This window comes from Aeromonas dhakensis, from assembly GCF_000820305.1.
Lineage (GTDB): Bacteria > Pseudomonadota > Gammaproteobacteria > Enterobacterales > Aeromonadaceae > Aeromonas > Aeromonas dhakensis.
The window spans coordinates 1-47,029 of record NZ_CDBH01000013.1; the positions used below are offsets into that span (position 1 = coordinate 1).

Below are 47,029 nucleotides of genomic sequence, written 5' to 3' on the forward strand. Positions count from 1 at the left end.
CTCCGGGGGTGCTGCCACCACCCGAGCCGACCAGCCCCCCGCTGCCGCCCGGTACCCGCCAGATCCAGGTCTACAAGTCGGTGCAGAAAAACGGCGTGGTGCGCTACTCGGACGTGATGCCGGATCAGGGCCACTATGAGCTGCTGCTGTTCAACGACTGCTACGCCTGCGACCCCGACTCCAAGGTCAACTGGCACACCACGGGGCTGTTTCTCTATGACTACGCCAGCACCATCCAGGCGGCGGCCAAGGCCTATCAGGTGGAGCCGGCCCTCATCCGGGCGCTGATCCACGCCGAATCCGCCTTCAACCCCCTCGCCGTGTCCCGCAAGGGGGCCATGGGGCTGACCCAGCTGATGCCCGCCACGGCGCGGGAGCTGGGGGTGGGTAATGCCCTGCTGGCGGAGCAGAACATCTTCGGCGGGGTGAAGTACCTGGCGGGGCTGCTCAAGCAGTATGGTGGCAACGTGGCGCTGGCCACCGCGGCCTACAACGCCGGTGCCGGCGCGGTGCAAAAGCATGGGGGCATCCCCCCTTACGCAGAAACCCGAGCCTATGTGGAACGGGTGCAACTGCTACGCCAACGCTACAAAGACATGCTGAGCGCCAAGGGGTTGTAAGCCCCTCCTCTCTTGTCGACGACCAAACACCCCTGCGGGCCCTTGCGGCCCGTTTTTGTACCCGCCAGAAACGAAAAAACACGCCCGAGGGCGTGTCGATACCACACTTTGTTGCCCTGACGGATCAGGCTTTGGTCGCGATCGCGCGATAGGCCAATGCACCCAGAATGGCACCGACGATGGGTGCGACCCAGAACAGCCACAGCTGGCTCAGTGCCCAGTCCCCCACGAAGAAGGCCACGCCCGTGCTGCGCGCCGGGTTGACCGAGGTGTTAGTCACCGGAATGCTGATGAGGTGAATGAGGGTCAGGCACAGGCCGATGGCGATAGGGGCAAAACCGGCCGGGGCCCGGCTGTCAGTGGCGCCCATGATGACGAACAGGAAGAAACCGGTCATCACCACTTCACACACCAGCGCCGCCAGCATGCTGTAGCCGCCCGGGGAGTGCTCACCATAGCCGTTGGAGGCAAAGCCCGCCGCCAGATCGAAACCGGCCTGACCGCTGGCAATCACATAGAGCACCGCCGCTGCCGCAATCCCGCCCAGCACCTGAGCGACCATGTAGGGCAGCACGCCGGAGGCCGGAAAACGACCGCCGGCCCAGAGCCCGATGGTCACGGCCGGGTTCAGGTGACAGCCCGAGATATGGCCGATGGCGTAAGCCATGGTCAGCACGGTCAGACCGAAGGCCAGTGCCACGCCGAGCAGGCCGATGCCGACGTTCGGAAAGGCGGCGGCCAGCACGGCGCTGCCGCAGCCCCCCAGCACCAGCCAGAAGGTGCCCATGAATTCAGCTGCAAAAGGTTTCACTTCTCGACTCTCCCAATGATGGATGAAGCGGGAGCCCAGGGCTCACCGGGCCGCACCACGCGGCCGGCGCATATTATGGGAGTCAGGATCGGGCATGCGAAGGGAGGGGGGCACGGTCATAAAACGTGACATGCATCACAAGCCGTTGATTAACTGAGAGGATTGTCGTTAGCGACCGATCAGGCAGCCCTTCTCGGTGAAGAGGAGGTGCGACAGAAAGTGACCCTTTTGAGGCTTCTACCGACAGCCGCCGCTGCCAGAAGAGGCAACTCGCCGGTGTATGGCCGGTTGTCCGACAGTGCCGCTATCACAGCGGCATGCACGGCTCAGCGGTAGCGACCGCGCACCGATCCCGTGCTGCGTCCGGCCATCTTGATCAGGATCTGACGGGTATGGAAGTGGCAGAGCGCCACCCCGAGGGCATCCGCCGCATCCGCCTGGGGGGTGGCCGAAAGCTTGAGCAGGTGGGTCACCATATGCTGCACCTGCTCCTTGGCGGCGCCGCCGGTGCCCACCACCGCCTGCTTGATCTGGGTGGCCGAGTATTCGCTCACCGGCAGCAGGGCATTGACCGCCGCCACGATGGCGCTGCCGCGAGCCTGACCCAGCTTCAAAGCGGAATCGGCATTACGGGCCATAAAGACCCGCTCGATGGCGAACTCGTCCGGCTTGAACTGGGTGATGATCTCGCTCACCCCGTCATAGACCTGCTTGAGGCGCGACGGCAGCTCCCCCAGGTCGGTGCGGATGCAGCCCGAGCCCAGGTACTCCGCCTTGCCCGCCACGATGCGAATGACCCCGTAACCGGTGATGCGTGAACCCGGATCTATCCCCAAAATAATGCTCATAGACTCGCTGCTGCTCTGAAGGCCGTTTCTGCTCGCCAAGATAGCAAACAAGCGCCCGCTTGGCTTGCGTGGCAGCGCCCCCGCCAATCAACTGCGCAGGGATGCGCCATCTCATACAGTGGTCCGGCGATTTTTTCGCCCGCCGCCCCGCCGATGGCCCTGGCAAACCGGCGCGGCGATCACCTTCACTCCCCCACCAGGGTGACCAGTTGCTCCGCCAGCCGGTGGCCGTGCAGGTAACTCTCAATCAGCGCCCCGTCGGCCCGCCCCGTCTCAATCTGCTGATACCAGTGAGCCAGCATGGCGACAAAACCCCGTTGGGTCAGCACCGGCTGCCAGTCGTCGGGGGCCAGGGTCAGCACGCTCTTGTCTCGGGCCATCGTGCCCCGGGTGCAGTTCTCGATATGCAGGGAGAGGTTGTCGCCATAGGCGTCTATACGCTCCTCGGTAATGCCAGCGCTGCGATTCATGCTGCCGCTCACCGCCACCTGCCCGCTCTGCCAGGCCACGCTCACCCCGGCCAACAACTCGGGTTGGCGGGCACAGCGCCGCAGCACCGCATGCAGATCCCTATCAGGTGTGCCACCGTAGTAGCAGAGGCTGTCGAGCACATGGATAAAGTCGTCGAACAGAAATGTGCGCGGGGCCCCCGCTAGGGCATGGCGGTGCTTTTGCCAGTTGAGTTCGGTGAGCGGCTGGCCGCGGGCTTCACTCATGGCGGGCAGATAGCGGCGGTTGAAGCCCACAAACAGCGGGCTGTTCTTGGCGATGGCGATATTGGCGAGGCTCTCTACCCCGGCAAACGTGTCGCATAGCGGCTTGTCGACAAAGGTGGGGATGCAGGCGCGCAGGCATTGGGTAGCCAGCTCAAGGTGCACCGCGGTGGCGGCGTGGATCATCACCGCATCCGGGCGGCTTGCCAGCAGGTCAGCGACTTCGGTGAAGCACTCGGCAATCCGGTACTGACGGGCCAGCTTATCCAATACCGTCGAATTGCGGGTACAGAGCAACGGGGTGACTCGCTCGTCACTGGCCAGCAGCGGCAGATAGGCTTTCTGGGCGATATCACCAAGACCTACGAGGGCAATGCGCATGACAACTCCTTGTTTTATCAGGCACGCGTGGGCAGGGTCAGTGATGGCGAACGCCTTCGCCAACCGGCCAATGCAAACTGGCAGACAGAGTAGCACTCCCCTCCTCTCCCCTCCATCGGCGGCACCAAAAGCAACAGGGGCGACCCGCCGGTCGCCCCTGTTTCTGCATCTGTTGCTTGCATTACACGCCGAATCGGCCTGCGAGGATCAGCCCCGTGACAGCCCTTTGAGGGACTGGCAGTCGTAGTAGGTGACCCGCGGCTTGTCGTTGTAGTTAAGGTCGATCACCCCGAACAGCATTTTACGGGCGGGGATATAGACGTGGACATAGTTGGCCTGCTTCTCGTCGGCCACCTTGACGCTCTCCTGGTTGTTGTTCAGATAGGAGTTGAGCAGTCCTGCGCTGCTATAGCGCTCCAGCAGGTTCATCGGGAGCTCTTCGTTGTGCTTGAGGGTGCACAAGTTCTCCGGTTTGGGCGGAAACTGGCCCACCACCACTTTGCGCCCTTGCGGGCTGGTCTTGTCAACAGAGGTCATGCTGCCGGCACAGGCCGTCAGCGCCAGCGCGGGCAACAACAGAAACAGTTTTTTCATGGGGTCTGAACTCACAGATGGCGGGCCATCCCGGCCCGGTTTTGCCGCGGTGTTGACCGCGACGCTCGCCGCCGCCATCACCGCTGTCGCTTTTTTGATATCTCTCGCCGAGCAGGCTCGTGTCGCGAGTGGCGCGCATCTTCACACCCGGCCCTTCGTTATTCAATCACTATTCAATCAACAGGGCGGGAAGAGTGTAACCAGATATTTCAGGGCATCTGGCCGCTCTTTTGCCACCTCTCTCTGCCCTGCAAACCTGGCGGCGGCACTGGCTTCGGACGAGTGTCTCTGGCTCCCCCGTCCTTCAGGGACGTTCGGGGATAACGGCCTTATGGTCATCCCTATGTAACTGATTGATCACCTTATGTTTCACCAGCCAGAGCGAGAGCGGATCATAGGCTGGCAGGCCCATGGAGCCCGGCTGACCGCGTACTGGCAGCAACCGACCTGCTGTCGATACCGCCGCAGAACAGGTTTCATATCGGTCTCTTCTTGGCTACCATGCCCACCTTTCAAGGAGCAGATGAGGGCAAGGAACCGATGAACAACGAGACGCTGCAATCCCTTTTTCATTACAAGCGCTGGGCCGATGACGAACTGCTGGCGGCCCTCGCCACCCTGGATGCCGCGCAATATGGCGAGGCTCACCACATGGCCCTGCGCATCTTCAACCATATCCATGTGGTCGATGCCATCTTCAAGGCCAACCTGCTGGGGGAGCCCCACGGTTTTACCGCCACCAATACCCCCGAGACGCCGACCCTGGCGATGCTGCACGGCGCGGTCACGGCACTGGATAACTGGCTGGTAGAGTATGTAGCGACCCTGAGCCCGCAGGCGTGCAACACCCAGGTCCGGTTTCAGTTCACGGATGGCGACCAGGGGCAGATGAGCCGCGCCGAGATGCTGCTGCATCTGGTGACCCACGGCGGCTATCACAGGGGGGCCATCGGGCGCATTCTGGTGCAGTGCGGCATCACGCCGCCGCGCGATACCCTGACCACCTTTTTGCATCGCAGCGAACCCGGGCGGCGAGGTGATGCTGCCCTTGCACATGGCGAGGCTCGTCCATGATGCCCGCCTGTCTGCGGCTCACACCGCTGCTGCTGCTCGGGCTGCTAAGCGGCTGCGCCGCCGCCCTCGATCACTACTCGGGGCGCTTTCGCAATACCCTGGTGTCGGGGGAGACCCGAACGACCATTCGCGCCGAACTGGGCGAGCCCCAGCTCTGCCAGCAGGCCACCTTTCTGACCGAGGATAAGGTGCAGGGCTGCGATCGCTTTACCGTGCTCGGCAAGATCCACAAGCGCGCTGACGGCAATGGCCAGGCCACGGCGAGCGCCGTGACAATGGGGCTGGGGGAGCTGATCCTGGTGCCCATGACGGTGGCCAGCGTGGCGGCGGACTACACCGAGCGTCACACCATTACCGTCTATTACGATCGGGACGATCACTATCTCTTTCACACCCTGCTCAATGCCAAGGGGCAGGAGATCTGGCAGTAAAACAATCAGCACCGGCCAGTGGACCTTCTTTGGCCGGCGCTTTCTCCCAACGAGGGAGGCCTTATTGACAGCGCAGCGCCGGTTTGTCTTCCAGCAGCCAGGCTATCCAGCGCCGCCGCGAGTTCAGCACAAACCCTTCGTCTGCCGCGATCCCGCTGACGATATAACCGTCGGCCGCCGGGTCAGCGGCCTCGCGGGAGAAGATGAATTCGCTGCTGTTCACCCGCTCCCCCTTGCTGAGCGCCGCATCGAGCCGCGGCGTCATGACGACGATGGCCAGCCCTGCAGTGGAGTCGATGCCAAGGCCGCTACTCGCCACCTTGCCGACAGCCACCGGCACTCGGATGGCGCAGTGACGCCCCTCGGCATCCGTGGTGGTATAGGTTCCCTCCCCCACCCGCCCTTGCATCCACAGCAGCTCGCCACGGGTCAGGCTGTCGACCTGCAGCAGGCCCCGCGCCCCCTTGGGAAAATCGTGGGGATTGTCGACGGCAACCACCGCCAGCGAGCAGCACAACATAAACAGCCAGAGTGCGTGTCTCATGCCGATGCCTCCTTGCCATCATGGCTTGCCCCACTTTGCTGCGCCAGCAAATAGATAAGCAGCAAGGGCCCCACGGCCGGCACCAGAAAGACCCAGCCCCACCAACCGGAGCGGCCGGTGTCGTGCAAGCGACGCACGATAAGCGCAATCAGGGGCACGCTGCTCACCAGGCCATAGCTCAGATCCAGCCAGCCCAGATTGGCAAGCAGCACGTCCAGCCAGATGCAGATCAGGGTGACCAGCAGATGGCCCAACATGAACCACCCACATTCAGCCCGGGTGGCGCGACCCGAAAAATCCAGGGCGCGTTGCCACGCCAGCCAATAGAAAGAGAACATGGATACCTGCCTTTTATGGTGATTGAGAGCCCTTATCATGGGGAGCAAAGCGCCCCCCGGCGTCCTCAAACCGGTTTCAGGTCGTCCTCGAACCGCGCCCGCGCCATCATGGGCTTCATTCACCTGACCCAAGCCGTTATGCTGGCATGCCGCCGCCGGTCAACGGCCACTCTTTGCACACGGGATACATGATGCTGGCCATACCCATACCCTTTATCGTCTCCTTGCTGCTGGCACTGCTGGCCGCCGTCTTGCTGGCACGCCTTGGCCGGGCGGCCAGAACGACCGCCCTCTTTTTGCTGCTGTGCGCCATTACCACCGGCGTGGTGGGGCTGCGCTGGACATTCGATCTGGCGCTGCTCACTCTCGCGCAGCCGATCCTCGCCTCACTTATTCCGGTGGCCGCCTGGCATATCTTCAGCCAGGCCAGGGCGCCTAGCGCCCGCTTCTCCTGGCTGCACGGCGTCGGCCCCGCGCTGGTTGCCCTCGGCATGCTGACCCACAACTGGTGGCCACTGCCGCTGGATGGCCTGCTTACCGCCATCTATCTCTGCTACGGCATCGCGTTGGTGCGCTTCTCCGATAAGACGCAGCTACTGCTTTATGTCTCGTTCAATGAGTGGGAGGGGGTCAGGCGGGCAGAACATATCGCGGGCTGGATGCTGCTGTTTTCGGCGGCCATCGACGCCGCCGTCTCCCTCGACTTCGCCTTCAATCAAGGCCAGCTGGCGCCTTATATCCTGTCGCTGGGCCACCTGATGCTGGTGCCCATGCTGGCGGCGGCCGTGGTGATGGTAGGGGTCAATACCCCTGATGCAGAAGAGGAGGAGAGACCCACTTCCGTTCCCGAACCCGCTGAGAAAGCGCCGCTGCTGAGCGACGATCGTGCCCGGGAGATAGTGGCCCAGCTCGATAACCTGATGAAGGAGAAAGGCTGCTACCTGGATCCTGAGCTGACCCTGGCCCGTCTCTCACGCAAACTGGGCATTCCCGCCAAGCAGATCTCCAGTGCCGTCAATCTGGTGCGCCAGCAGAGCATCCCCAGGGTCATCAACGAATATCGGATTGCCCATGCCAGGCAGGCTCTGCTGAACACGGATGAGAGCATCACCCAGATCTTGATGAACGCCGGTTTTCAGACCAAATCCAATTTCAATCGCGAGTTTCAGCGCATCACCGGCCTGACTCCCAGCCAGTTCAGAGCAAGGCGCGACCTGTCGGCCGCCTCCTGAATCAGTCGCCGGCTCTCGCTTGCGACCGGCGATCCAGCCACTTGCCCACTCTGGCCCCCAGCTCGGCGCAGACCAGCGCCGTCACGGCGGCCCAGAGCATCTGGTTGCCATCAAAGCCCGCCTGCTTTTCAAACAGGAAGGGCACCAGCAGGTTGAAGCCGATAATCCCGAGCAGCAATCCAAGGCCACTGCCCACCTTCTCCCTGCGGGATCGCATCTTTAACGCCATCTGATTGCTCCTGTTGGAGTGAGATAAAGGGGCACCTATCGCCCCTGGATATCCCCGGCAAGATAACAAAGCCTCCCCCGATGAAGACAGTCATCTTTTTAGGGGATGAGAATAGCCATATATGCCCCTTTCAAATCCATTTGCTGATCCAGTTCAAAAAACAATGCAATTCTGATGGTTACATCATTTTAAGGCTCGCCTAGTCAGCTTCATTTGGCTTACCATAGCCATCCAGAACCTGTTGAGCTGCGATGGGTTGCTGTCAGCGCGGGTCAAGGGAGCATATTGGAAGCTGTGATCCACGGGCGGTAGCGTGAGATTCTGTGGCATTATGCCTTGATCCATAAATGGGTTTCCTATATTTTCATATTTACATTTAATAGAATAAATTATGGACTTAAATACTCTAAAACGCTGTCTTGTCGAGCTAGAACCAGATGATTTTGTCAATGAACATATAGTTAATGCAGCCTCACTCCATGTTACTGAAGAACAAATAGAGTTCATCAGGATTCGTATTAGTGAAGCGGTTGGAATAGATATCGCATCATCAGAAATTGTTATTGTGGGTTCTGCAAAATTAGGCTTTGGACTTTTTAACAAAAAGAAACGTGATCAAGCCCACTTACCTGCATTTCGTCCATTTGGTCCAGAGTCAGATATAGATGTTGCAGTTTGTTCACCACAATTATTTGATACAGTGTGGAATGAGCTATCTGATTATGCGTTAGCAAAACCTTGGATGCCACACAAGATGAACAAAACTGGAGACTATCTTGTCTATGGTTGGCTACGTCCAGATCAAGTTCCCTTCGAAGCTAGACTAAGAACTCTTGATTCGTTTAAAGATCGCTTAATGCAGCTATCTAGAACACCTCAGTTAATGAGAAGGAAGATTAGCGGAGCTATCTATCGTGATCTTACTTTCCTCAAAAAATACCAAGTCAGAGGCATATCTCACTGCCGAAAGGAGTTAATTATTCCATGAAAACAGCAGCAAGCAATAAAAAGGTTCGTGAGCTTATTCAGTTGGTTAGGGAAGGAAAACTAATTCCTAGACCAGAATTTCAAAGAAGGCTTGTTTGGTCTAGAGAAGATAAAGATCATTTTATAGACAGCATCTTACGTGGTTACCCTTTTCCCGAGATTTACTTTGCCGATGGTGATGTAGATTTAGAAACAGGACAAGGATCTCAATTGCTGGTTGATGGATTACAAAGAGTAAGTACAATCATACAATACTTTGATGCAGACCCAGACTTAAGATTATTAACCGTCCCTGCATACCGAGATTTAACTGAAGACCAAAAACGTAGCTACCTTCAATATGATGTTGCTGTTCGTGACTTAGGTGCTCTTACAAGAGAAGAAGTTATAGAGGTATTCAAGAGGTTAAATGCAACCAAATACTCATTGCTGGATATTGAGGTCAATAATGCTCTTTATGCTGGAGCTCTAAAGTCTTTTTGCGAAACCGTTGCAGAATATGAGTTCTTCGAAAAGCACTCTACTTTTAGAGCTAGTGACTATAAGAGAATGGGCGATCTTCGTTATGCACTCACAATCGTTGGTACAATGATTCAAGGCTATTTTAATAGGGATGATATATTTGAGGGTCTACTGAGCAGGTATAATGATGACTTTAACGACAAAGATGAAATAAAAGGTCGTCTTGAGAGAACTCTTGCATATGTTGACGAGTGTGGATTTAATCCTAAATCAAGAGTTTGGAAAAAAGGTGACCTATTTACCTTAATAATAGAGCTAGACCAGTTGATAAATATTGAGCAGAGAACTTTATCCCCTGCTGATACTGTAGACAGGTTAGAATCTTTTTATGATCAAGTAGACCAGATAGGATTAGATGGTGATACTCTTCACTCTGTATACTATAAGGCAGCATTACAAGCTTCAAATGATAGAATCAATAGGATTAGACGAGGAAAAATCATTCACAATATGATTTGTGGCGTTGGTGAAGAAATAACATTAGCTGAATTAAGAGATGCAGGCCTATGAGCTTCATTTAACTCTACATCTCCTGCTGACTTCTAGTTGTTTATTAAATAATAAAAAGGCGACCATCCTCTGGTCGCCCTTTTTATTTCTATCACTTTCCAATCAGGAAACTCACCGCGCCGGTCGCTTGGCACCATTCCCTTTGGCCGCAGGCTTGCCGCCTTGGGTGGCGGGTTTGGTGCCCGGCTTGGCTGAGCCTGCGCGGGTCGGCGCCTTGCCCTTGTGAGCCGATTTGCTCTTACCAGCACTCTGGCCTGCGCTCTGCGCGGCGGGTTTGCCGTTCCCTTTACCCAACTTGAGCTCGGAGCCCACCGGTTTGCCATTGCTCGCCTTGCCGCCATTTCTGCTGGCTGCCGGGGCATTGCCTGCACCGGCCTCGCTGCGAGCGGCCTTGTTGCCAGCCCCATTACCACGCTGATGAACGATATTGCTGTGACGGGTCAGGGCAGGTTTCAGGCCCTTGCTGCGGCTGCGCTCGGCCTTGGCTTCGCCACGGCCTTCCGGCGGCACCAAGCAGTCGGGACCGTTACCGATCAGGTGGCCCTTGCCCATCTCCAGCAGGGCTTCGCGGATCATCGGCCAGCCGGCCGGATCGTGGTAGCGCAACAGCGCCTTGTGCAGGCGACGGCGACGCTCCCCTTTCACCACGAACACGTCCCCGCCCTGGCGGCTCACCTTGTTGAGCGGGTTTTTCTCGGTGTAATACATGGTGGTGGCGTTGGCGAGCGGCGACGGGTAGAAATTCTGCACCTGATCGAGCTTGAAGCGGTTGGACTTGATCCAGAGCGCCATGTTCACCATGTCCTCATCCGTGGTGCCCGGGTGGGCGGAAATGAAGTAGGGGATCAGGTACTGCTGCTTGCCCGCCTCTTTGGAATACTTGTCGAACAGCTCCTTGAAGCTGTAGTAGCTGCCCATGCCCGGCTTCATCATCTTGGAGAGCGGGCCCTCCTCGGTGTGTTCCGGCGCGATCTTGAGGTAGCCGCCCACGTGGTACTTGGCCAGCTCCTTGATGTAGCGCGGATCTTCCACCGCGATGTCGTAACGCACCCCGGAGGCGATCAGGATCTTCTTGATGCCCTTGAGGTCGCGCGCCTTGCGATAGAGGTTGATGGTCGGGCTGTGGTCCGTGTCCATGTGCGGGCAGATGGTCGGCCAGACGCAGGAGGCGCGCCGACAGGTCTGCTCTGCCTTGGGGCTCTTGCAGCGGAGCTTGTACATGTTGGCGGTGGGGCCGCCCAGATCCGAGATGACGCCGGTAAAGCCCGGCACCTTGTCGCGGATCTCTTCGATTTCTTTCAAGATCGACTCTTCCGAGCGGCTCTGGATGATGCGCCCCTCGTGCTCGGTGATGGAGCAGAAGGAGCAGCCGCCGAAGCAGCCGCGCATGATGTTGACCGAGGTCTTGATCATGTCGTAGGCCGGGATCTTCTCGTTGCCATAGGCCGGGTGCGGCACCCGCTGGTACGGCAGGCCGAACACCCCGTCCATCTCGTCGGTTTCGAGCGGGAAGGCAGGCGGGTTGACCCAGATGATGCGATCGCCGTGGGGCTGGGAGAGCGCGCGGGCGCAGCCGGGGTTGGTCTCGTGGTGCAGGATGCGCGACGCATGGGCGTAGAGCACCTTGTCCTCCTTCACCCGCTCGAACGCCGGCAGCTTGACGTAGGTCAGCTCCCAGGGTTTTTGCTTAGGGGGCTGCACCAGGATGGGCTTGGCCTCCTGCTCCATCGGCGCAGTGCCCTCATCATCAGAGCAGGGGGCCCCTTCCATATAGGGGTTGGGGATGGGATCGATGCGGCCAATCTGGTCGAGCTTGCTCGAATCCACCCCGCGCCAGCCCGGCAGCGGCTCCTTGCGGATCACCGCAGTGCCGCGAATGTCCTGCATGGTGTCGATGGTCTCGCCACCTGCGATGCGGTGAGCCACCTCGATCAGCGGCCGCTCGGCGTTGCCGTAGATGAGGATGTCGGCCTTGGCGTCGATGAGGATCGAGCGACGGATGGTCTCGGACCAGTAGTCGTAGTGAGCGATGCGGCGCAGGGATGCCTCGATGCCGCCGATGACCACGGGGACCTCTTTATAGGCCTCTTTGCAGCGCTGGGTATAGACCAGGGTGGCGCGATCCGGCCGCTTGCCGCCCACATCCCCCGGGGTATAGGCATCGTCGTGGCGCAATTTCTTGTCGGCGGTGTAGCGGTTGATCATGGAGTCCATGTTGCCCGCCGTCACCCCATAGAAGAGGTTCGGCTTGCCCAGGCGCATGAAGTCATCTTTCGATGACCAGTCCGGCTGGGCGATGATGCCGACCCGAAAACCCTGGGATTCGAGCATGCGGCCGATCACCGCCATGCCGAAGCTCGGGTGATCCACATAGGCGTCGCCTGTCACCAGCACGATATCGCAGCTGTCCCAGCCGAGCTTGTCCATCTCCGCGCGGGACATGGGCAGGAAGGGCGCCGTGCCGTAGCACTCGGCCCAGTAACGGGGATAGGAGAAGAGGTTGGTAACCGGCTGCATTTTGACCACCTGGAACAATTCGGGTCGCGCATTATACCGGCAGAGCAAGGCGGGGGCGACGGCTTTTTGCCCCTACGATAGATGCGGAAAAGGCGAGCCAGCGGGGCTCGCCTCAAAAGTGCGGGTCGATGGTCGGCTCAGGCCAAGGCGCGGGCCAGCACGATACGGTTGTAGTGACGCTGCAGCAGCTGATAACCCCCCAGCAGGCACCAGACCAGGGCGGGCGCCAGAAACACCGGGTGGGTGGCCAGACGCAGCATCAGCAAACCCAGCAGGATCAGCGCAAACGGTCGGCTCTCGTAGAGCCACAGCGGCCAGCCCTGCTTTCGCATCAGCCGGTGCTTGTCTGGGCGGCGATAGGCGCCGCGCCGAAACCAGGCCAGCGAACCGGCCAGATAGAGTGCCAACCCGGCCAGCAACAGCCCCGGCTGATCGGCAATCCCCAACAACAGCAAACCGCTGCCCATGTAGGCAAAGGGCAGCGGCTCATAAATGGCTGATGGCAACATGACTCACCTCGAGTATCAAACTGGCTACATATTAACCCGCAGCCATTTGCTTGCCAGCCTCTGCCCCTATATGGGGGGCCGCATCAGGCGGCCGGTTTGTCCTGCTGCGAGGCGCCCTCGCTGGCGGCCAGTGCCTCGTCCACCTGTTGATCCCGCGCGCCAGTCATGCCGGCCCGTCTGGCCAGCAGATGGTAGATGGCGGGCACCAGCAGCAGGGTCACCAGGGTCGCCAGAGAGAGACCGAAGAAGACCACTGTGCCCACCGACATCCGGCTTTCATACCCTGCCCCCATGGAGAGCATCAGCGGCACGGCCCCTATGATGGCGGTGAGCGAGGTCATCAGAATGGGGCGCAAGCGGCGCACCGAGCCTGCGACGATCGCCTCGTCAAACCCTTCGCCACGCTGGCGCAGCTGGTTGATGAACTCGACGATCAGGATGCCGTTCTTGGTCACCATGCCGATCAGCATGATCATGCCGATCTGGCTGTAGATGCTCATCTCCTGCCCCGTCAGCCAGAGGCCGAGCAAGCCGCCGAAGATGCCGAGCGGCACCGTCACCATCACCACCGCCGGGGTCAGCATGCTCTCGAACTGGGCCACCAGCACCAGATAGACCACCAGCAGGGCCAGAGCGAACACCATCACCATCTCACCCTGGTTGTCGCGATAGTCCTTGGACTCGCCGGCATAATCCACCGTCATGCCGTTTGGCAGGTTGGCATTGGCCCAGCCGTCCAGGTAATCCAGCGCCTCGCCCAGGGTATGGCCCGGCGCCAGATCCGCGGTCAGGGTCACCGCCTTCTGGCGCTGGTAGTGATTGAGGCGCTGCGGGCTCGCCACCTGCTTGACGGTGGCCAGGGTCGAGAGGGTCACCATCTCGCCGTTGGCCGCCTTGAGGTAGATGCGGCTCAAGTCGGAGACGCCGTTGAAGTCGCGCTGGTTGGCGCGCAGATAGACGTCGTACTCCTCCCCTCTGTCTACATAGGTTGTCTGGCTGATGCCGCCGAGCAGGGCCTGCAGGGAACTCGCGACGGTGGAGACCGGGATGCCGAGCTGGTTGGCCCGATCCCGCTCTATGGTCACCTGCAGCTCCGGGGTCTTCTCGGCATAGTCGAGATCCGGCGTCTCCATCAGACCGCTCTGGGCCGCCGCCTCTTTCAGGGCTAGCCCCTGCTGATAGAGCTCAGCATAGTCGGAGCCCTGCAGCACGAACTGCACCGCCGCAGTGGAGCCACCGCGAAAACCCGGCTGGAAGGTGCGGATCATCACGTCCGGAATGCCGGCCAGCCGCCCGCTCAGGGACTTGGCAAACTCGGTGGCGGTTTCATCCCGCTCGGCCCAGTCGGTGAGCTGGATGATGGCCATGCCGGTCTGATCGCCGCCGCGGCCGAAGGCCGGGGTGCTGAAGCTCATGGCCTGCACCACCCCCTTGCCGAGCAGCGGCATGATGGCCGCCTCCACCTGCTGCATGTTGCGCTTCATCCGCTCGATGCTGGTGCCCTCGGCCCCCTTGACGAACACGTAGAGCACGCCCCGGTCCTCGGTCGGGGTCAGGCTGGTGGGCAGCTGGGCAAACAGGGCGCCAATACCGCCCAGGCAGAGCACCAGCACCAGCGGGGTCCAGCGCGAGTGGTGCAGCACCCAGCCGAGCAGCCGGCGGTAGTGGGTCTCCACCCAGCCGAGGCCGCGATCGAGCGCCGCCGTCAGCCGGTTGGGTCTATCCACCGAGCGCATCAGCCAGGAACCCATGGCCGGGGTCAGGGTGAGCGCAATCAGCGACGAGAAGAGCACCGCCAGCGACAGCAGGATGGCGAACTCGGTAAAGAGCCGGCCCACCATGCCATCCATGAAGGCGATGGGCACGAACACCATCACCAGTACGGCGGTGGTGGCGATCACCGCAAAGCCCACCTCGCGGGTACCGTGCCAGGCCGCCAGCAGGGGCGGTTCGCCGCGCTGCAGATGGTGGTGAATGTTCTCCACCACCACGATGGCATCATCCACCACCAGACCGATGGCAAGAATAAGGGCAAGCAGGGTGATGAGGTTGATGGAAAAGCCCAGATACCAGGCGCCGATAAAGGCAGAGATGAGGGAGACCGGCACCGTGATGGCCGGAATGAGGGTGGTACGCCCCTGCCCCAGGAACAGGTAGAGCACGGCCACCACCAGCACGGCACAGATGGCCAGCGTTTCGTACACCTCGTCGATGGCCTGCTTGATGAAGATGGTGGAGTCGTAGTCGACCTCCAGGGTCGCCCCCTCCGGCAGGAAGCGCTGCATCTCGGCCATCTTCTTCTCGACCCCCTGCGCCACCGCCAGCGGGTTGGCGGTGGACTGGGCGACTATGCCGATCCCCAGGCTCTCGCGGCCGTTGCGCTGGTAGGCGCTGTCTTCGTTCTTGGCCCCCACCTCCACATCGGCGATGTCGGCCAGATAGATGCTCTGGCCGTTGGCGGCGGTGCGCACCTGCAGCGCCTGGAAATCGGCGGCGGTGTGATAGAGCCGGGCGATCTGCACCGCCATGGTCATGCTGTTGTTGCGGATCTCGCCCCCCGGCAGCTCGATGTTCTCACGCTTGAGGGCGTCCTGCACGTCCGCCACCGTGACGCCGCGCGCCGCCATGTCGGCCGGGCGCAGTCGCACGTACATCACCTGGGTCAGATCGCCGGAGAGGGACACCTCGCTCACCCCGTCCACCAGGCTCAAGGGATCCACCAATACCCGGTTGGCGTAGTCGGTCATGGCGGTGCGGTCCATCTGGGTACTGCTGAAGTTGAGCCAGACCGCCACGTCGCCGTTGCCGTTGTCCTTGGTGACCAGAGGTTCATCCACCTCGTCCGGCAGCTTGGGGCGGGCGCGGGAGATGGCGTCGCGCACATCCGAGATCCCCTCCACCATGTTCCAGCCGAGCTTGAACTCCACCGTGATGACAGAGCGCCCCTTGCGGGTCACCGAGTTGATGTTCTTGATGCCGCTGATGCCGGAGAGCTGATCCTCGATGGGCTTGGTGACCTGGCTCTCCATGACGGCGGGGGCGGCCCCCTCGTACATGGTGGTGATGGAGACGGACGGCGTCTGCACGTCCGGCATCTCCCGCACCGTCAGCTTGGAAAACGCCACCAGACCGAACACGGTGAGCAGCGCGCTCAGCACCACCGCCACCAGCGGGCGGCGCACGGAAATATCGGAGAGCCACATCAGCCTTTGACCTCCGCCAGATCGTGCACGCTGACGCCGTCACGCAGGTTGACCAGCCCCTCGACCACGATGCGATCGCCCACCTTGAGCCCTTCGGTCACCCACACCTCTTCGCCATGGGTATCCCCCAGCACCACCGGTACCCGTTTGACCTTGCCATTGGGTTCGAGACGATAGACGAAGCGCTGCTCGCCGGCATACTCCACCGACTGGGCCGGGATCAGGGTCATCTTCTGCGGCGGCAGGGAGAGCTCGACGTTGAGCAGCATGCCGGGGCGCAGCTGACCGTCAGGATTGGGGATGATCACCCGCGCCTTGATGTTCTGGGTATCGTTGGAGACGCGGCTGTCCAGGGTCTCCAGCACGCCGCGAAAAGATTGGTCAGGCCAGGCCGAACTGGTCGCCGTCACCGCCATGCCGGGGCGCAGCAGGGAGAGGTAGCGCTCGGGCACCGCCAGATCGAGCCGCAGCTTGGCCAGCTCGTCCAGGTGGAGCAGGGTATCGCCGCTGTTGACCAGGGCCCCTTCGCTCAGATCGATGAGGCTGACCGAACCGTCGAACGGCGCCAGTAGGGTGCGCAGGGAGAGCTCGTACCTGGCGGCATCGGCGCGGGCCTGAGCCTGGGCAACCGTGGCCTCCTGCCCTTCCAGCTCGGAGGTGGTGATGGCACCGCGCGCCACCAGCCGGCGCATGTCCCGCAGCTTGCGGGTCTCGTCGCGCACGCTGGCGCTCTGCTCGGCCAGCTCCGCCTGCTGCTTGCCGGCGTCGAGGGCGATCAGCACGTCCCCCTGCTTGACCTGCTGGCCGGAGCGCACCGCAATTTTAACGATGCGGCCGGTCACTTCGGGGCTTATCACCACGGAGCGATTGGCGGCCAGCTTGCTCACCAGCTTGATGGAGGGCTCGGCCAGGCTCTGGCTGACCGTCTGCGCCCGGATGTTGACCTGACGTGGCTGGGGTTTGCCGGCAGGGGCAGAGTGGCGGTAATACCAGCCGGCGGAAATCAGCAGAGAGAGGCAGGCAAGCACCAGCCAAGTACGCATTTTCATCAAGCAATCCATGAAATTAAGAGAAAAGAGGGCACTTCATCAATGATGGTCACCATGTTACCCCCTGACTATGCCGTGACTATGTATAAATGTGACAAAACGTAACAGAAACGGCGATATTTGATTGAAATAGCAGTAGCAGAAGACGGGCTTCACGATTGTGCCCTAAACTGATGCTCCGAACCTGTCCGGATCCCGCCTAACGCCTATGCCAGAACCCAGACCCCATTTTGTTACCTATCGCCTGCAATGGCTGCTCTGCGCCTTCGTCGCCCTGCTGCTTGCCATCACTCTCAAGCTGACCCTGACCCAGGTCACCGACCATTATCAGAGCGACACCCTCAGCACCGCCTCCCGCCTGAAATCCCAGTTTCAACAGATGGAAACCTTTCTCGAGGCTATGCGCGGTCAGGCAGAAGAGCGGCTGCGCAGCAACCCGCAATCCGCCCTCACTCTCCAGCTCTATGGCGCCCTGCGGGAGAATGGCGACCAGGGTTTTGCGCTGGATCGGGTGCCAGCCGACCTGCCCAAGGGGCTGAGCGGCAACCTGACCGGGCTGGGATCACTGCCAGCCCCCGGCAGCGAGCGGGCCGCCAGACTGCACCTGGCACTGAGCCTCTCCCCCCTGCTCTCCACCGCCAGCAAGCTGCTGGGGGACAAGGTCGGCTGGATCTACTTCACCGGGGTCGATGACTTCCTCTACCTCTACCCCTGGGTTCCCTCCAGCCAGTTCCATTTTCAGCGCAGCATCTATCTCAAGTCCTACTGGCAGGATGCCCTGAAGCAGAAAGAGAAGAGCCTGCGCGCCACCGTCTCGCGCCCCTACGAGGACTTTGCCGGGGCGGGGCAGATGATCACCCTGTCACAGCCCATCGTGAAGGATCAGGTGCTGGTGGGGGTCATCAGCATCGACGTGCTGCTCTCCCGGCTCGAACAGCTGCTGCGAGAGTCTACTCCCGGTATAGGCACCCTGTTTCTGGTCAACCAACATCAACAGATCCTGGCCAGCAGCGTGAAGGAGGCAGGTCTGCGCCCAAAGCCGATGGCGACGCAGGCTGGCTATCGCTGGCACCAGGGAGCGTTTCAGTTCCAGCACGCCATTCCTGACACCGAGCTCATCCTGCTCCATCGCGTCCCTTTGCCTTCCCTGCTGTGGGCCCTGCTCAGTCAGTCCGCACCAACCCTGATCGCCCTCTTCTTCATGGCCTGGGCCGTGCTCGCCAACCTCAAGTCTCGCCGTCTGAACCGGCAGCTGGATTACCTCTCCAGTCACGATGCCCTGACCGGCGCCTTCAACCGCCACTACTTCGACGAGTTCGAGCGCCGCCATCAACAGCGCGGGGGCAGCGTCGGGGTGATCATGTTCGACTGCGATCACTTCAAGCAGGTCAACGACCGCTTTGGCCACGAGGTGGGCGACCAGGTACTGATCCAGCTGGTGCGCCTGTGCCAGCAGCACCTGCGGCGGGAAGATGCCCTGATCCGCTGGGGCGGCGAGGAGTTTCTGCTGCTGGCGGCCAAAGGAGGCGAACCACTCGACCAGCTGGCCGAACGGTTGCGCCAGCACATCGCCAGTCACCCCTGGCAGGCGCTGGCGCCAGCGCTGGCTGTCACCATCAGCCTCGGCTATCACCACGGCAGCGCCGAGACGCCGCTGCAGGAGGTCATCAGGCGGGCCGACGTGGCGCTCTACCAGGCCAAGGCCAACGGGCGCAATCGCAGTGAACCCTGGCAGGATGACGGCGCCGGCAACTGCGGGTAAGCTGATCCCCTCACTCATGTTCGGAGAGACAAAGTGGCACGAAAACCCCGTGTGGGACTGGCTCTTGGCAGCGGCGCGGCCCGTGGATGGGCACATATCGGCATCATACGGGCGCTGGAGCGACTCGGTGTCAAACCGGATCTGGTGGCCGGCTGCTCCATCGGCAGCTTTGTAGGCGCCGCCTATGCCGCCGGTGAACTGGACAAGCTGGAGAGCTGGGTGCGTGGCTTCAGCCGCTTGCAGGTGGTCAGCCTGCTCGATCCGGCCCTCTCCGGCGGCCTGTTTCGCGGCGAGAAGGTGTTCGGCATCGCAGCCAACCATTTAGGGGATCCCGCCATCGAGAGCCTGCCGCTCCCCTTCGCCTGCGTCGCCACCGAGCTCGATACCGGCCGCGAGATCTGGCTTCAGCAGGGGCCGCTGCGCCAGTGCGTGCGCGCCTCCTGCGGCATGCCCGGCATCCTGACCCCGACCCGGGTCGACGATCGCTGGCTGGTGGACGGCGCCGTGGTCAACCCGGTGCCCATCTCGCTGGCCCGCGCCATGGGGGCCGAGGTGGTGATCGCGGTCAACCTCAACGCCGACATGCACCAACCCTGGACCGACGAGCCGGACGAACCGAGTGGCGGCAACCGCTTCAGCCAGTGGTTCAACCGGGGCGACAGCCCCAACACACCCGGCATGTGGAGCGTGATGACCGGCTCCATCAACATCATGCAGGAGCGTATCACCCGCGCACGGATGGCTGGCGACCCGCCCGAGATCCAGCTCTGCCCGCGCCTTGGCAGCTTCTCCATCATGGATTTCCACCGCGCCAGCGATGCCATCAACGAAGGCGAAGCCTGCGTCGAGCGCAACGCCGATCAGCTCAAGGAAGAGTTATCCCGCTTAGGCCTCATCTAGCACGGTTCACCGGATCCGCATCACCAACAAAAAGAGCGCCTTGCGGCGCTCTTTTGCTGTGGGAACTGCCGGCTAAAACAGCCCCAACCCCTTGAGCATCACGATCAGGATCAACAGCGGCGACACGTAACGGATGATGAAGAAGAGCGGCTTGAGGATGGCCAGCTCCAGCTCGCCACCGTTGGTCAGCGCCTCCTTCATCCGCTCGAAGCCCCACACCCAGCCCACGAACAGGCAGAGGAAGATGCCGCCAAGGGGCATCAATACGTTGGAGGAGACGAAGTCGAACAGGTCGAAGAAGGTCTTGCCGGCGATATGAACGTCCGCCAGCGAGCTGTTGGAAAGCGCGCAGGTCGACCCCACCGCCCCCAGCACCAGCAGGTTGAGCAGGGTTGCCTTAGGGCGGCTCATGCGGAATCGCTCGGAGACCACCGAGACCGGCACTTCCAGGATGGAGAGCATGGCACCGGTGGCGGCGATGGCGGAGAGCACGAAGAACAGCACCATGAACAGGTGGCCGAACGGAATGCTGGCAAACACCGCCGGTATGGTAATGAACAGCAGGGAGGGGCCGGCGGTGGGCTCAAAGCCGAAGGCGAATACCGCCGGGAAGATGGCGATGCCGGCCAGCATGGAGACAAACAGATCGGCGCACATCACCCGGAAGGTGGTCAGCGGGATGTTCTGATCATCCCGAAAGTAGCTGCCATAGGTCATCATGCAGCCCATGCCGATGGAGAGCTTGAAGAAGGCGAGCCCCATGGCGGTCAGCACCACCCCGGCGGTGATCTTGGAGAGATCCGGCGAGAACAGAAAGTGCAGCCCCTGGCTGGCCCCGGGCAGGGTCAGGCTGCGGATGCCGATAACGAGCAGCAGGATGAAGAGCACCGGCATCAGCTTCTTGGTGACCGCCTCGATCCCCTTGGAGACCCCCATCAGCAGGATACCCCCCATCAGGATCAGCACCAGCCACTGCCAGAGCAGGCTCTGCAGCGGGTCGCTTATCAGCGCCCCGAAGGCCGCCCCGGTCACCTTGGGATCGGTCGACAGGATGGAGCCGTCAACGGCCTTGAAGATGTAGGCAAAGACCCAGGCCGCCACTTCGGAGTAGAAGGACATGATAAGGAAGGCTGCCAGCACGCCCATCAGGGCGATCAACCACCAGGGCTGCCCCTTGGGGGCCAGCTTGCTGAGGGTGGTGACGGCATCGGACTTGCCTTTTCGCCCCAGCATGATCTCCGAGATCATCACCGGCAGGCCGACCAGCAGCGTCGCGATCACATAGACCAGCAGGAAACCGGCACCGCCGTTTTCGCCCGTCAGGTAGGGAAACTTCCAGATATTTCCCAGCCCGACGGCTGAGCCCAGGGTGGCGGCAAGAACGCCGAATTTGCTGGTAAAGCCATCTCTGGCCTTGGGAGTGATTTGACTCATGCTTGTCTCACTGTGCGCATCATGCGAGGGGTACTGCTAATTTTAGCGGTCGGAATTTTCTGAGGATTGATTCGGCTTGCCAAGGTATTTTCGTGAAAAGCCTTGGTGAGAGCACAATTAGCCAAATTTAATTAAATTAATTAGATATTTGATGGATAAAAAAATGCCGCCTCGAGGGCGGCATTTTTGTCAGGGCTCAATCAGCTCAAGCCTTGGCAATATCGTCCGGGCCGATCTGGCCGATCTCGGCGACTTTCTTGTCAGCCAGCAGCCAGAGGGTGAACTTGTGCAGTTCCGGGTGGTGAGCCAGGGCCACCAGGAAGGCGCCACCAACTTCACGATAACCCAGCTCATAGTTCTTCAGGGTGGTCGGGGGAACGCCCAGCAGATCAGCAAACTTGGGACGGCTCAGGCCGACTGCTTCACGGATCTGACGGATCTTCTTACCAACAGTTACGATATTTGAATTCATATTGTTCCATACTCCGTACGGCGGATTGACTCCACCTTTATTTTTCGCGACGACTCGTAGTCAAGTGTATCAGTTTTGAACGGACTCGTTATGGTCGAGTCTCTATCTTTAATCAGCGTCTTTCGACGACAACCCTTGCAAACATCGGGGATGGTAATCGCTCAACCGCCTCAGGTAAACAGTCTCGAAAAGAAACCTTTATTGTTGCCACAGGAATTACTCGTATAATCCGCGGGCTATCCCTTAAGAGTAAGAACCCATGGCACTTCCCGGCATAATCTCCTGTTTACACCCGGTATCCTCCCCCGCAGAACTCAGTCGCCAATTGCAGCAAGGCCAGCAGACTCGCGCCGAAGCCTTCTGGTTGCCCGCCGCCCTGCACGATCAGGCGGCAGCAGTTTTGGCTGCGCTGGATGACAAGAGCAGCCTGTTTCTCGACCAGCCCGTTGCCGGACTTTCCCTGCGCAGCCACGACGGTGTCATGCAGGAAGCGGGAACCCTGCTGCTTGGCAATGGCCAGCAGCTGACACTGGCCAGCACAAGAGGGGATGGCGGTCTGGTCCCCACCAGCGCGCTCGCCGAGATGGCCGACTGGCTCGAGACGGGCCACCGCCACTTTTGCTGTTCAGCTGCAGTACAGCCTGTGGCCCGGGCCATCCTCAATATCTGGCCCCTCGATCCCTACCTGGCCCGGCATTTTTTGGTCAGTTTTACACCCTTACTGTGCGAAGCAACCGAGGCCGATTATCTGGCGGTGTTCCAGGCGAGGGAATCTCCCGCCATGGCGCAATCTGACTGGGTTCAGGCCTATATGAAACTCGAAAAGAGACTGCACAGATCCTATTTGGATCACTAATTAATCTGGATAAACAGCCAGTTACCCACACGACACAATCTGCCATATGAATTATGTGTGAGCTTGATCATGTTTTGAATTCGGCATAGAGTGCGCCACGTCATCGGAATGACACCGGCTGTTCGTGAAGGGGTGAACCATTGTTTTGGCAATGTCCCCCGCTCGCTAGTGCACCAGGAATGCGTGCCTCCCGGAAGGAACCGGGATCCCTGCCAGACTCAACGCTGTTGTTCGGCAGAGCCTGCAGCTTACATAAATTAAAAAGTGCGAAGCACGTGAACAACGTGCCATCTCAACGAGGATTTTTTTATGATGAAAATGGCTCCTTCCCTGATCGCCATCGCCATGGCTGCCATGGGTGCAACTGCCGCTCACGCCGCTGACGACATCTACTTCGGTGCCGGTGCCGGTGCTGCCCACTTCAACGGTCTGAACAAGATCGATGGCGGCGGTTACGCTGGTACTGAAGACGCTGCTGCTGCCAACGCCTTCGTCGGTTACAACTTCACCGAGAACTTCGGTACCGAATTCGGTTACCAGTACGCTGGCCGCGGCAACACCGACGGTCTGCGTTACGAGAACCAGGGTGCCACCCTGTCCGGTATCGCTCGTCTGCCGCTGGGCGGCGACTTCTCCGCTTTCGCTGAAGGCGGCGCCTACTGGGCTCACACCGACGGTCTGGGCACCAGCGACACCAAAGTATCCCCGCTGGCTGGTCTGGGCGTGACCTACAAGGTCAACGACGCGCTGGATCTGCAAGCTCGCTACCGCTACATGTGGGACGTGGCTGACCTGCACGCAGGCGACGCCCCGGACGACGTACGCTACAAGTCCAACCAGAGCGTTGCGACCCTGGAAGCCGTATACCACCCGTTCCGTACTTCCTACGTAGCTCCGGCTCCGGCTCCGGTTGTTGAAGAAGCCCCGGCTCCGGCTCCGCAGGTAGTTGAGAAGAACTTCGCCCTGAACTCCGACGTGCTGTTCGCCTTCGGCAAAGACAGCCTGAAGCCGGAAGGCGTTGCTGCCCTGAACGCTCTGTACCAGCAGATCGTTGAGTTCCAGCCGAAAGATGGCAACGCTGTTGTCGTTGGTTACACCGACCGTATCGGTTCCGACGCCTACAACCAGAAGCTGTCTGAAGCCCGTGCCCGCACCGTTGCCAACTTCCTGGTCAGCAAGGGTATGGCTGCCAGCAAGGTTGCCATCGAAGGTCGTGGCGAAGCCAACCCGGTTACCGGCACCAAGTGCAACGGCGTGAAAGCCAAAGCTCAGCTGATCTCCTGCCTGGCTCCGGACCGTCGCGTAGAAGTTCGCGTATCTGGCGTACAAGAAGTTCAGAAGTAATCTGACTCCGTTCAGATAATGCGAAAAGGGGATGCCACGGCATCCCCTTTTGTTTTCCTACCGCCTGTTTTTGAGCAAAAACACTGCAACCAGCGTCACTTCCTGTCAAATCGTTTCCCTCGGCTTCCTTCTCCACAATCACCGCAGCGCCGCGCCAGTGCTGGATATCTGTACAGAAACTTGATCCGTGCGAGTCAAAAGAATACAGTAAACCCGCTTGTAAGGTATTGGATGAACTATTAAAAGTGCATTCGGCCCGGTTAGTTGTCCATGAAGCCAAGGCTTCGTGAGTATCCAGGAACCATCTCTTTTTTCATTCAGACCAACCGTGGTTCACCATGGAGGTCGCAGCGTGACTGTCATCTGCGGCCGGTATAACTGAAAGAGTGCGCAGTACGCCCTAGCACGGCAAACTCAACGAGGATAAAACGATGAAAATGAAAATGGCACCCACCCTGATTGCTCTGGCCATCGCAGCCATGGGCACCACCACCGCTCAAGCCTCCAACGACTGGTACACAGGTATGGGCGCAGGTTGGGCTTATGGTCACGACCTGGACGACTTCGGCAAAGACGCAGACAAGGACGCCACCGCGCTCTCCCTGTTCGGCGGCTACAACTTCAACGAGAACTTCGGCGCCGAGCTGGGTTACCTCTATGCCGGCAAAGGCGGCGTTGACGGCGTTGACTTCAAGACCCAGGGCGCGACCCTGTCCGGTCTGGCCCGTCTGCCGCTCGGCGACATCTTCTCCGTGTTTGCAGAAGGCGGCGCCTACTTCAACCACGTCAACGGCAACGGCAGCAGCGACAACGGTACAGCCCCGCTGGCCGGTCTGGGCGTGACCGCCAAGCTCTCCGACCTGCTCGATCTGCAAGCCCGCTACCGCTACATGTGGAACCTGGGTGACGAGCAGAAGACCTGGGAAACCGACATGAGCGTGGCGACCCTGGAGCTGGTGATGCACCCGAACCGCACCACCTATGTGGCCCCTGTGCCCGCCCCGGCACCCGAGCCCGTTCCTGAGCCGGTGATGGTCGACAAGAACTTCTCCCTGAGCTCGGACGTGCTGTTTGCCTTCGGCAAATCCACTCTGAAGCCGGAAGGTGTGGCCGCCCTGAACACCCTGTATCAGCAGATCGTTGACGTTCAGCCCAAAGATGGCAGCGCCGTGGTCGTCGGTTACACCGACCGCATCGGCTCCGAAGCCTACAACCTGAAGCTGTCCGAAGCCCGTGCCCGCACCGTGGCCGACTTCCTTGTCGGCAAGGGTCTGCCGGCTGGCAAGGTCTCCATCGAGGGTCAAGGCAAGGCCAACCCGGTCACCGGTACCCAGTGCAACGGCATCAAGGCCAAGGCTCAGCTGATCTCCTGCCTGGCGCCGGACCGTCGCGTTGAAGTGCGCGTCACCGGTGTACAGCAAGTTCAACAGTAAGTCGTCAGCCCGCTGACCATGAAGGAGGCCATCAGGCCTCCTTTTTTATTCCCCTCGTCAGGCCCGCCAACCTGCTCCGCTTTTGTGCGCATTTCTGTGCACATTTCCTGCCAACCTGCCCCGTCAGCTGGTTAAACGCTCTGCATCACCTATAAATAGTGGTGGTTGTACTCAACAGGGCTTGCGCCCTACTACACCAGCATCGACGAGGATACGCGATGAACATAAAAGTAAAACCGGTTTGGATTGCATTGGCATTGGCGGCCACGGGTGCCCAGGCGGCGCCGGACAACGACTGGTACGCCGGGGTGGGTGGCGGCTGGGCCATCGCTCACGATCTGGGTGACTTTGGCAAGGATGCGAGCAAGGACGCCACCGCGCTCTCCCTGTTCGGCGGCTACAACTTCACCGAGAACCTGGGAGGTGAACTGGGTTACCTGTCGACCGGCAACTGGGATGTGCAGGGCAATGACTTCAGCAGCCAGGGCGCCACCCTGTCGGTGATTGGGCGGCTGCCGCTGGGGGATATCTTCTCGGTGTTCGCCGAGGGGGGGGGTTACCTCTACCACGTCAAATCCGTCAACGGCGGTGACAACAACCTGGCTCCGCTGGCCGGTCTCGGCCTCACCGCCAAGCTGCACGACTGGGTCGACATCCAGGCCCGCTACCGCTATCTGGTCCGGGTCGGCGACGATCCTGACAACGACAAGGTGGGCAGCGGTACCCAGCGCTGGGTCAGCGACATCAGCACCGCCACCCTGGAGCTGGTGATCCACCCCAACCGCAGCAAACCGGTCGAGCCGGCTCCAGCGCCCATGGTCGTTCCCCCGCCACCGCCCGCCCCCGAGCCGGTGGATCAGACCTTCAACCTGAGCTCGGACGTGCTGTTTGCGTTCGGCAAGGCGGATCTCAAGCCGGAGGGGATGCAGGCACTCGACTCGCTCTACCAGCAGATCGTCGACGTCCAGCCCAAGGATGGCAGCGCCGTGGTGATGGGCTACACCGACCGCATAGGCACGGATGCCAACAACCAGAGGCTGTCGGAGGCCCGCGCCAGCACGGTCGCCAACTTCCTGATCGGCAAGGGGCTGCCCGCCGACAAGGTGAGCATCCAGGGCAATGGCGAGAGCAATCCGGTCACCGGCAGCCAGTGTGATGCCATCAAGGCCAAAGCTGCCCTCATCGACTGCTTGGCCCCGGATCGCCGGGTGGAAGTGCGGGTCACCGGTACCCAGGGAAGCGCCGCGCCGGAGATGCCAGCAGAGCAGTGAACCCGGCCGAGCAGAGGGCCGGACGTGTGACCAGGTGCAGATGACAGCGCGCCGGCCAGCAAGCCCGCCACGCCATGCACAAAAAAGGGATGCCGAGGCATCCCTTTTGCTTTGCTCCTTTGCGCAGGATCAGAAGGAGGTACGGCGATAGCGGCGGTACTCTGGGCGCCAGAAGTTCGCCTCGATGGCCTGATCGATCACCTCGTCCGGGGTCTGCACCGCCTTGCCCTGCAGCATGGCGGTCTTGGCCACCATCTTGGCGATGTAGCGGGAAACCTCATGAATGTCCGCCAGATCCGGCAGCAAGGAGCCCTCTTCCCCTTTCACCAGCGGTGAACACTCCGCCAGCGCGCGGCTGGCCGACATCAGCATGGCGTCGGTCACCCGGGTGGCGCCGGCGGCGATCACGCCAAGGCCAATCCCCGGGAAGATGAAGGAGTTGTTGCACTGGGCGATGACGTAGCGCTTGCCCTTGTACTCCACCGGTGCAAACGGGCTGCCGGTGGCCACCAGCGCCTGACCGTCAGTCCAGCGGATGAGGTCGGCCGGGGTGGCTTCCACCCGGGAGGTAGGGTTGGAGAGCGGGAAGATGATGGGGCGGGCACAGTGCTTGTGCATGGTCTTGACCACCTCTTCGGTGAACAGCCCCGGCTGGCCGGAGACCCCGATCAGGATGTCAGGGCGACCGTGCTCCATCACCTCCAGCAGGGAGATGTTGTCCCCCACCGGCCAGTCGGCGATGCGCTCCACCGGCTGGGAGAGACGGCGCTGGAAGTCGAGCTGGTTGGGGATCTTGTCGGTGATGAGGCCGAATCTGTCCACCATGAAGACCCGGCTGCGCGCCTGGGCATCGGTCAGCCCCTCGGCTTTCATCTGCGCCACTATCTGCTCGGCAATGCCGCAACCGGCGCTGCCCGCGCCGAGGAAGGCGACCCGCTTCTCGGAGAGCTTGGCGCCGGAGGCCTTGCAGGCGGCGATGAGGCTGCCGAGGGTCACGGCGGCGGTGCCCTGAATGTCATCGTTGAAGCAGCAGAGCTCGTTCTTGTAGCGATTGAGCAGCGGCATGGCGTTGTTCTGGGCGAAGTCCTCGAACTGCAGCAGGATGTCGGGCCAGCGGCGCTTGACCGCCTGAATGAAGGCGTCGACGAACTCGGCATACTCTTCACCCGAGATGCGCGGATTGCGCCAGCCCATGTAGAAGGGGTCATTCAGCAACTGCTGGTTGTTGGTGCCCACGTCCAGCACCACCGGCAGGCAATAAGCTGGCGAGATGCCACCGCAGGCGGTGTAGAGCGACAGCTTGCCGATGGGAATACCCATGCCGCCGATGCCCTGATCGCCGAGGCCCAGGATGCGCTCACCGTCGGTGACCACGATCACCTTGACGTTCTGCTTGGTGGCGTTTTGCAGCATGTCATCGATCCTGTCCTTGTCCGGATAGGAGATGAACAGGCCACGGGCGCGGCGATAGATGTTGGAGAACTCCTCGCACGCCTTGCCGACGGTCGGGGTGTAGATGACCGGCAGCATCTCGGTCAGGTGGTTGGTCAGCAGCCGGTAGAAGAGCGTCTCGTTGGTGTCCTGGATGTTGCGCAGGTAGATGTGCTTGTCCATGTCGTTGCCGAACGCCATGAACTGACGGTAGGCCCGCTCGGCCTGCTCTTCAATGGTCTCGATATTCTGGGGCAGCAGGCCTTCGAGGTTGAAGTTGCTGCGCTCTTCGCTGGTGAAGGCGCTGCCCTTGTTGAGCAGCGGGGTCTCCAGCAGGGCCGGACCGGCATAGGGAATGTAGAGGGGACGTTTCTGGTTATTATCTTCAAACATGGATCGGGTACCTAAACGATGACCTGGACGAAGGAGTCCGCCGATCCTATGGGCTTGCGCCGTTAATTTCAAAGAGTTTGCACATCCGTTGCAAAAGGTTTGCGACCCAGGCGACGAAAGGCGCCAGGGGTCAGACCAGTGAGACGGCGAAAGCGGTTGGCAAAGTTGGCGCCGTCACTGTAACCGACCCGGCCGGCCAGCTCGCCCAGCGGCCAGTTGGTATAGAGCAGCAGCTGGCGCGCCTTATTCATACGAAGCTCGGTGAGCCAGGCCATGGGGCTCATGCCGAACACCTGCCGGCAGAGCCGGTGCAGGTGGGGCACCGAGCAGGCCATCTGATCGGCTAGCAAGGCCACGCTCCAGGGCTCGTCGAGGCGTGCCTCCACCCGTCGAAACAACGCCTGCAACCTGAGCTCGGGGGTGCCGCGCACCTCCCCCTGCAGGGTGCGCTCCAGGAGCGCCAGCAGCAGGCTCAGCAGCTGGGGCTGCAGCGGTGAACGTACGCCCTCCCCCTGCATCAGGCTGAGCAGGTGATAGAGCGGCTCCCCCTCCTCCCCCTGCCAGATGCGGTGACCGAGCCGGTGCAGGTGCTGCCAGCGCGGCACGTCATCCAGCAGGATCCAGCTGGTGCGCCACTGCGCCCCCACCAGCTTGAGGCCGCCCGGCACTGCCGCCGGCAAGAAGATGAGCGAACCGGCCGGGATGGGCTGCTCGCCGTCATCGGTGAGCAGGGCGCCCCCCTCGTCGTGGCTCACCATCAGGATGTGAAACTCAGGCCGGTTGCGGCGGATCAGGTAGTGATCGCGGATGTGCGACAGCCCGGTCAGGAAGATGCCCGCCTCGCCGAGCAGTGGCAGCCCTTCTCGCCCGAGCATCCGCTCCTCGCAGGCCGGGGCGATTTCCAGACACTCGCTGACAAACGGCATAGCACCTCAACAGGATAGTTTTGCACAAGAAAGCCGAGAGAGGCTCACAGTGAAGCCACCCGCCACTCCCCCTATCATACCCATGACAAACCTTGCTTTTTAGCTACCCGGTTAACATAAATGAATTATTGGCAAGCGATTTTAAAACAAACCACCGATCGTGAGTTCATGACCCGATTGTGGCGGCTGGCCCTGCCGGTCTCGCTGCAATCCATGATGTTCTCCCTGCTCGGTCTCATCGACATCATGATGGTGAGCCAGCTTGGCACCACGGCTGTGGCGGCAGTCGGCTTGGGTAACCGGGTCTTCTTCTTCAATCTGCTGGTGATAGCGGGACTCTCGGGCGGGGTCTCGGTGTTGGCGGCACAATATTACGGCCGCGGCGAGATGGCCGGGGTGCGCCGCTCGCTGGCGCTGGCGCTGGTGGGGGCCCTGGCGGTGAGCCTGCCATTTGCCCTCGTCTATGTGCTTTCACCTGGCAGCGTGCTCGGCTTTGCCAGCCAGGAGCCCGCGCTGCGCGAGCTTGCCGACGAGTTTTTGATGATCACCGGCGCTACCATTCTCTGCACTGCCGTGGTGGTGCCGCTGGAGTCGGCGCTGCGCTCGGTCGGCAATGCCGCCGCCCCCACCCGCATCGGCATCATCGCCATCATTGCCAACGTCATCCTCAACTACGCCCTCATTTTCGGTCATTTCGGCTTCGAGGCCATGGGGGTGGCCGGCTCGGCCTGGGGCACCACGATTTCGCGGCTGCTGCAGACTGCACTGCTGCTGTGCTATGTGTGGCGCATCGAACCTCGCCTGATCCCGCGTAAGCAAGACTGGCTGGCCGCCTTCAAGCGCAAGGAGGTGGTGCGCTTCACCCTGATCGCCCTGCCGCTCCTGTTTCACGACGGGCTCTGGGCCTTCGGCATGCTGCTCTACGGCTTTCTTTACGCCCACCTTGGCACCGACTCGCTGGCCATCATGACCACCCTCGGCACGCTGGAGAGCATCCTCATCTCCCTCTTCTTCGGGCTGGCGGTGGCCTGCTCCACCCTGCTCGGCCACCGGCTCGGGGCCGAAGAGTACGAGGTCGCCTGGCAGCACTCCCAGCTCTTTCTGCTGCTCGCCCCCATCGGTGCCCTGCTGGTGGGGATCGCGGTCTGGCTGCTGCAGACCCACCTGCTGCAGTGGGTCGGCAACCTGCCGGGCGAGCTGATGACGGAGGCCGGTCAGGTGCTCGCCATCCTGTGTCTGGGGATGCTGCTCAAGGTGTTCAACATGGTGGGCATCGTCGGGGTGCTGCGCTCGGGCGGGGACGTCAACTACAGCATCTTCATCGACATCGTCGGCATGTGGTGTATCGGCCTGCCGCTCGCCTGGGGAGCGGTCAACCTGCTCGGCTGGCCCCTCTCCTGGGTGGTGGCGGTGATCCTGCTGGAGGAGCTCAGCAAGATGCTGCTGGTGCAGCGCCGCATCCGCCAGCGCCGCTGGCTGCGCAATCTGGTGCTGGGATAAGGGAAGAGAGCAAAGCGGGAAAATGCGGGGTCATATCAATGACAGAAAATCCCGCTTTGCAGTATGCTGGCCTCCTCTTCAATCAGAGGCAGGGCCGACCCTTATGCCCCCTGCCCAGTAGTCGTTTAAGGAGACGAGCATGCAACCACAAAAAGAGCTGATCACCGAGACTGCCCTGCTGGAGATGGCCAACAAGATCATCAAGGAACACGAAGACTTCATCCACGGCATGCGCGCCGATTCGGTGGAGCAGAAGGGGGAGATCCTGGTGTTCAAGGGGGAGTTCTTCCTGGCCGAAGATGGCACCCCGACCGGCAAGACCATGGCGGTGTTCAACATGTTCAAGCTGCTGGCCCAGCAGCTCTCCGGCAAGTACCAGCTGGGCTGAGCCCGCCCAACCCCGCTCAAGCAAGATGCCGCCCTCAGGCGGCATCTGTCTGTATGGCGGCAGGCTGTGCCGGCTTGCCACCCGGCTCCCCCACCACGCAGTTGCGCCCGGCCATCTTGGCCATGTAGAGGCACTCGTCGGCCCGATTGAGCAGATCCTCCACCCCCTCGCCGCGCAGGGCCAGGGTCAGGCCGATACTCACCGTCACCTCCAGCAGCTCATCGGAGGTGGGGCTCTTCACCAGCCGCGCCTCCACCGCCACCCGCAGCCGCTCGGCCACCCGTTTGGCCTGGGCCAGCTCGGCGCAGTTGGGCTGCAGGATGGCAAACTCCTCGCCGCCGTAGCGGCCCAGCACCATGCCGGGCTCCAGCTGCTCCGCCAGGGTCGCCGCCACCTCCTTGAGCACCGCATCCCCCGCCAGATGGCCGAAGGTGTCGTTGATGCGCTTGAAGCGATCCAGATCCAGCAACAGCACCGCAAACGGCACCTGCTTGCGCACCATGTTCATCCTCGCCTTCTCCAGCTGCTTCATCAGCAGGCGGCGGTTCATCATGCCGGTCAGCTCGTCGGTGGTGGACTCCCGGTAGAGCTGCAGCAGCATGTTGAGCTGGCCGCACTGCACCCAGCTGCTGGCCAGGGCAAACAGCCCCAGCAGCCAGATCTGGTTGAGGGTCTGCACGCTCCAGAGCGGCTGCCCCACCAGCAGCCAGTTGCCGGCCAGCATGGTGACCAGAATGCCCCCCGCCAGCTGCAGGCCTAGGGAGAGCGGAATGGGGAAGATGGCGAACAGGCTGATGAGCAGGTAGGGGAAGGCCATGTAGCCCGCCTGCAACTCCTGATCCGCGCCGAAGCTGTGCAGGCAGATGAGGGAGAAGAGCATCATCACCGCCATCAGGTAGCCAAGCGCCAGCTTCATGCGTTCGCGTTTGAAATGGATGAGGTAGGAGAAGGGGATGAGGGGGGAGAGGGCGAGCAGGCAGAAGATCCGGGCCTGAAACAGTTCATCGAACTGGGCGGCAGGCAAGGTCAGCCAGTCCACCACCGCCCAGGCGGGCAGGCCCACCATCAGCAGACAGGTGAGCAGCCGAAGACGCACCGTCATAAAGCCCATGCGGGTCAGGGTAAAATCTTCGGAGTGGGCACGGGCACTCCAGAACTCCGACAGCTTCAGCATCCAGAGCCTCCAAATCGCAACAGAGGCCTCATTCTACGCCGTGCGGCGGCAAAATCCTATGCAACCCGGGCCATTTACGGGCGAGCGCCGTCACACAAACCGGCGGATCATAATCGCCGCGCGCAAACGTTTCAACCCATGGAAAAATAAACCCGTTTCCAGCCGAATTAGCGCTGGTCAGCCCGTTCTCAATCACTAAAATAGCGCCCAATTTTCTCCCCCCTCCCCCACATATTCGAGGTATTTATGGAACAGGCTGCCGCCGTACGCGCAACCCGAGAGGCCCATCCACCCAGACGAGCCCACAGCGAACTGGTCTACGGCATAGAGGATGTCCCACCCCTGCCCCAGACCCTGTTCGCCGCCCTGCAGCATATGCTCGCCATGTTTGTCGCCATCATCACCCCGCCCCTCATCATCGCCAACGCCCTCGGCCTCCCTGCCGCCGACACCCGCTATATCGTCTCCATGTCGCTGGTCATGTCCGGCATCGCCTCCTTCATCCAGACCCGCCGCTTCGGCCCCCTCGGTTCCGGCCTGCTCTCGGTGCAGGGCACCAGCTTCAACTTCCTCGGCCCCATCATCGCCTCCGGCCTCGCCCTCAAACAGGCGGCCATGCCCACCGAGGATCTGCTGGGCACCCTGTTCGGCACCATGCTGGCGGCCGCCCTCACTATCGTGGTGATGAGCCGCTTCCTGCACCTGGTCAAACGGATCATCACCCCGCTGGTGACCGGCATCGTGGTGCTGCTCATCGGCCTGACCCTCATCAAGGTGGGCCTCATCAGCATGGGAGGCGGCTATGGCGCCCTCTCGGACGGCAGCTTCGCCAGCCACACCAACCTCTTCCTCTCCCTGCTGGTCCTCGGCCTCATCGTGCTGCTGCAGCGCAGCCGCAACCCCTGGCTGCGCCTCTCCGCCATCATGATCGCCATGCTGGTGGGCTATGCGGTGGCGCTGCTGCTGGGCAAGGTCAACGCCCCCACCTTCGACGGCCCGCTGCTGATGGTGCCTGTTCCGCTCAACTACGGGCTCGGCTTTGACTGGCAGCTGTTCGTGCCGCTCGCCATCATCTTCGTGGTGACCGCGCTCGAGGCCATCGGCGACATGACCGCCACCTCCGACATCTCCGGCGAGCCGCTGGAAGGGCCTATCTACATGGAGCGGATCAAGGGCGGCGTGCTGGCCGATGGTGCCAACTCCATGCTGGCGGCGGTCTTCTCCACCTTCCCCATGTCCACCTTCGCCCAGAACAACGGCGTCATCCAGCTGACCGGGGTGGCCAGCCGCCACGTCGGTCTCTTCATCGCCGCCATGCTGGCCCTGCTCGGCCTGTTCCCGGCGGTAGCGAGCCTGGTGCAGCAGATCCCCGAGCCCGTGCTGGGCGGCGCTACCATCGTCATGTTCGGCACCATCGCCGCCGCCGGCGTGCGCATCATCTCCCGCGAGGAGCTAGATCGCCGCGCCCTGATGATCCTGGCGGTGTCGCTGGCCATGGGCCTCGGAGTGGCCCAGGTGCCGGAAGTGCTGCAACACCTGCCGGATCTGGCCAAGAGCGTGCTCTCCTACGGTGTCGCCACCGGCGGCCTCACCGCCATCGTGCTCAACCTGCTGCTGCCCAAGCGCGCCGCCGCACAGGCCTGACACTCCGCCATCCTTGCACCAAAGCCCCGCCATGCGGGGCTTTACCTCCTTCGCCATCGCGGTTAGTGTGCAGGGCAGCCTCTGCTCAGGATGCCTGCCATGCCCTATACCCTGCTCTCCCCCCTGCCCAGCAGCCACACCCCGGATCAGATCCTGGCCCAGGAGCAACTCTGGCTGCGGGAGTGCGCCCATGACCGCCAGCCCCGCGCCCACCTCTGGCAGGCTTCCCAATGCCTTATCGTCACCCGCAAGGATACCCGCTTGCCCCGCTACCAGGCCGCCTGCGAGCAGCTTGCCGCCGAGGGCTGGCCCGTGCATGTGCGCGACAGCGGCGGCACCGCCGTGCCCCACGGCGCCGGCATCCTCAATCTGTCGCTCATGCTGCCTCGCACCACCACGGATCTGGCCCACTACTACCGGCTGCTGGGGGCGCCGCTGCTCGCCCTGCTGGGGGAATATGGTCTTGAGGGGAGTTATGACTTCGTGCCCGGCTCGTTTTGCGATGGCCAGTACAATCTGGTGATCGGGGGTCGCAAGGTAACCGGCACCGCCCAGCGCTGGCTGGCGCCGGGCCAGGATCACCAAGGCGCCGTGCTGGCCCAGGCCATGCTGCTGGTGGCCGGCGATGTAGACGAGGGCACCCGGATGGCGAGCCGCTTCTACGAGCTGGCGGGTGGTGAGCTGCGCTTTCTGCCGGGCACCTCCACCACCATCGCGCAAGCCATAGCTTGGCAAGGGAGCGAGGGCGAACTGGTGGAGAAGGTGCGAGAACAGCTGAAGCAAGGGCTTGAGGAGTAACAATCCCCACGCCAATTTCTACTGATAGGGGGACGGCTCTTCTACACCAGCAAACCACCAGTGACTTCGGTCCATGTGCTGACATGGTGCTGCTGTAGTGGTCAACTAAATCCGGACACATAGTTAAGCCGAGTCTCGGCTTTTGCTGGCGGTATTCCATCATTGTGTTGATGTGGACGCCGCCAGTTGTAGTAATCCATCAGGTGTATGGAGATGGTATTCACCTGACAGTTGCCCACAAAAGGGAGTGGTCATACGGCTTCAAACCGGATAACAAAACGGTACCCCTACCGTGTTATCTGGAGTCACCGCATGACCACCAACGAGAAAGTAGCACGTCGTAAACTCAGCCTGCTAGAGCTCGCCAAAGAGCTCAATAATGTCAGCAAAGCCTGCAAGCTCATCGGCTACAGCCGTCAGCAGTTCTACGAAATTCGCCGTAATTACCAGACCTATGGCGCCGAGGGCTTGCTCGACAAACTGCCCGGCTGCAAAGGGGTTCATCCCAACCGGGTCGCTCCCGAGATTGAGCAGGCCATCCTCGATTACTCACTGACCCAACCTACCCATGGACCGTTGCGGGTCGCGCAAGAACTCGCTCTGCAAGGCATCAACGTCAGTGCGGGTAGCGTGCGTGGCGTGTGGCAACGTCACGATTTGCTCTCTAAACACGACCGTTTGTTGCGCCTCGAGAAAACTCACCGGGAGTAGACGATTGAGCTCAATGACGAGCAAATTCGCCTGTTAGAGCGCTTCAGTCCCGAGTTCCGCGAACGCCAGATTGAGGTCCATTACACCGGGGAACTGGTGGCGGTCGATACCTTCTTCGTCGGTGTACTCAAGGGGGTTGGCTACAAACCGTACTGGACTGCTACAGCCGCCACGCCTGGGGGCGGCTCTACACCAGCAAGCTGCCGGTGACCTCGGTCCATGTGCTCAATGAAACTGTGTTGCCGTTCTTCGAGGCTCACGAGGCGCGGGTCTACACCATCCTGTCGGATAACGGACGTGAGTTCTGTGGGCGCCCTGACCATCATCCCTACGAGCTGTTCCTGCAACTGGAGGGGATTGAACATCGGACAACCAAGGTGCGCAGGCCGCAGAGCAACGGTTTTATCGAACGGCTGCATCGCACACTGCTGGATGAACACTTCCGTATCAAGGGGAGGACGACCTGGTATGAGTCGGTAGAGCAGATGCAGACAGACCTGGATAGCTACCTGGAGCACTACAACACCCAGCGGCCACATCAGGGCAGGATGATGGAGGGACAGACGCCTTACAGCATGTTCAAGAAGGGTCTGAAATTGATACCGAAGGAAGTGCGCTCTAAAGTAGCGTAAACAAGACACCGGTTTGAGGCCTGTGTCAGGTGATAACTAGATCTGTACAAACCGGCCCTACATCTGTCGAATCTCTGATAGTAAGATCCAAAATTCCTTTTCTATCATTTCGAATTCTGGCCCATCCTCCATCGCGATCAGCGATCAGCGATCAGCGATCAGCGATCAGCGATCAGCGATCAGCGATCAGCGATCAGCGATACCATATCTAAATTCTCTGTGAGGGAGAGCTCTGGATCCTGATAAATACTAAATGCCTCTTTTGATATTTTAAAAACATCAAATCCACCGACAGCTGTTTTTTCAAGCCTATCGGCCACTATGTATCCTAGAGTCATTGTTGTCCTCAACTCTTCAATTCAGCTCCCATTGGAGAGTAATGCTGAGCGTCAACTGGCTATCCATTAATATTCTTTGGATGGACACGAATTACACTTCCTGAATTATGATCACTCTCCATACATTGCCTCGTATTACCAGTTTTAGGGTTGAACTCCGTAAAAAGATAGGTTCTTCGGATAGCAACCTCTGCTCTAGCAGTAACTTCTAGCATAGAATATCTAACACAACCATTAGTCATTTTTTATTAATGGCTGTACTTTTTAAGTTCTTATAGTAATCCAGAGCATCCATCAATTTTAATCCCCCCCCCTTAAATAACTAACTTTATAAAAAGCATTAACAAAACATGTATAGTTGTAGCGACAACATACTAACAGCATGCTGATTAATTAGCATGAAGGTGCGAGCGACTTTTTCGCACCTTCAGTAAGAAGCGTCTAGGCTCTACTGCCCCTAAATAAAAGAATTATACAACCTGATATTCCAATAATCACACCGAGCGCAACGCCCTTGGATGCAAAAAACAAATACTCATCTAAAACATTAAAAGTGTGACCATATCTAAAATAGATATAAACATCAATAAGAATGCCAGCAAATCCTGCCAATATAGGTGTAAAAAACATCGAGGTGGCAATCACCCCTATACATCTTGCAACAAAAATGAAAATTCTACTTTTTAAATTCATCTTTAATTTTTTCCTCTACTACCTTAGATGTCCATTCTGAAGGAACAGAGCTTACAACGTTCCCAGTAGTGCTTGGAGTAATATTACTGGCAGGTTGCTTGGTTATTCCAAGCCCTATATCTATCCACTCGTAATTTTTATAACTTGGGTTCATCTTAATATCCAGCGGTATCTCTATTAACTTTCCTAAATCATATCCCAATCCAGCACCAACCCCACTTGAAACTCCACCATTTAAAGGATCTTCCCCTTTGAGGTAACTCATATAAGCACCACCGGCTCCGTTCGCACCGACCGTTGACCAGAATCCCCAGCCAACAGTACCCGCGCTCAGGTAAGCAGCAAATACAGCGTCTCTTGCATCGACTTTACTGATATCCCAATTATTGTCCCACAACTGGAAACCTGTACTTGCTGAGCCACCAATGCCTGCCGCGAGCAACAGCTCTGATGAAAGTAGTGGTAAGCCTACGAGGTCAAAACCCGCTATTGCTACATTTTTGCACTCTGGTGATTCACCACAAGATTTAAACTCCTTCTGTTTCTCATCCATTAACTTGGCATACTCCTCTGGATAACGAGCTTTGAGTGCAGCCAATGCATGGGCATGATTATTGTAACGTTCTACTGTCTCAGCTCGGTCTGCCCCGGTATCAAACTGGTTTTGATCGCCTGTCACCGCCACGGCCGCCAACCCAATACTTTGTTCAAAGCAACCTGGTACTTGGTATCAGAGAAAACCTGACTGCTCCAACTGCTGGCGAGTTCCAACATGACACCACCGGCCACCCCGTCGCAAACTGCTGCCGGTAATCTCGGCAATGGCACAGCTAGTCACCCCATGGGCAGCGATTTTCCCTGCCTCTGCCAACGGGCTGTTGGCCATCTCAAATTTAACAAAAAGGTGGGCGTCCCAGATTTCCTTCTGGGATTTCAAAATTAATATATCCTTTATCTCACTCTTTTTTTTCACTTTCTTTAAAGAGAGAGACAACAAAAATATATATTTATATCGATGTTCCAGCTATAAAACAAAATATAACAGCCCGTTCAACCTCTCCTTTAGGAACAAGAAACTCGCCTTCTTTAAAATAAAAAACGATGGAGCTTGACCCTCCGATTAAAAAACATAAAAGGACACAAAAAAACATGAGTAAAGCCATAACCCAAGATAACACTTCATTTCATGACTTCTTTTTTTTCAACTCTCTCTAAAAGCAACTTATTAGAGTACCCAGTAAAAAACTCACTACCAAGACTGCCTGTTGTTTCAAAAACAACCCCTGGTATTTTGTCTCCCTTTAGGATTTTATTAGAAAGCCCAGGCATATACTTTCCATATGCGCCCCCCCAAGGCAGATCCGACCCTGGAAACATCAGTTTTATCAATACTTAAATCATCTAAAATAAGAGATGACCCAATAGCTATACCTATATTTTCCTTTATACCTCTACCAGGGGCCAACGCTCCTGTAACTGCTGCATTAGCACTTCCATAATAATCCAAAGATTTATTTTCATTGCCAGGAAGACTAAGGTCATACCACTGATATGCTGCATTAGCCATAGTTGATATTGATGATCCTGCGAAAACACTCTCGACTGCTGCTGCAGGTCCAAAATATGCGGCACCGATAATATAGGCACTTGTTTTAAGTGTTTCCTTTAGCGTTTCTTTCTTAGCCTCTTCATCAGCATTTTTAATTATGGGTTCAAGTCCTCTATTCACATCGGCCATCTTCGCTTCAGCAGCTAAGTTAAACATATGCTGAAGACTATTGTAACGATACACAGTCTCCGCCCGCTCAGCCCCAGTATCAAACTGGTTTTGATCGCCTGTCACCGCCACGGCCGCCAACCCACCCAATACCTTGTTCAAAGCAATCTGATGCTCGGTATTGGAGAAAACCTGACTGCTCCAGCTGCTGGCAAGCTCAGACATGGCACCACCTGCAGCTCCCGCCGCAAACTTGCCACCTGTTATCTCCAAAAAGGTGGGGGTCCCAGATTTCCTCCTAACAACATGATTTTATTCTTTTACCACCCCAACAACTTCTTGAGCCAGTTTTTAGCTGGAGTAGTAGCAGGAGGAGATGCTTCCGGTTGAGTTTCAACATCTGAACGTACTGGGTGAGTACTAGGCCCATCTGGGCGCAATAAATCGCTAGGGTAATGTTCATGGCCAAGGCACAAACTATCATCCAATCCAAATGCTTTGACTGCTGCAACAGCCTCTACACACCACCGTCCAAAATATGCGCCTCCCTCAAAATTCTTATCGCCGTAGGTATACCAATATGGACGCTCATACATAGCAGTGGCTGGTGCATTCCCCGGTTTAGCGGGGCGGTCTAGCTCTCGGTACCAGTTTTCAACAAACTCAGCCAGTAGACACGGCTGTTGCTCTACGGGAGCATCTATGGCGTTAAGTAACCGCTGATAAGGCTTGGGGTGGCAGAGCGCTTCGCCAATTGTTCGCCCTTGCTGGCGGCTGGCGATCACTCGATCAAGCAAAGCATCCTCACCCTCATTGCCAATCAACGTCAGTAAACGTTGCCACTGTTCATCGGGAATATCCAACGCCAACGCCAATCCAACAAGCCAGAAGCAGACGATATAATGGTCAAGGTTTACTTGCCAAGCATGACGAGTATATTGCTGTTGCTCGGTAAAAACGTCTCGGCCCAATCGTTCCGACTCCTCCCAAGCGTCTAGCAAGGGCGGAAAATATTGGGCCAGCTCTTTAATGTCATCACCTCGTGAATAGCGACGAAGTATTTGGTGCCAATTTTTTTTCACTATTTCAAATAAAAATTGAGGCCTGTATTCTTTATTTTCTGATGGCAAACAGCTCTGACTAAAAAAATCAGCTATAGACTCATCACCATAAATTACCCACTCATCCCAGTAATGCTGACTTCCTTCAGTCGCTCTAATCATTTCTTATTCCACATTATTTTTGATGACACATCGTGATTTCAAATAAGTTTCCCATCCTTGCCCATAATACCAACACTCGCCCTACCATAAGGATCCGTATGCACCAACCACTTCTCTATTCTACCTGCATCCATTGATTTAATTATATTGTCGGCTAAGCGCTCATTGTTTCCAGCCGACTCTAATATTCGGTTGTAATTAGTCTTACTACCCAATAGCCAACCATCACTCCCTTGTAAACCATCCTTGGTCATCCCTTGTTTTGACGAGCCGAACTTGTACTCCACCACAAGATAATCCACACCCGGTTTATCGATTTTGTACAAACCATCAATACCAGTTTGACCCACTCCGGGAACTCGGCCTATTTCCTGTGCACCAGGGATGGCCTGCTGGATCTTCTGCGAACCCAACAAATCGCCAATTACCCCTTTTTGCGCATTGGTTAACGTCCGAAAATCCATCAGAGGACGGCCATTGCTGGCAAATGTGCCACCATTTTTGACCAGCAACTCATAACTGGTCAGCCCTCCGCCTAACGCATCCAAAGCAACTGAAGTGGCCTTGCCCGTCACTTTAGTGACAACCAGAGCCCCACCTTTCGCCAAACCGGCACCACCAGCAACCAGACTCGCGATATCAGTCACCAGCTGACCGATTTCAACACCTGCATTGAATGAGCCACTGGCTCCAGCTTTTTGGTATTCAGCTTTCAGCTTCTCGATCCGTGCAATGTAAGATTGCTTCATTACATCCGAGACTTTTCCCAATGCATCACCACTGTTAAACAGTGCCTTCAGCGCATCAAGGGTTTCTATGGGGCTGCTGGCTGCTTTCACTATCCCTTCAGCCGTTTCATACAGACTGGCAGGTACTCCCGCAGCCATTCCCGCCGCAAAGCTCCCGTCCTGTCCCAGATCGATAGCAGCCCATTTAACCCGAGTTTGCAAACAGGCTTGGGGGGTGGTGCAGTTAGACAACTCTTTATCTCTTTGTGCCTTTTGTTGGTGGCTGAGGTAGTTATACCTATGCACCGTCTCCGCCCGCTCAGCACCCGTATCAAACTGGTTTTGATCGCCTGTCACCGCCACGGCTGCCAACCCACCCAGTACCTTATTCAAAGCAACCTGGTGCTCGGTATCAGAGAAAATCTGACTGCTCCAGCTGCTGGCGAGTTCCGACATGGCACCACCGGCCGCTCCCGCCGCAAACTTGCCGCCAGTGATCTCGGCAATGGCACCGCTGGTCACCCCATGAGCAGCGATTTTTCCTGCCTCTGCCAACGGGCTGTTGGCAGCATCAAATTGAATACTTTGATCCCCTATCCAGTTGGCCGTGGCTTTACCCACTTCCCCCTGAATATTGGATAACAGGCTGGCTTTAAAGGCATCCGAAAAGTGGGAGCCATTGATGGTGGTGTTAATCCCTGCGGTCACGACCGAGTGACTGGTCACCCGGTTGAAGGTGTCCCAGGAGAACAGATTGGAGGCCGCAGGCTGGCTGGCTGCATTGCTGGCCGCAGGTGCAGCACTCGCCACTCCCATCGCCTGGTCCAAGCCCTGCAACGCCCCTGCCGTTGCCACCGAGGTCGCCAGCTGCTTAATGCTGGCACTGCTGCCCAGTTCTTTGAGTACCGCGCCCAAATTGCCGCCATTGTTGATGGTGGAGATTGTTGCCTGACTCACCAAAGTACTAAAAGCAGCGTTGGCCATGGCCGCTGACGTTGCACCGACGGCACTCACGCTGACCCCTTGTACTGCAGTCAACGCGGCCACACCCCCAACCTACCTCTACTGGCCTTAGCTTTCCAAAGCTCGAAAAAACAACTAACCACAAAGAGACATTAACACCAATATTTTACTGATATCGACCAAAACGTTTATATAAATATGTTACAACGCCTACACCGACACCCCAAAACATACTTAACTTTAAATCAGACATAAATTCAACCGAAGAATAAGCGATTGAGATATTACCGTGATAATAAATAAAGCCATCTATAAATGAAATCATTGTTCTTATGGACAAAACTCCTAAAAACATTATAAATGAACCTAAAATAGAATAAAGAATATAAAACACCATAACTTTCATTTCAAAACCTCATATAGGCGCATGGAGTCTTCTGTTGCATGAGTCGCCACCTCCGACAGAACGGCGCTACCAGAACCGGCAATAATCGCAGGAAGATTGCTCTTAGGGTATGGATAAAATATTGGTGTATTGGGTGATTGCATCCATTTTATATCATTTTTAGGCGGATTAAAAAACTTATCCAGGGGTTTCTCCGCTTTACCAACTCCATATCCAACTGTAGATCCCATGACACCAGCCGCCATTGGGCGCCATGGACTTTTTTTCTCAATAAGACTAGTAATACCACTTCCTGCAGCATTTACTGTCGTCGCCCCCCAATACCCCATATTTACAGTAGCACCACCGGTTACCATTGAAGCACCAAAAGTAACCCAACTAAACGGTTCACCGTAATATATTTGAGCTCCAGCATTAGCAGCCCCACTAATTCCAACCCCAACAAGCCGCTCTCCTATTGTTGCACTACCCACCCATTTCCCAACAGTTGGAGCAACTGCTTTGCTGAATGCCGGAATACCAAGACTGATCGTAGCAATAACAGCTTTAGGTATATTATTTCTTCGTTCAAGATCTTCATACCCATCAATAATTGGTGTTAACTGATTCAAGCTATGCAGAGATAACTCTCTGCAGTATGAATTACAGTTAGCAGATTGGATTAATTGCATTAAATCATCTTGTTGGGTAATCAATGCATCTTTTGAGATGGCTGTCTGCAATGCTCTTTCAAGCTGAACTTTATCAACCTGTTGTGCAGCTGAAAGAAGTCTTTCCCGCTCTTCTGGTGTTGCCGCACTACCATACTTATCTAACCAGTCTGTTATTTGTTTATGAGTCAAATAGTTGTAGCGATACACAGTCTCCGCCCGGTCAGCCCCGGTATCAAACTGGTTTTGATCGCCTGTCACCGCCACAGCCGCCAACCCACCCAATACCTTGTTCAAAGCAACCTGATACTCGGTATTGGAGAAAACCTGACTGCTCCAGCTGCTGGCGAGTTCCGACATGGCACCGCCTGCCGCTCCCGCCGCAAACTTGCCGCCAGTGATCTCGGCAATGGCACCGCTGGTCACCCCATGGGCAGCAATTTTTCCTGCCTCTGCCAACGGGCTGTTGGCAGCATCGAATTTAATGCCTTGATCCCCTATCCAGTTGGCCGTGGCTTTACCCACTTCCCCCTGAATATTGGATAACAGGCTGGCTTTAAAGGCATCCGCAAAGTGGGAGCCATTGATGGTGGTGTTAATCCCTGCGGTCACGACTGAGTGACTGGTTACCCGGTTGAAAGTATCCCAGGAGAACAGATTGGAGGCCGCAGGTTGGCTGGCGGCATTGCTGGCCGCCGGTGCCGCACTCGCCACTCCCATCGCCTGGTCCAAGCCCTGCAACGCCCCTGCCGTTGCCACCGAGGTCGCCAGTTGTTTGATACTGGCACTACTGCCCAGTTCTTTGAGTACCGCCCCCAAATTGCCGCCATTGTTGATGGTGGAGATAGTTGCCTGACTCACCAAAGTACTAAAAGCAGCGTTGGCCATGGCCGCTGCTGTAGCTGTTCCCTCGGCAGCCCCCATCGCCAGTGCTCCAGCGCCCCCAGTTGCAGTCGCTAAGGCGATAGCAATGATGGCGGAAGCAATTGGACTTATAGTTCCACTGTTCATAAGCCTCTTGCACAGCTTCCATCTTCGCACCTGGCATGATTGACCCAAGCCAGCCCCGGTTCGTTTGCCAGCAAAGAGGCGGGGGTTCCTGATTTCATCATATTTGGGACGGAACAGGTCCTGTACATGAGGCCCTAATACCGGTTAGCCCTGAGCCTGTGAACCAGACATCGGAATAGCTCATTTGTTAAAGGCAACAGCGGAGATTGCGCCACTTTTTACATCTACCGCATAATCAATACCATTCCAGTTTCCAGCAATAAGCTTGCCGTTTGGCGAAATATAGATTGATGTGAATGGTTTGTCAGGCTCAGTTCCATGAGGGCTTTCTTCAATTTCCCACTTAAAACACCCATTAATTGTAAAACCATAAATATTAGCGTTGCATAACTCACCGACTGCCGGTTCGATTCTAACTACCACAACTTCACCTATAGTTATAGCCTCAACTACTGGATAAGGTAAGTTTACAGCTTTGTCATTGATGGTGATTAAGCCATCAGTAATTTCGAAGATATTTTTATTCATTGACCGAGCCTCACCGTATTTGTGAACGCTGATTCAGGCAAGCGTTGCAATAGTTCATATTGAGTAGCATTGCCGATACCATTAAATGCTGGCAGAGGATTTACAGTGCCAGTTCGCACCTTGGTTCCGGCTGGAACATTAACCTCAGACATATATGTTGGCAACTCAGGTAAAGCATACTTAGATTTTATCTGTTCTGGCGTAAGTCCCTCCAAGGCCTCTTTTTTCATCATCCACGATCTAGCTTTATTATGCTCACCGTGCACACGTACATAGACTTCATCTACAGTAGATTTAAATTCAGTAACCCTAGTTCCAGGCTTGTATGGCGGCTGCCAACCTGCGGGAAATGTCAAATTAACGGATTCTGCGGAACTATACGCAACATCCATTCTCTTAGAGTATTTTCCTACTGATGTTTGCGTAGATTCGTTATCAGTAGATGCTTTTTGCCCTACACCTTGCTCATTCTTGGTAACATTTGATGCATTCTTCGTGTTCCCTGTTAACAGTTTGGACTTGGGCATGCTCCCTGCACCAAGCGATCCCAGCGCAATATTCGTTAAACCATCCGCCCCGGTCTTGAGTAAAGAGGCTTCCAACCAACCGCATTGGCCTGTGCATTGGTCAATGATATCAGCATACCAATTGGCTGTATCTTCATAGCTGCGGCCTGCCATATCATCCAGCACACGCAAAGCTGTGTACGCTTTTTCAGTCAGCTCAATCTGGTTACGCATCCGAGTCACACAGGCACCATCTCCTGCATCCCAGCACACTTTTAACTTCTGAATGTTATCTGCCGACTCTTCTGCCATCTCCTTGAGAATCCCTTGTTCGCAACTAGGGCTCCCGTTACAACCTTTAAACCGTTCAGTAAAGTGCTGGGGTCTACCATGTTCCAGATAGTTATACCGATACACAGTCTCCGCCCGCTCAGCCCCGGTATCAAACTGGCTTTGATCGCCTGTCACCGCCACGGCTGCCAACCCACCCAATACCTTATTCAAAGCAACCTGGTGCTCGGTATCAGAGAAAACCTGACTGCTCCAGCTGCTGGCGAGTTCCGACATGGCACCACCGGCCGCTCCCGCCGCAAACTTGCCGCCAGTGATCTCGGCAATGGCACCGCTGGTCACCCCATGAGCAGCGATTTTTCCTGCCTCTGCCAACGGGCTGTTGGCAGCATCAAATTGAATACCTTGATCCCCTATCCAGTTGGCCGTGGCTTTACCCACTTCCCCCTGAATATTGGATAACAGGCTGGCTTTAAAGGCATCCGAAAAGTGGGAGCCATTGATGGTGGTGTTAATCCCTGCGGTCACGACCGAGTGACTGGTCACCCGGTTGAAGGTGTCCCAGGAGAACAGATTGGAGGCCGCAGGCTGGCTGGCTGCATTGCTGGCCGCAGGTGCAGCACTCGCCACTCCCATCGCCTGGTCCAAGCCCTGCAACGCCCCTGCCGTTGCCACCGAGGTCGCCAGCTGCTTAATGCTGGCACTACTGCCCAGTTCTTTGAGTACCGCGCCCAAATTGCCGCCATTGTTGATGGTGGAGATAGTTGCCTGACTCACCAAAGTACTAAAAGCAGCGTTGGCCATGGCCGCTGTAGCTGTTCCCTCAGCAGCCCCCAGCGCCAATGCTCCAGCGCCCCCGGTTGCAGCCGCCAAGGCAATAGCAATGATGGCGGAAGCAATTGGACTCAGACTTTGCTGGCTATAGTTCCACTGTTCATAGGCCTCTTGCACAGCTTCCATCTTCACACCTGGCATACTGCGAACCTGCTCCACCCAGGCCATGCCGGGTTGCGTCGCCAATGTATCCAGCCGTGCCTGCAGGCTTTCTCCCTCCTTCTGCCCCACTTGCAACAGCACACCCTGACCCGCATTGATATTGATATCCGCGCCGTCCAGCTGATTCTGACGCTCGGCGGTACTGTTGGTACCATTGCCGGACATCTTCACCATGACACCGCTCTTCTTCTCATCCTTGCGGTAGAAATACTCATCGGTGGCGGTCAATAACTTGAGCATGCCGTCCGTATCTAGACTCAGGGTTTCGCCAGCCTGGATGTCACTGCCTTTGAGGGTCATGTCCCCCTGACTGGCCAGGCTCACGTTGCCACCGGCAGTGATGGTCGTCCCCTGCGCCGTCACATCCTTCTGCTCTATTTCGGTAGATTTCGACTTCAGGAAGCCTTTGCTCTTGCTTTGCTCGAAGTGATAGACCTCGTTGTCTGCCGTGAGTAACTGCAGTTCACCACCAGCCTGCAACGCAGCATTCCCTTTCGCATCCAGTGTACTGGCCTGAGCTAACAAGTTGTTGCCGGCCTCGAGCAACAGATTGTTGCCACTGAGTTCGACGCCCTGCTGGGTAGTGGTGCGATCGATGATGTGTTTGTTGCCACGACGAATATCATCGCTGCTTTGATTGGCTTCACTGGCCAAGAGCAGGTTATTGCCCGCCAGCAGGTTGATATCCCCCTTCCCCTCGACGCGGGATGCGCTGAGCGCCAGGTCTTGGCCAGCCTGGATAACAACGCGACCGCCAGCGTTCAGTTCGCTCATCAGCTGCTCAACCCGGGCGAAGCG

Annotated in this window: 42 protein-coding genes and 1 pseudogene; 17 read left to right on the forward strand and 26 right to left on the reverse strand. The window is 58.1% G+C overall.

Annotation, left to right across the window (positions count from 1 at the left end; all coding sequences use genetic code 11):
* Positions 1-620: lytic transglycosylase domain-containing protein (locus BN1143_RS00845; protein WP_042049302.1), on the forward strand; the 620-nt coding region annotated here is incomplete at its 5' end.
* A 124-nt stretch (positions 621-744) separates the two neighbouring features.
* Here the strand turns inward: BN1143_RS00845 and aqpZ are convergent.
* The 4 genes from aqpZ to BN1143_RS00865 form a co-directional block, all read right to left on the reverse strand.
* Positions 745-1,431, reverse strand: a complete 687-nt coding sequence (gene aqpZ / locus BN1143_RS00850; RefSeq protein ID WP_017788518.1) for an aquaporin Z — start codon at positions 1,429-1,431, stop codon at positions 745-747.
* Positions 1,432-1,757: 326 nt separating this feature from the next.
* The gene (gene ruvC / locus BN1143_RS00855; protein WP_005298649.1) at positions 1,758-2,279 is read right to left on the reverse strand and encodes a crossover junction endodeoxyribonuclease RuvC; all 522 of its coding nucleotides are present in this window, start codon (positions 2,277-2,279) and stop codon (positions 1,758-1,760) included.
* A 185-nt stretch (positions 2,280-2,464) separates the two neighbouring features.
* Positions 2,465-3,373 (reverse strand): Gfo/Idh/MocA family protein, encoded by a 909-nt coding sequence (locus BN1143_RS00860; RefSeq protein WP_042049304.1) that lies wholly within the window; start codon positions 3,371-3,373, stop codon positions 2,465-2,467.
* Between the two features lie 207 nt (positions 3,374-3,580).
* On the reverse strand, positions 3,581-3,967 hold the full coding sequence (locus BN1143_RS00865) for a hypothetical protein (protein ID WP_005298645.1): 387 nt from the start codon (positions 3,965-3,967) through the stop codon (positions 3,581-3,583).
* A gap of 540 nt (positions 3,968-4,507) precedes the next feature.
* On the opposite strand from BN1143_RS00865, the gene BN1143_RS00875 reads away from it, so the two are divergent.
* Entirely contained in the window at positions 4,508-5,041 is a 534-nt protein-coding gene (locus BN1143_RS00875) for a DinB family protein (RefSeq protein ID WP_042049307.1), read from the forward strand.
* Positions 5,038-5,472, forward strand: a complete 435-nt coding sequence (locus tag BN1143_RS00880) for a hypothetical protein (RefSeq protein ID WP_042049308.1) — start codon at positions 5,038-5,040, stop codon at positions 5,470-5,472. Before BN1143_RS00875 ends, BN1143_RS00880 begins: the two co-directional genes overlap by 4 nt.
* A 61-nt stretch (positions 5,473-5,533) precedes the next feature.
* Here the strand turns inward: BN1143_RS00880 and BN1143_RS00885 are convergent, their stop codons facing one another.
* Both BN1143_RS00885 and BN1143_RS00890 read right to left on the reverse strand, forming a co-directional pair.
* Positions 5,534-6,016 carry a hypothetical protein gene (locus tag BN1143_RS00885; RefSeq protein WP_042049309.1) on the reverse strand — a complete coding sequence of 161 codons (483 nt, stop codon included), beginning with the start codon at positions 6,014-6,016 and terminating at the stop codon, positions 5,534-5,536.
* The gene (locus tag BN1143_RS00890; protein WP_042049310.1) at positions 6,013-6,354 is read right to left on the reverse strand and encodes a DUF805 domain-containing protein; all 342 of its coding nucleotides are present in this window, start codon (positions 6,352-6,354) and stop codon (positions 6,013-6,015) included. The genes BN1143_RS00885 and BN1143_RS00890 overlap by 4 nt, the downstream gene beginning before the upstream one ends.
* Positions 6,355-6,545: 191 nt before the next feature.
* Between BN1143_RS00890 and BN1143_RS00895 the strand changes: the two genes are divergently transcribed.
* Positions 6,546-7,586: a helix-turn-helix transcriptional regulator gene (locus BN1143_RS00895; RefSeq protein WP_042049311.1), complete on the forward strand. Its 1,041-nt coding sequence runs from the start codon at positions 6,546-6,548 to the stop codon at positions 7,584-7,586.
* Between the two features lies 1 nt (position 7,587).
* Here the strand turns inward: BN1143_RS00895 and BN1143_RS00900 are convergent, their stop codons facing one another.
* Positions 7,588-7,815, reverse strand: coding sequence for a hypothetical protein (locus tag BN1143_RS00900; RefSeq protein WP_042049312.1), 228 nt, complete (start codon positions 7,813-7,815; stop codon positions 7,588-7,590).
* A 391-nt stretch (positions 7,816-8,206) separates the two neighbouring features.
* On the opposite strand from BN1143_RS00900, the gene BN1143_RS22255 reads away from it, so the two are divergent.
* Both BN1143_RS22255 and BN1143_RS21615 read left to right on the forward strand, forming a co-directional pair.
* On the forward strand, positions 8,207-8,803 hold the full coding sequence (locus tag BN1143_RS22255; RefSeq protein WP_156141270.1) for a hypothetical protein: 597 nt from the start codon (positions 8,207-8,209) through the stop codon (positions 8,801-8,803).
* Positions 8,800-9,834 carry a DUF262 domain-containing protein gene (locus BN1143_RS21615; protein WP_082038382.1) on the forward strand — a complete coding sequence of 345 codons (1,035 nt, stop codon included), beginning with the start codon at positions 8,800-8,802 and terminating at the stop codon, positions 9,832-9,834. Before BN1143_RS22255 ends, BN1143_RS21615 begins: the two co-directional genes overlap by 4 nt.
* 111 nt (positions 9,835-9,945) lie before the next feature.
* On the opposite strand, the gene BN1143_RS00905 is transcribed toward BN1143_RS21615, so the two are convergent.
* The 4 genes from BN1143_RS00905 to BN1143_RS00920 form a co-directional block, all read right to left on the reverse strand.
* Positions 9,946-12,351, reverse strand: a complete 2,406-nt coding sequence (locus BN1143_RS00905) for a YgiQ family radical SAM protein (RefSeq protein WP_042049314.1) — start codon at positions 12,349-12,351, stop codon at positions 9,946-9,948.
* A 137-nt stretch (positions 12,352-12,488) separates the two neighbouring features.
* The gene (locus BN1143_RS00910) at positions 12,489-12,860 is read right to left on the reverse strand and encodes a hypothetical protein (protein WP_010634698.1); all 372 of its coding nucleotides are present in this window, start codon (positions 12,858-12,860) and stop codon (positions 12,489-12,491) included.
* An 83-nt stretch (positions 12,861-12,943) separates the two neighbouring features.
* A complete protein-coding gene (locus BN1143_RS00915) occupies positions 12,944-16,063 on the reverse strand; it encodes an efflux RND transporter permease subunit (protein ID WP_042049315.1) in 3,120 nt (1,039 codons plus the stop codon).
* Positions 16,063-17,112 (reverse strand): efflux RND transporter periplasmic adaptor subunit, encoded by a 1,050-nt coding sequence (locus BN1143_RS00920; RefSeq protein ID WP_042049317.1) that lies wholly within the window; start codon positions 17,110-17,112, stop codon positions 16,063-16,065. The genes BN1143_RS00915 and BN1143_RS00920 overlap by 1 nt, the downstream gene beginning before the upstream one ends.
* A gap of 208 nt (positions 17,113-17,320) precedes the next feature.
* Between BN1143_RS00920 and BN1143_RS00925 the strand changes: the two genes are divergently transcribed.
* Together BN1143_RS00925 and BN1143_RS00930 are read left to right on the forward strand one after the other, a co-directional pair.
* Positions 17,321-18,874, forward strand: a complete 1,554-nt coding sequence (locus tag BN1143_RS00925) for a sensor domain-containing diguanylate cyclase (RefSeq protein WP_042049319.1) — start codon at positions 17,321-17,323, stop codon at positions 18,872-18,874.
* 33 nt (positions 18,875-18,907) lie between these two features.
* Positions 18,908-19,774 (forward strand): patatin-like phospholipase family protein, encoded by an 867-nt coding sequence (locus BN1143_RS00930; RefSeq protein ID WP_005298608.1) that lies wholly within the window; start codon positions 18,908-18,910, stop codon positions 19,772-19,774.
* Positions 19,775-19,846: 72 nt separating this feature from the next.
* On the opposite strand, the gene BN1143_RS00935 is transcribed toward BN1143_RS00930, so the two are convergent.
* Both BN1143_RS00935 and BN1143_RS00940 read right to left on the reverse strand, forming a co-directional pair.
* The gene (locus BN1143_RS00935) at positions 19,847-21,208 is read right to left on the reverse strand and encodes a sodium-dependent transporter (RefSeq protein ID WP_025202051.1); all 1,362 of its coding nucleotides are present in this window, start codon (positions 21,206-21,208) and stop codon (positions 19,847-19,849) included.
* A gap of 205 nt (positions 21,209-21,413) precedes the next feature.
* Positions 21,414-21,680 (reverse strand): helix-turn-helix domain-containing protein, encoded by a 267-nt coding sequence (locus BN1143_RS00940; protein WP_005298604.1) that lies wholly within the window; start codon positions 21,678-21,680, stop codon positions 21,414-21,416.
* Between the two features lie 259 nt (positions 21,681-21,939).
* On the opposite strand from BN1143_RS00940, the gene BN1143_RS00945 reads away from it, so the two are divergent.
* The 4 genes from BN1143_RS00945 (at position 21,940) to BN1143_RS00960 (ending at position 26,584) form a co-directional block, all read left to right on the forward strand.
* Positions 21,940-22,536 carry a hypothetical protein gene (locus BN1143_RS00945; RefSeq protein ID WP_042049320.1) on the forward strand — a complete coding sequence of 199 codons (597 nt, stop codon included), beginning with the start codon at positions 21,940-21,942 and terminating at the stop codon, positions 22,534-22,536.
* A gap of 309 nt (positions 22,537-22,845) precedes the next feature.
* Positions 22,846-23,880, forward strand: a complete 1,035-nt coding sequence (locus tag BN1143_RS00950; protein WP_010634702.1) for an OmpA family protein — start codon at positions 22,846-22,848, stop codon at positions 23,878-23,880.
* 431 nt (positions 23,881-24,311) lie between these two features.
* On the forward strand, positions 24,312-25,313 hold the full coding sequence (gene ompA / locus BN1143_RS00955) for a porin OmpA (protein WP_005298595.1): 1,002 nt from the start codon (positions 24,312-24,314) through the stop codon (positions 25,311-25,313).
* Between the two features lie 218 nt (positions 25,314-25,531).
* Positions 25,532-26,584, forward strand: a complete 1,053-nt coding sequence (locus BN1143_RS00960) for an OmpA family protein (protein WP_025202054.1) — start codon at positions 25,532-25,534, stop codon at positions 26,582-26,584.
* Positions 26,585-26,713: 129 nt separating this feature from the next.
* Here the strand turns inward: BN1143_RS00960 and BN1143_RS00965 are convergent, their stop codons facing one another.
* Positions 26,714-28,408 carry an NAD-dependent malic enzyme gene (locus BN1143_RS00965; protein WP_017765762.1) on the reverse strand — a complete coding sequence of 565 codons (1,695 nt, stop codon included), beginning with the start codon at positions 28,406-28,408 and terminating at the stop codon, positions 26,714-26,716.
* Positions 28,409-28,476: 68 nt separating this feature from the next.
* Entirely contained in the window at positions 28,477-29,334 is an 858-nt protein-coding gene (locus tag BN1143_RS00970; protein ID WP_042049321.1) for a helix-turn-helix transcriptional regulator, read from the reverse strand.
* A gap of 120 nt (positions 29,335-29,454) precedes the next feature.
* Here BN1143_RS00970 and BN1143_RS00975 point away from each other — a divergent pair, with 120 nt between their 5' ends.
* Together BN1143_RS00975 and BN1143_RS00980 are read left to right on the forward strand one after the other, a co-directional pair.
* On the forward strand, positions 29,455-30,834 hold the full coding sequence (locus BN1143_RS00975; RefSeq protein ID WP_017783494.1) for an MATE family efflux transporter: 1,380 nt from the start codon (positions 29,455-29,457) through the stop codon (positions 30,832-30,834).
* 139 nt (positions 30,835-30,973) lie between these two features.
* Positions 30,974-31,222: a YciN family protein gene (locus tag BN1143_RS00980; RefSeq protein ID WP_005298586.1), complete on the forward strand. Its 249-nt coding sequence runs from the start codon at positions 30,974-30,976 to the stop codon at positions 31,220-31,222.
* 34 nt (positions 31,223-31,256) lie between these two features.
* Here the strand turns inward: BN1143_RS00980 and BN1143_RS00985 are convergent, their stop codons facing one another.
* Complete coding sequence (locus tag BN1143_RS00985; protein ID WP_042049322.1) at positions 31,257-32,396, reverse strand: GGDEF domain-containing protein; 1,140 nt, start codon at positions 32,394-32,396, stop codon at positions 31,257-31,259.
* 246 nt (positions 32,397-32,642) lie between these two features.
* On the opposite strand from BN1143_RS00985, the gene BN1143_RS00990 reads away from it, so the two are divergent.
* The 3 genes and pseudogenes from BN1143_RS00990 (at position 32,643) to BN1143_RS01000 (ending at position 36,181) form a co-directional block, all read left to right on the forward strand.
* On the forward strand, positions 32,643-34,040 hold the full coding sequence (locus BN1143_RS00990; RefSeq protein WP_042049323.1) for a nucleobase:cation symporter-2 family protein: 1,398 nt from the start codon (positions 32,643-32,645) through the stop codon (positions 34,038-34,040).
* Between the two features lie 99 nt (positions 34,041-34,139).
* Complete coding sequence (locus BN1143_RS00995; protein WP_042049324.1) at positions 34,140-34,838, forward strand: lipoyl protein ligase domain-containing protein; 699 nt, start codon at positions 34,140-34,142, stop codon at positions 34,836-34,838.
* Between the two features lie 312 nt (positions 34,839-35,150).
* Positions 35,151-36,181, forward strand: a pseudogene (locus BN1143_RS01000) (IS481 family transposase).
* 179 nt (positions 36,182-36,360) lie between these two features.
* Here the strand turns inward: BN1143_RS01000 and BN1143_RS22570 are convergent.
* The 10 genes from BN1143_RS22570 to BN1143_RS01025 form a co-directional block, all read right to left on the reverse strand.
* Positions 36,361-36,519, reverse strand: a complete 159-nt coding sequence (locus tag BN1143_RS22570; RefSeq protein WP_197069834.1) for a hypothetical protein — start codon at positions 36,517-36,519, stop codon at positions 36,361-36,363.
* A gap of 441 nt (positions 36,520-36,960) precedes the next feature.
* Positions 36,961-37,212 (reverse strand): hypothetical protein, encoded by a 252-nt coding sequence (locus BN1143_RS22260; RefSeq protein WP_156141271.1) that lies wholly within the window; start codon positions 37,210-37,212, stop codon positions 36,961-36,963.
* Complete coding sequence (locus BN1143_RS22265) at positions 37,196-37,897, reverse strand: hypothetical protein (RefSeq protein WP_156141272.1); 702 nt, start codon at positions 37,895-37,897, stop codon at positions 37,196-37,198. Before BN1143_RS22265 ends, BN1143_RS22260 begins: the two co-directional genes overlap by 17 nt.
* Before the next feature lie 627 nt (positions 37,898-38,524).
* Complete coding sequence (locus BN1143_RS22270) at positions 38,525-39,154, reverse strand: hypothetical protein (RefSeq protein WP_156141273.1); 630 nt, start codon at positions 39,152-39,154, stop codon at positions 38,525-38,527.
* Positions 39,155-39,249: 95 nt separating this feature from the next.
* Positions 39,250-40,152, reverse strand: coding sequence for a PoNi-like cognate immunity protein (locus BN1143_RS21625; protein ID WP_082038384.1), 903 nt, complete (start codon positions 40,150-40,152; stop codon positions 39,250-39,252).
* Between the two features lie 38 nt (positions 40,153-40,190).
* Positions 40,191-41,894, reverse strand: a complete 1,704-nt coding sequence (locus BN1143_RS21490; protein ID WP_231570553.1) for a DUF637 domain-containing protein — start codon at positions 41,892-41,894, stop codon at positions 40,191-40,193.
* A 115-nt stretch (positions 41,895-42,009) separates the two neighbouring features.
* Entirely contained in the window at positions 42,010-42,249 is a 240-nt protein-coding gene (locus BN1143_RS22275; RefSeq protein ID WP_156141275.1) for a hypothetical protein, read from the reverse strand.
* Positions 42,246-43,910 (reverse strand): DUF637 domain-containing protein, encoded by a 1,665-nt coding sequence (locus BN1143_RS21630; RefSeq protein WP_082038385.1) that lies wholly within the window; start codon positions 43,908-43,910, stop codon positions 42,246-42,248. The genes BN1143_RS22275 and BN1143_RS21630 overlap by 4 nt, the downstream gene beginning before the upstream one ends.
* Positions 43,911-44,090: 180 nt before the next feature.
* On the reverse strand, positions 44,091-44,438 hold the full coding sequence (locus tag BN1143_RS22280; protein WP_156141276.1) for a DUF7957 family protein: 348 nt from the start codon (positions 44,436-44,438) through the stop codon (positions 44,091-44,093).
* Entirely contained in the window at positions 44,435-47,005 is a 2,571-nt protein-coding gene (locus tag BN1143_RS01025; RefSeq protein WP_042049328.1) for a DUF637 domain-containing protein, read from the reverse strand. The genes BN1143_RS22280 and BN1143_RS01025 overlap by 4 nt, the downstream gene beginning before the upstream one ends.
* Between the last annotated feature and the right edge of the window lie 24 nt (positions 47,006-47,029).

What these genes read in the sequence shown, in the direction of transcription:
- ruvC (WP_005298649.1), bottom strand. Translation starts at nt 2,279, where the DNA reads ATGAGCATTATTTTGGGGATAGATCCGGGTTCACGCATCACCGGTTAC.
- BN1143_RS00860 (WP_042049304.1), bottom strand. Translation starts at nt 3,373, where the DNA reads ATGCGCATTGCCCTCGTAGGTCTTGGTGATATCGCCCAGAAAGCCTAT.
- BN1143_RS00865 (WP_005298645.1), bottom strand. Translation starts at nt 3,967, where the DNA reads ATGAAAAAACTGTTTCTGTTGTTGCCCGCGCTGGCGCTGACGGCCTGT.
- BN1143_RS00875 (WP_042049307.1), top strand. Translation starts at nt 4,508, where the DNA reads ATGAACAACGAGACGCTGCAATCCCTTTTTCATTACAAGCGCTGGGCC.
- BN1143_RS00880 (WP_042049308.1), top strand. Translation starts at nt 5,038, where the DNA reads ATGATGCCCGCCTGTCTGCGGCTCACACCGCTGCTGCTGCTCGGGCTG.
- BN1143_RS00885 (WP_042049309.1), bottom strand. Translation starts at nt 6,016, where the DNA reads ATGAGACACGCACTCTGGCTGTTTATGTTGTGCTGCTCGCTGGCGGTG.
- BN1143_RS00890 (WP_042049310.1), bottom strand. Translation starts at nt 6,354, where the DNA reads ATGTTCTCTTTCTATTGGCTGGCGTGGCAACGCGCCCTGGATTTTTCG.
- BN1143_RS00895 (WP_042049311.1), top strand. Translation starts at nt 6,546, where the DNA reads ATGCTGGCCATACCCATACCCTTTATCGTCTCCTTGCTGCTGGCACTG.
- BN1143_RS00900 (WP_042049312.1), bottom strand. Translation starts at nt 7,815, where the DNA reads ATGGCGTTAAAGATGCGATCCCGCAGGGAGAAGGTGGGCAGTGGCCTT.
- BN1143_RS22255 (WP_156141270.1), top strand. Translation starts at nt 8,207, where the DNA reads ATGGACTTAAATACTCTAAAACGCTGTCTTGTCGAGCTAGAACCAGAT.
- BN1143_RS21615 (WP_082038382.1), top strand. Translation starts at nt 8,800, where the DNA reads ATGAAAACAGCAGCAAGCAATAAAAAGGTTCGTGAGCTTATTCAGTTG.
- BN1143_RS00905 (WP_042049314.1), bottom strand. Translation starts at nt 12,351, where the DNA reads ATGCAGCCGGTTACCAACCTCTTCTCCTATCCCCGTTACTGGGCCGAG.
- BN1143_RS00910 (WP_010634698.1), bottom strand. Translation starts at nt 12,860, where the DNA reads ATGTTGCCATCAGCCATTTATGAGCCGCTGCCCTTTGCCTACATGGGC.
- BN1143_RS00915 (WP_042049315.1), bottom strand. Translation starts at nt 16,063, where the DNA reads ATGTGGCTCTCCGATATTTCCGTGCGCCGCCCGCTGGTGGCGGTGGTG.
- BN1143_RS00920 (WP_042049317.1), bottom strand. Translation starts at nt 17,112, where the DNA reads ATGAAAATGCGTACTTGGCTGGTGCTTGCCTGCCTCTCTCTGCTGATT.
- BN1143_RS00925 (WP_042049319.1), top strand. Translation starts at nt 17,321, where the DNA reads ATGCCAGAACCCAGACCCCATTTTGTTACCTATCGCCTGCAATGGCTG.
- BN1143_RS00935 (WP_025202051.1), bottom strand. Translation starts at nt 21,208, where the DNA reads ATGAGTCAAATCACTCCCAAGGCCAGAGATGGCTTTACCAGCAAATTC.
- BN1143_RS00940 (WP_005298604.1), bottom strand. Translation starts at nt 21,680, where the DNA reads ATGAATTCAAATATCGTAACTGTTGGTAAGAAGATCCGTCAGATCCGT.
- BN1143_RS00945 (WP_042049320.1), top strand. Translation starts at nt 21,940, where the DNA reads ATGGCACTTCCCGGCATAATCTCCTGTTTACACCCGGTATCCTCCCCC.
- BN1143_RS00950 (WP_010634702.1), top strand. Translation starts at nt 22,846, where the DNA reads ATGATGAAAATGGCTCCTTCCCTGATCGCCATCGCCATGGCTGCCATG.
- ompA (WP_005298595.1), top strand. Translation starts at nt 24,312, where the DNA reads ATGAAAATGAAAATGGCACCCACCCTGATTGCTCTGGCCATCGCAGCC.
- BN1143_RS00960 (WP_025202054.1), top strand. Translation starts at nt 25,532, where the DNA reads ATGAACATAAAAGTAAAACCGGTTTGGATTGCATTGGCATTGGCGGCC.
- BN1143_RS00965 (WP_017765762.1), bottom strand. Translation starts at nt 28,408, where the DNA reads ATGTTTGAAGATAATAACCAGAAACGTCCCCTCTACATTCCCTATGCC.
- BN1143_RS00970 (WP_042049321.1), bottom strand. Translation starts at nt 29,334, where the DNA reads ATGCCGTTTGTCAGCGAGTGTCTGGAAATCGCCCCGGCCTGCGAGGAG.
- BN1143_RS00975 (WP_017783494.1), top strand. Translation starts at nt 29,455, where the DNA reads ATGAATTATTGGCAAGCGATTTTAAAACAAACCACCGATCGTGAGTTC.
- BN1143_RS00980 (WP_005298586.1), top strand. Translation starts at nt 30,974, where the DNA reads ATGCAACCACAAAAAGAGCTGATCACCGAGACTGCCCTGCTGGAGATG.
- BN1143_RS00985 (WP_042049322.1), bottom strand. Translation starts at nt 32,396, where the DNA reads ATGCTGAAGCTGTCGGAGTTCTGGAGTGCCCGTGCCCACTCCGAAGAT.
- BN1143_RS00990 (WP_042049323.1), top strand. Translation starts at nt 32,643, where the DNA reads ATGGAACAGGCTGCCGCCGTACGCGCAACCCGAGAGGCCCATCCACCC.
- BN1143_RS00995 (WP_042049324.1), top strand. Translation starts at nt 34,140, where the DNA reads ATGCCCTATACCCTGCTCTCCCCCCTGCCCAGCAGCCACACCCCGGAT.
- BN1143_RS22570 (WP_197069834.1), bottom strand. Translation starts at nt 36,519, where the DNA reads ATGACTCTAGGATACATAGTGGCCGATAGGCTTGAAAAAACAGCTGTC.
- BN1143_RS22260 (WP_156141271.1), bottom strand. Translation starts at nt 37,212, where the DNA reads ATGAATTTAAAAAGTAGAATTTTCATTTTTGTTGCAAGATGTATAGGG.
- BN1143_RS22270 (WP_156141273.1), bottom strand. Translation starts at nt 39,154, where the DNA reads ATGTCTGAGCTTGCCAGCAGCTGGAGCAGTCAGGTTTTCTCCAATACC.
- BN1143_RS21625 (WP_082038384.1), bottom strand. Translation starts at nt 40,152, where the DNA reads ATGATTAGAGCGACTGAAGGAAGTCAGCATTACTGGGATGAGTGGGTA.
- BN1143_RS22275 (WP_156141275.1), bottom strand. Translation starts at nt 42,249, where the DNA reads ATGAAAGTTATGGTGTTTTATATTCTTTATTCTATTTTAGGTTCATTT.
- BN1143_RS21630 (WP_082038385.1), bottom strand. Translation starts at nt 43,910, where the DNA reads ATGAACAGTGGAACTATAAGTCCAATTGCTTCCGCCATCATTGCTATC.
- BN1143_RS22280 (WP_156141276.1), bottom strand. Translation starts at nt 44,438, where the DNA reads ATGAATAAAAATATCTTCGAAATTACTGATGGCTTAATCACCATCAAT.
- BN1143_RS01025 (WP_042049328.1), bottom strand. Translation starts at nt 47,005, where the DNA reads ATGAGCGAACTGAACGCTGGCGGTCGCGTTGTTATCCAGGCTGGCCAA.